The sequence below is a fragment of the Rhizobium phaseoli genome, from assembly GCF_001664385.1.
In the GTDB taxonomy this organism is placed as follows: Bacteria; Pseudomonadota; Alphaproteobacteria; order Rhizobiales; family Rhizobiaceae; genus Rhizobium; species Rhizobium phaseoli.
In genome coordinates this window covers 4,319,751-4,376,823 of record NZ_CP013532.1, presented here as the reverse complement: position 1 = coordinate 4,376,823, position 57,073 = coordinate 4,319,751, and the positions used below count along the sequence as shown (strand labels likewise).

The window sequence follows — 57,073 nt, the reverse complement described above, 5'->3', positions numbered from 1 at the left end:
CGAAGCCTTGTCGAGCGCATGGGTGATCGGGTTGAGGATCTGGAAGCAGCGCAGCGCGTCGTCGCCCCGCTTGAGCTCCGCCAACGCCATCACCACCCAGGTCGCGGCATGGGTATATTGGCCGCCGTTTTCGCGCACACCCGGCGGATAAGCCTTGATATAACCGGGATCCCTGGCGGAATTGATGAAGGGCGGCGTGAACAGCCGGATGATGCGGGCTTCCTCGTCGACCAGTTGATCGAGCACGGCGTCCATGGCCTTGACGGCGCGGGCCGGGTCGCCCTCGCCGGACAGAACGCTCCAGGACTGCGCGATCGAATCGATCCGGCATTCCGGGCTTTCCTTGGAACCGAGCAGCGCGCCATCGTCGAACGTGCCGCGGCGATAGTAGCCGCCATCCCACCCCGCGGTTTCGAGCGCCTTCTTCAAGTCCTTGAGATGTGCAGACCAGCGCTTTGCGCGGGCCTTGTCACCACGCTCTTCGGCATAAGGGATGAAGGAGCGCAATGCTCCCGCCAGGAACCAGCCGAGCCAGACGCTGGTGCCGCGTCCACCGATGCCGACGCGGTTCATGCCGTCGTTCCAGTCGCCGCCGAGGAACAGCGGCAGGCCGTTCGATCCCTTGCGGGCGATGGCGAGATCGAGCGCCAGCGCCGCATGTTCGTAGACGCTCGCCTTGTCCTCGGAAATCTCCGGCTTGTAGAAGGAGTCGTGCTGTCCCTCGAGAAGCGCCGGACCTTCCAGGAAGGCAATTTCCTCGTCGAGCACGCTCTTGTCACCGGTGACGCTGCAATAGTGATGGATCGCATAGCTCAGCCAGACGACGTCGTCCGAGATCATCGTGCGGACACCGGCACCGGTTCCCGGCAGCCACCAATGCTGGACGTCGCCCTCGCGGAATTGGCGCGAGGCGGCGTTCAGGATCTGCCGGCGGGCGATCGAGGGTTCGTGCAGCAGGAAGGCCAGCGTGTCCTGCAGCTGATCGCGGAAGCCGAAGGCGCCGCTTGCCTGGTAGAATGCGGTGCGGGCCATGATCCGGCAGCCGAGGCTCTGATAGGGCAGCCAGGTGTTGACGAGATTGTTCATCCCGCGATCCGGCGTCGAGATCTGCAGCCTGCCGGTGAAATCCCGCCAGAAGCTGCGGTTTGCCTCGACGGCATCGTCGAACGAAACCTTGCGGACATCAGCGATGACAGTGCGCGCCTCTTCTTCCGTCGGCGTATCGCCGAGGAAGAAGGTGAAGTCGCGCTCTTCGCCGGCGCCAAGCTCGATGTCAATTGCCAGAGCCGCGGCCGGATCGCCGTCGAGCTCGGTGGCACCCGAAAGCGCAGCTGCTGACGTAACGGCCTGCGGCGCCTGGATCGTTCCCGCCTTGCCGATGAACTCGCGCCGGCTTGCGCAGACGCTCGAAGGCGTCTCGCTGGCCGCGAAGAAGGCGGTTCGGTTGGAGAAATCGATGCTGTAGGGATTGGTGGCAAACAGCGCTCCCGTCTCCCCGTCATGGCGCGACAGGATGAAGGGGGCCGTGCGTCCCGGATTGTTGCCGAGGACCCATTCGACATAACCATAGAGACGCAGCCTGCGGCCGGTCGAACCGGTGTTGCGCAGGCGCAGGCGCTGCAATTTTACCGGCTTGTCGCGGGCGATCGTCTGCGTCAGCTCCAGGGCGATATCGTGCTGGATGCTCGAGAAGACCGAATAGCCGAGCCCATGGCGGGCCTCGAAACGAACGTCCGGCCGGCGCGACAGCGCCGCGAAGGGCGTCATGACCGCACCGCTGTCGAGATCGGCGAGATAGAAGGCCTCACCCGAACGGTTGACCACTGCGTCGTTCGACCAGGAGGTCAGCTGGTAGTCGCGCGAATTGACGCTCCAGGTGAAGCCTGCGCCTTCGGCTGATACGTGAAAGCCGAACCTGTCATTAGAAATGACGTTGATCCAGGGCTGGGGCGTCGCATGCCCCCCGGGCAGGCGGACGACATATTCGCGGCCGTCGCGGGCAAAGCCGCCGATGCCGTTCCAAAAGTCGAGATCACCTTCCTCCTCGATGACGACGGCCGGCACGACAGGCGGCGGCACCGGCGCGATGCGCTTGACCGGAACCTTGTTGCGCTCGGCGCGCTCCATTTCCTGCAGTTCATCCTTAGAGGGCGCAAACAGGGCGACGGCGCGGTTGATCTGATCGATCACCTTGCCGTTCTTCGCGTGGAGGGTGACGCGGGAGGCTGCGATCACTGCATGATAGGTGCTCTCCTCCATCAGGTCCTTGCGAACCGCGAAGATATGCTGACGCAACCCGTCGGCCTGGCCCATGCGGCGCACGTTCTCGCACATGGCGTCGAGCGCGTGCTGCATGTCCTGCGCGTAGGAAGAGGCGCGTTCGTTCATGATGATGAGATCGGCGGTGACGCCGCGCGAGCGCAGATATTCCTGCGCCAGCAGTGCCTCGCGGGCGATATCGAGATCCATGTCGTCGTTGACGCGCAATGTGAAGATCGGGAAATCGCCGGAGATCGCCAGCGGCCACAGCGCCGATTGCGACTGCAGGCCGGCCTCGACGGTCGCTTCGTCCTTGCGCAATTGCATGTCGGGGTAGACGAGGTAGCGTCCGAGGTGCTGGAAGGCGGCCGCCTGCTGCGAGGTGACGCCGACATGGCGCATCTGCACCTGCGTGCGCGTCCAGGCCTGGACAAGCTCGTGGTTGAAGGCGTCGGGATGGCGGTAGCGATTGACCGCCTTGTCGACCTCGTCGCGGTTTGGAGCGGCGATCGTCCAGAAGAACACGCTGACCTTTTTGCCGGCTGGAACACGCACGGTGCGGCGCAGCGACATGACGGGGTCGAGCATGAAGCCGTCGCTGCCGGAAAGTGTCGCGCCCGGATCGAAGGCGGCCGCATCGGCGAGGCTGCGGCCACGGCCGATGAACTTGCGCCGGTCGGTCTCGAATTCGGTGTGACGGGTGTCGCCGGCATTGTCGACGATCAGATGTGCGATGCTGATGTTCGGCTCGTTCGGATCGCGTTTGTTGCGTTCGGCGCGAATGACGTCGCCACGTTTGCCGATCTCGGTCTTGATGAACATGCGGGCGAAGGCCGGATGCGCATTGTCGGTATCATCCGAGGTGATGACAGGTTCGAGATAGGAGGTGACTTCGATGAAACGGTCTTCCGTGCCCATGTTGAGCAGGGTGACACGGCGGGCCTCGGCATCATGCTCGGTCGCAATGATGCACTCCACCTCGCTCGTCAGATCACCAATCGTCTTGGTGAACTGCGCTTTTTCGTCGGCGAACTCGACCTTGATCTTTTCGCCTTCGACGCCCTTCGGCTCTGCTGTCGCCGACCACCATTCGTTGGTGGCGGTATCGCGCAGGAAGATGAAGCTGCCCCAGCGGTCTTCGGTCGGATCGGCCTTCCAGCGGGAAACGGAAAGGCCGTTCCAGCGGGAATAACCGGCGCCCGTCGCCGTCAGCATCAGTGAGTAATGGCCGTTCGACAGGAACACGAGTTCGCGGTCGCGCGAAGCCGGATCGCTGATCTTCCTGATCTCCGGCCGCAGCAGATCGTCCTGGATGCTGGCCGGCGTGTCGGATTCATGCTTGCCGCTCATGACGGGGATGTCGCGCGGCGCCTTTTCCTGCAGCAGCAGCTCGGCCGCCTCGATTACAGGATCGGAATGGAAGAGCTCGCGCAGATGGCCGTTGAAGGCGACGTTGGCGACGGCGGCGATCGACATGCCGTGATGGTGGGCATAATAATTGTAGACCACCGCGCATTTCTTGCCTTCAGGCACGCGCGTCGGCGTAAAATCGACGGCGTCGTGGAAGCCGAACTTGCCCAATGCGCCGACCTTGCGCAGTCTCTGCAGGTTTTCCAGTGCGCCCGGCGGGTCGTACTGGCTGGCGAGCAGCGATGCATAGGGTGCGATGACGGCATTGTGGCCGAGGCCGCGCTTCAGGCCGAGCGTCGGCACGCCGAAGTTCGTGTATTGGTAGTTGAGGTTATGGTCGCGGGCATTGAAGGCCGCTTCCGAAATGCCCCACGGGATACCGAGCTTGCGGGCATAATTCATCTGCTCGACGACAACCAGATTGTTGGTCTGGTTGAGAATACCGCCGCCGCGTTCCTGCATGACGAGCGGTGGCATCAGATATTCGAACATCGAGCCCGACCAGGAGACCAGCGCGCCGCGCGATCCCACCGGCACGACCTGGCGGCCGAGACGGTACCAGTGCTCCGTCGGCAGATCGCCCTTGGCGATGCCGAACAGGCTGGTCAGGCGGCATTCGGACGCCAGCAGATCGTAGCAGGCCTGATCGAGTTCACCGCTTTCGACGCGGTAGCCGATCGACAGCAGGCGCCGTTCCGGCCGGAACAGGAAGCCGAAATCCATCGAGAAGGCGAGATCGCGGGCCTTGTCGCGCAGCGCCACCAGCCGCGGCCGGAGCGCATCGACCTTGGACAGGTCGAAGGTGCTGTCTGAAATATGCGCCTCGCAGACCTTCACCAGCGATGCCGCCCATTGGGTGACCTCTTCGCTCTGCTTCGACTTGACCTCATGATCGAGATTGGCGGCGAGCTTTTCGATGTCGCGCGCGAGAACGGCAAGATTGATGATACGGATCGAGGCGAATTCATGCTCGCGCTTGACGGCAGCAAGCGCATTCTGGAAGCCGACGATGCGTTCTTCCAGGCGCCGCCGCAGCGGCCGTACGGTCTTGCGGTCGTCGGGCAGATCTGCCAGCACTTCGCCCAAAATGCCGGCCGTGTCGCCGACCCCGTCGAGATTGCCCTGCATGTGAGCCGACGGGGCCTCGGCCCAGTTGCGGCAGGCCGACGAAATGGCGATCAGATGACCGGCGAGATTGCCGCTGTCGACGGCCGAGACATAACGCGGCCCGAGGGTCTGCAGCGTATCGGTGTGATACCAGTTGAACAGATGGCCGCGGAATTTTTCCATCTTGTCGATCGTGGCAATCGTCTGCTCCAGCCGCTCGAGCGTCTCCTCGAAGGAGAACCAGCCGAAATGCCGGCCGGAGACGACGGAGAGCAGATAGACGCCGATATTGGTCGGCGAGGTGCGGGCCGCGACGATGACATGCGGCGTTTCCTGGATATTGTCAGGCGGCAGGTAATTCTGCTCAGGTGTGGTGAAGGTCTCGAAATAACGCCAGGTGCGCCGGGCGATCTTGCGCAACTCGCTCGACACGGAGTCGGCGACCTCAAGCCGGTCCTCGGTCTCCGCCGACTGGCTGACATACCAGGCGACGACGGGCGAGAGAATCCACAGCAGTGCGAAGGGAATGCCGACGAGGAAGGCATTGTCGCCGGGAAGAGCGGCGAAACCGAGCGCCAGCAGCGCCAGCACCGGCGCATGCCACATCTGCTTGTAATAGGAGGCGAGGGTGCCTTGACCGCCGGCCTGAACGCTGGCGGCCGTCCTCCACTGCAGCATCAGCTTGCGGCTGACGAACAGGCGGTAGAGCGACCGGCCGATCGCATCCGCCATCATGCAGGCGGAGTCGGCGATGAAGACGATGCGCAGCGCAACCTGCGCATTGGCGGCGGTGATATCCGACCAGACCGTATAGAGATGGGCGCGGGCGACGATATCGCTGGTGCGCGGGATGATGCCGTTGATCAGCGACAGCGTCGGCGCCACGAAAAGGCAGAAGATCAGCAGGATCTGCCAGACGAGCGCGCCGAGCGGCCCCATGAAATACCAGCCGAGCACGGAAGCGAAGAACCAGGCGATCGGCGTCAGCGAGCGGCGCAGATTGTCGAACATCTTCCAGCGGCCGAGGGCGGTGACGCCGTATTTCGGATTGAACATATAGGGCAGGAGCTGCCAGTCGCCGCGAGCCCAGCGATGCTGGCGCGAGGTCTCGACCTCGTAGCGGATCGGGAAATCCTCGACCAGCTCGAGATCGGTGACGAGGGCGCAGCGCGCCATCGAACCTTCGAGAAGGTCGTGGCTGAGCACGGAATTCTCTTCGATCCGGCCCTTCAGCGAGGCTTCGAAGGCATCGACGTGATAAAGCCCCTTGCCGGTGAAGGTGCCCTCGCCGGCGAGATCCTGATAGACGTCGGAAACGGTGAAGACATAAGGGTCGAGGCCGCGATTGATCGAAAAGACGCGCTGGAAGACCGAAGCGTCCTTGCCCGTCGTCAACGACGGCGTCACACGCGGCTGCAGCACGCCGTAGCCGCTCTCGACACGGCCGGTTTTCGGATTGATCACCGGACGGTTGATCGGATGATAGAGCTTGCCGACGAGCTTGGTGACGGCGTCGCGCATCAGGCGCGTGTCGGCGTCGAGCGTCATGACATATTGGACATTGGCCGGCACGGCATTGGCGCCCGGCAGATAGGTCGTGTCGCGGTCGCCGCGCAGCAGCATGTTCAGCTCGTGCAGCTTGCCGCGTTTGCGCTCCCAACCCATCCAGACGCCTTCCGAGGCGTTGTAGAGGCGGCGGCGATGCAACAGGTAGAAACGTGTCTTGCCGTCATAGGCATAACGGGCGGAAAGATTGGCGATTTCGCGCCTTGCATAGTCGAGAACCTCGAGATCGGCGGCCGTCTCCTCGACGTCGCTGTCGGGCCAGTCGCTGAGCAGGGCGAAATAGATTTCGCCGCGCGGATTGGCGAGATAGTGGACCTCGAGATTGCGCACGTGGTCGTCGACGCTGTCGCGGTTGGAGATCAGGCAGGGCACGACGAGCAGCGTGCGCGCATCTTCCGGAATGCCTTCCTTGAACTCGTAGCCGACGAGACGCGCCGGCGTCACGAAGAAGGAAAGAAGCGTGTTGAAGAGGCCCGTCGCCCCCTCCGATGCCGGCAGCGAGAACATGATCAGCAGCACGGCGATTTCGAGCGCCCCCATGCCGGCACTCGCCATGAACTTGCCGACAACAGCCATGGCAATAACCGTCAGCAGCATGACCGGTACGGCAATTGCCAGCCAGTTGAACTGGCGCACGGCGCGCACGAAATGCTGGGTGATCGTCGGGCGATAATTCGCCCGCGCCTCGAGCTTGGGTCGCTGCGCGCCGGACAGGAAGCCGCCGACATTCGGTTCATGCGGCTGCGGTTCGCCGGAGGCCTTGGCGGCATCCGTCATGTCGAGCGCCAGCTGTGCGATTTCCATTTCGGTCAGCGGCGAACGCTTGGCGAGCTTTTCGATCTGCTTTCGATATTTGTTGCGCGAGCCGGAATCGAGAATGCCGTAATCCGAATGTTCCCAGAGCAGCTTGTCGACATGGCTGACCTGTTCGACCCAGACCGACCATTCGGTATCGTCGATCTCGCGCAGGCTGCGGATGATGTTGCCCATCGTCACGTTGCCGGAGGAGAGACGGCTGTGTTCCGCCGTCGTCGCCTCTTCGGTATTGCGGCCAAGCTCTTCCAGCCGCTCGTCGAGCCAGGTGATCGCCAAGCTCGAGGTCTGCGATCCGTCACGCAGGCGGTAGAGGAACTGCGTCGAGAAGGTATTGTCCTCGGCCAGCGGTTCCAGCGTCTTCAGATAGGCGGCGGCCTTGGCCGGATCGGTCAGGCGCACCAGCTCGTCGGCCGCCTCATTGGCGAGGCGGCGCAGGCGGCGGCTGGCTTCGACACGGCTCGAAATACGGCGAAGGTTTTCGACGAGCACGTAGCGCACCAAAGATGGCAGCGCCCACAGTTCGCCGATCCTCAGCGTCTCGTTGGCCTGGAAGCCGTCGACCAGTGCCGTCAGGCTTTCCTGCGAGATCGTGCTGTGGGTATGGGCGACGTAGAGCCAGGCAAGCACCAGGGTGCGCGGAATCTCGACTCCGCCGACGGACATGGTCGGCAATTCGCGGTAGAAGCGGCGGGGGAAGTCACGCCGCACTTCCTGGATCGCCTCCTCGACGATGTAGTGATTGTCCAGCAGCCACTCCGCCGCCGGCGTGATTGTCTCGCCGGCCTCGACATCCGTCGCCGTGGTACGGTAGACGCGCAGAATTTCCTTCTCGTTTTCCTTGTGGCGCGCGAAGAAATCGAAGGCGGCGAAAGCCGGCAGCTTGCTGACGCCGTTGCGGGCGACTGCATCGCCCATCGCCTTGATGTCCTCGATGGAAAGATAGGTCGAGCGGATCGAATCATTGTGATCGATCTGCTTCATCTCGGGTTCGCGGGAGAGGCTCGGAGAAAGATTGGCAATAGACATGGGTTCGGTTCTGGATCCAAACAAAGTTATGGCTGGTTTTGCTCAGCCTTTTGCACTGCTTATCATGACTGCTACATGAACGGGCCCGGATTCTTCGAAGATCGATGAAGCCGGGCAATGACGTCGGACAGGCGATGCAAACGGACGAGGCTTTGTTGCAGGGTTGCCCCCAAACGGCGATCGTTACCCTCTGCGCAAAACCATGTCGAAAAGTTGGACACCATCGGAATAATTCAAGTCAAGGGGTGCAGGCCACTGGGTCAGCGCACGCCTGCCGATGCAGGGCGGAACAGGTCGACCGAACGACATCAAAAATGCGCCGCATCTGGGTGGATGCGGCGCATCTGCAATTTCACGGAGAATGATCAAGGGCGGAATACCGGGACAGATAAGATGTCCGGGATTCACCAGAACAGGAGGATTCTAAGGCCGGTTCGGCCTTAAATTTGAACCTGTTCTAAATCAAGGAGTTGGAGCATGATGTCGTCCAAAAACCGCTCACACTTTTCGGCAATATGCTCTAAGGGCGGCAACTGCCAAAGCCCCGGCACCTGCCGAGGCTTGCCATCCGCCGACTATCCGACGAGGCCGAAGACCATGGCCACCACAAACAGGAATGCCGCGGTGAAAATTGTTCCATGGAGCACCGCCTGAAGCCTGTGACGCGTGGCGTGCGGCTTCTTGGTCGGTACGGAACCATAGTGGTTCACGTGAGTATGCGAAATACCCAGTTCTGCCATATGTCGCCTCCGTTGTTCTCGTGCGGCCGGTTGTGCGGCTCGCTGTTATATTTCTAATTCTCTATCAGGTAGGTAGAGATAAATTTCCGTCCAGGGGGAGCGGAAGAGAAAATTCAACCGGCTCTTAGCAGAGCGTGCGCCATGCCCAGATCAACGAGCGCTCGACGGCGTTCTCGTTCTGCGGCGGGTTGGAGGTCTCGATTTGGCGCCAGTCCTTTTCCGCACGCATGGAGACAGTCATCTGATCCTTGCATTCAGCTCTGGTGCGAGGATCGAGATAGCCCATGGTCATCCCGCCGAGAAAGAACATGCCCTGACCTCCATCGATCACGAAAGCTAACAATCGTTAACAGGATCATGACAGAAGCGGGGCAGCTGTCAATAGTCTAGTTGAATGGTCGTCTTTTAGGAAAACATTATCCTTAACGCTGTCGCCGGCGTTTCTTTTTCAATGGCTTGAAATGATTGTCTTTCAGACTTTGACAAAACCCTTGCTCGCGATCATCAAATTTTTCGTATAGTCCTGTTGGACCGCACCCTCTGCCAGCGCTTGCGAGCTCAATCGTTCGACCACGGTGCCATTGCGCATCACGGCGAGTCTGGCGCACATATGGGTGATCACTCCGAGATCGTGGCTCACCATAATGAAGGTGAGTTTGCGATCGCGACGGATCTGCTCGAGCAGGTTCAGCACTTCCGCCTGCACCGAGGCGTCGAGCGCCGAGGTCGGCTCGTCGAGCAGCAGAATTGACGGTTCGACGATCAGCGCCCTGGCAATCGCCACGCGCTGCCGCTGGCCGCCGGAAAGCTGATGCGGGTAGCGGAAACGGAAACCATTGCCGAGACCGACTTCGTCGAGCGCGCGGGCAATGCGCCTGTCGCTATCGGCGATGGCGTGGATCGCAAGCGGTTCGAGCAGCAGGCGGTCGATCGTCTGGCGCGGATGCAGCGAGCCATAAGGATCCTGGAAGACCATTTGCACACGTCGGTAGAAGGCCTTGCTGCGCTTTGCGCCTTTCAATGTTTGGTCGTCGACGTGGATCGCGCCGCTGCTGATCGGCGCTAGGCCGGCCACGGCGCGCAGCAAGGTGGATTTTCCCGAGCCGGACTCACCGACGAGGCCGAAGGATTCACCGCCTTCGACATCGATGCTGACGTCCTTCAACGCGTGAAATTCGTCGTACACGACACTGAGAGTGTCGACCTTGAGTGCTGCGCTCATACCGCCCACTCCGGCCTGCGGTCGAGAACCGGCAGCGGATGGCGGTTCGCGCCGATCTCCGGCATGCAGTTCAGCAGCCCTTGCGTATAGGGATGCTGGGCATGCTTGAGATCGGCGGCTGCGAGTTCCTCTACGATCTTTCCGGCATACATGACGATGACGCGATCGCAGAAAGAGGAAACCAGTCTGAGATCATGCGAGACGAAAATCAGCCCCATGCCGCTCTCCGATACCAGCCTGTCCATGATTCTGAGCACATCGAGCTGCACCGTCACGTCGAGCGCCGAGGTCGGCTCGTCGGCAATCAGCAGCTCCGGCCCGGCGATCAGCATCATGGCGATCATCGCACGCTGCCCCATCCCGCCCGAAACTTCATGCGGATGCAGATCGAAGACGCGCTTCGGATCGCGGATCTGTACGGCCTCCAACATGGCGAGCGCGCGCTCGCGTGCCTCCGCCTTGCTAACCTTTTCATGGGTGCGCAGGGTTTCGCAGATCTGCCGGCCGATCGTCATCACAGGATCGAGCGAATATTTCGGGTCTTGCAGGATCATGGCGATGCGTTTGCCGCGCAGCCTGCGCCTTTCCCCGGCTGAGGCCCTAAGGAGATCGATGCCATTGAAATCCAGCTTTTCGGCCGTGACGATGCCGTGTTTCGGCGTCAACCCCATGATCGCCCGGCCGGTCTGCGACTTGCCGGAACCGGATTCGCCGACGATGCCGAGCCTTTCCTTGCCGAGCGTGAAGGAGACGCCGCGCACGGCCTCGATCATGCCGGTGCGGGTGGGATAGCTGACCTTCAGCTTGTCGACCGTCAGAAGCGTCGTCACTGGCCGCTCTCCTTCGGATCGAGTGCGTCGCGCAGGCCGTCGCCGAGCAGATTGAAGCCGAGGCTGACGATGAGGATGGCGATGCCGGGCATCGCTGCCACCCACCATTGATCGAGGATGAAGCGCCGGCCCGCAGCGATCATCGCGCCCCATTCCGGCAGCGGCGGCTGCGCGCCCAAACCCAGGAAGCCGAGGCCGGCGGCCGTCAGGATGATGCCCGCCATATCGAGCGTCACGCGCACGATCAGCGAGGAAATGCAGAGCGGCATGACATGGCGCACGACGATGCGCAGCGGCGAGGCACCCATCAGTCTCACCGCCGAGATATAATCGGACCGCCGCACCGTCAGCGTTTCGGCGCGGGCGATGCGGGCATAGGGCGGCCACGAGGTGATGGCGATGGCGATGATCGCGTTCTGGATACCGGGGCCGAGGGCTGCGACGAAAGCGAGCGCCAGCACCAGCTTCGGAAAGGCGAGGAAAATATCGGTGATGCGCATCAGCGTCGCATCCACCCAGCCGCCGGCATAACCGGAGACGGTGCCGACAATCAGGCCGATCGGCGCCGAGATGACGGCAACGAGCACGACGACCAGCAACGTCAAACGCGATCCGTAGATCAGCCGCGAAAAGATATCTCGGCCTTGATCGTCCGTGCCGAGCAGGAATTCACCCGTTCCCGGCGGTAGCAGCCGGGCATTGCGCAGATCGCCGACGACGGGATTGTGCGTGGCGATGAGATCGGCGAAGGCGGCGATGAAAAGCAGCGCGACGATGATCAGCAGGCCGACGACGGCAAGCCGGTTTGCGGTGAACTGCCGCCAGGTGACATAAGCGCGGCCGAGGCGCGCCTGCATGCGCGATTGCGGCCGGTCGGAAAGCAGCCACTCGCGGCGGCTCATCGTTGGAGAGGGACTGGCGGGAGCCGTCATCGGTTTCGCGTCCTCGGGTCGAGCGTCCGATAGAGAAGGTCGGACAGAAGGTTGATGCCGATGAAAACCGTGCCGATGACGATCGTGCCGCCGAGCACGGCGTTCATGTCGGCATTCTGCAGCGAATTGGTGATGTAGAGCCCGATGCCCGGCCAGGAGAAGACGGTTTCGGTCAGCACCGATCCTTCGAGCAGGCCGGCATAGGAAAGCGCGATGACGGTGACGAGCGGCACGGCGGCATTGCGCAGCGCATGCCCCCAGATCACCCGGGTTTCGGACAGCCCTTTGGCGCGCGCGGCGACGATATATTCCTGCGACAGCTCGTTCAGCATGAAGCTGCGCGTCATGCGGCTGATATAGGCGAGCGAGAAATAACCGAGCAGCGAGGCCGGCAGGATAATGTGGCGGAAGACGTCGTAGAACACGTCCCACTGGCCCTGCCAGGCGCTGTCGAGCAGATAAAAACCGGTGATCGGCGTGAACGTATATTCGAAGACGATGTCGATGCGTCCGGGAAAGGCCACCCAGCGCAATTGCGCATAGAAGATGACGAGCGAAATCAGCGCCAGCCAGAAGATCGGCACCGAATAACCGATCAGGCCGATGACGCGCACCACCTGGTCGGCGATGCTGCCGCGGCGCACGGCAGCGAGAACGCCGAGCGGTACACCGACGCAGGCGCCGATCAGCGTTCCGAGCGTCGCGAGCTCGATCGTCGCCGGCATGACGCGGCGGATATCGACCATGACCGGGTTAGTGGTCAGTACCGAATTGCCGAAATCACCGGACAGGACGCCTTTGACATAGATGAAAAACTGCTGGTAGAGCGGCAGATTGAAGCCCATTTCCTGGCGCACACGCTCGACGACATGGGTGGGCGCGCGGTCGCCGAGGATGGCGAGCACGGGATCGATCGGCACGACCCGGCCGATGAAGAAGGTGACGGCCAGAAGACCGAGATAAGTGGTGACGGCGGCGAACAGGAAGCGTCCCGCCGCCTTGGCGAAAGCGCTGGCACGGCCCTTTCGGGGCCGCGCCGCCACCTGTGTTGCTTCGATGGTGCTCAAGCGATCAATCCTGCCGGATCATTCCTTGGCGATCGGCCCGACGAAATTGGTATCGAAGCTCGGACCCAGCTTGAAGTCCTTCAGGTTCTTGCGATAGCCGGCCACCTCGGTCTGCTGGAAGATGATGACGAAGGGGCTGTTGGCGAGGAACTTCTTCTGGATATCCTCGTACATGGCAGCGCGCTTCTCACCGTCGCGCTCGAGCAGCGCGGCCTTGGTTTGCTTGTCGAGTTCCGGCGCTTCCCAGGTGTTGCGCCAGGCGAGCGTCTTCACCGTGCCAGCATCGGAATTGTCGGGGTTGCTGGTGAAGGTGTCGGCATTGGAATTCGGGTCGAAATAGTCCGAGCCCCAGTTGCCGATATAGATGTCGTGGGTGCGGGCGCGATATTTGGTCAGCGTCTGCTTGCCGTCGCCCGGGATGATTTCCAGCTTTACGCCAGCCTGCGCCAGCGTCTGCTGCATGGATTCAGCGATACCGGTCACCGGCTGCGTGTTGCGCACGTCCATGGTCACGGAAAAGCCGTCCGGCACGCCGGCCTTGGCAAGCAGCTCCTTGGCCTTGGCGACATCAAGCTTGTAGGGGTTTTCATCAAGCGCGCCGAGCTGGCCCTTCGGCAGGAAGGTCTGGTGGATCTCGCCGATACCCTTGATCAGCGTTGCGCCGATCGCATCGTAGTCGACCAGATATTTGAAGGCTTCCTGGACTTCCGGCTTCTTCAGGTTCTCGTTCTTGCTGTTCAGGCTGACGTAGTAAATCGTGCCCTTCGGCGCGCTGGTCGTCGCGAGATCGGCGTTCTTGGAAAGGGCGTCGATGTCGCCCGGCTCGAGATTGCGGGCAATGTCGATATCGCCGGCTTCGAGCGCCAGCCGCTGGGCCGAGCTTTCCTTCATGTAGCGGTAGATGACGCGATTGAGCTTCGGCTTGTCGCCGTAATAATTGTCGTTGCGCTCCAGCACGACGACTTCGTTGGCTCGCCATTCGCGCAGCTTGAAGGCGCCGGAACCGGCATAGCCGGTTTTCAGCCACTCATTGCCGAAATCATTGTCGTATTTGTGCTCGGCATCCGGCGTTACCGCCTTCACATGCTCCTGCACGAGCTTTTTGTCGACCACGGAGGCGACCGTCGCCGTCAAACAGTTGAGCACGAAGCTCGGCGCATAGGCCTTGTCGACCGTGAAGACGAATGTGTTGGCATCGGCCGCCTTGGCCTTTTCGGTGACATTGTCGCCGGTCAGACCGAATTGGGTAAGGATGAAGGCCGGGCTCTTGTCGAGCTTGACGGCGCGCTCGAACGACCATGCAACGTCTTCAGCGGTAACAGGATTTCCCGATGCGAATTTGAGGCCTGGCTTCAGCTTGAACGTATAGGTGAGGCCGTCATCCGAAACGCTCCAGCTCTCGGCAAGATCGCCCTTCACCTTGGATGTGTCGGCGAGATCGAGGCGGACGAGCAGGCTGTAGCTGTTGCTGGTGATCTCTGCGGTCGAAAGCTCGAAAGCCTCGCCGGGATCCATCGTGATGATGTCGTCGATGGCAAAACCCTCGACAAGCGTGTCTTTGGGCGTTTCGGCGAAGGCGGCAGGTGCCGCCATCATCAGGAGCGAAAGAGCGGCTCCCGCGGAAAGCAGGCGGAATTTGCGGCTGAGCTTGGTGATCATCATGGTCTGTTCCCCTGTTCTTGATTGATTACGAAGCGTTTTGTCGGTTCATGTCCCATTAAAACTATTGTTCGCTGTCAGCGCGTCCAGAGGCGGGCTGCACTTTAGGCGTACTCCTCCCGCCAGGCTTGTGCGAGAATGCGAAGCCAATTTTCACGGGCAAGTTTCGTGAGATCCGCCTCACCATAACCAGCCTCCCTGAGAGCGGCAATCAGCTTCTGGTTGCCTGACGCATCGCCGATTTCGTCAGGGATCGTGGCGCCGTCGAAGTCCGATCCGAGCGCCACGCAATCGATGCCGATGCGGTTCACGAGATAGTCGATGTGACGGATCATGTCGGCCATCGGCGTATCGCTGTCCGAGCGGCCGTCTGGGCGCAGCATGGCGGTGGCATAATTGATGCCGACGAGACCGCCGCTTTCGCGGATCGCATCAAGCTGCCTGTCCGTCAGGTTGCGCGCGACCGGCGTCAGCGCATGGGCATTGGAGTGGCTGGCGACCAGCGGCTGATCCGTCGTCTTCGCCACGTCCCAGAAGCCCTTTTCGGTGATATGGGCAAGGTCGATCAGGATGCCGAGGCGATTGCATTCCCGCACCAGCGCAAAACCGGCATCAGTCAGACCCGGCCCAGTGTCCGGTGACATCGGGAAGGCGAAGGGCACACCATGGCCGAAGACATTGTGCCGGCTCCAGACCGGCCCCAGCGATCGCAGCCCCGCCGCGTAGAAGACCTCGAGCGCCGACAGGTCGGCGCCGATCGCCTCACAGCCTTCCATGTGCAGGACAGCGGCGAAAACATCCTCGGCCATGGCGTCGCGGATGTCCTTGACCGTGCGGCAGAGACGCCAGGCGCCGGCCTGGTCGAGCCGCAGCGCGATCGCCGCCTTTTCGGTGGCGATGGCAAGCGACGGAAGTGGATCAAGCGGGGCAGCCATCGGCGTGACATAACGACCGTCGGCATCCGGATCGGCGAAGACGAGATCGCCCGAGGGAATATAGATGGCGCAGAGACCACCGGAAAGACCGCCCGCTTTCGCCCGACGCGCATCGATATGGCCGAGAGTCGTGCCGTCCGCAAATTCCGCGATAGGGTCGCTGCCGTCTTTTGAATGTGTCCAGAGTCGAAGGAGAACGTCGTTGTGACCGTCAAATACGAATTGCATCTGTTTTCCTGCGCGGCCCCGAGGCGGGCGAATGAAGTAGCCAGAATAGAAAAGCTGACGGAATTCGCCATCTCTTTTTTTTGAATATCGGCCATCGGCGCCAAAACGCAAAACGGGGGCCGAAGCCCCCGTAAAATCTTCAATGAAACCGGCCGAGATCAGTGCTTGCGGCGCTTCTTCTGTCTGTAGACGTCGATGACGACAGCCGCGACGATGATGAAGCCTTTGACGATCTCCTGGTAATAGGCGTCGATCCTCAGGAAGGTGAAGCCCGATGTCATGACGCCGAGGATGATGGTGCCGATGACGGTGCCGGTGATGCGGCCGACGCCGCCGGTGAGCGAAGTGCCGCCGATGACGGTCGCGGCAATCGCATCGAGTTCATATCCGACGCCCATGCTTGCCTGCGCGGTTTCCGCGCGTGCCGCCGTGACGATACCGGCAAGGCCGGCAAGCAATCCGGCGATCACATAGACCTTGACGAGATGCGCCTCGATGTTGATGCCGGAGACGCGCGCCGCCTGCGGGTTGGCGCCGATGGCATAGGTGAACTTTCCGTAGCGTGTGTAGCGCAGCGCAATATGGAAGATCAGCGCCACGACCAGGAAGACGACGACGGGCCAGGCCTTGGTTCCGATGAAGTGAAACTGCTCGGTGATCCCGGACACCGGCTGTCCCTTGGTATACCACTTCGCGACGCCGCGGGCTGACACGAACATGCCGAGCGTTGCGATGAAGGGCGGGATCTTCGTGTAGGCGATGAGGGCGCCGTTCGCCAGGCCCGCAGCCGCTCCGATCAGCAGGCCGATCATGATCGGCACGAGCGCCGGCAGGTCGGTCAGAGAGGGGAACACGGCCCGTCCCCAAGTCGATGATTGCGCGAAACTCGTCGCAATCATCGCTGTCATGCCGACGACGGAGCCGGATGAAAGATCGATGCCGCCGGTGATGATGACCTGCGTGACGCCGACGGCGATGATGCCGATGACCGAGACCTGAAGGATCATGATCGTCAGGCGCTGCGAATTCATCAGGAAGCTTTGCCCGATGAACATCCAGCCAAGCGCTTCATAGATCAGCGCGATGCCGACGAGCACGAGGAAAATGCTGAGCTCAGTCGGTAGGCGGCGGCGCCTTTGCCGGGTTGCGAGCGGAGCCGCACCCTCTGCTGCCTTGGTACTCATGTTAAACCTCCCTTGGGCGATTGCAGACCGCGAATCACTGCGCAGCCAGCTCCATCACCTTGATCTGCGTTGCTTCATCGCGATTGAGGAAACCGGTGACGCGGCCCTCGTGCATGACCATGATGCGGTCGCTCATCCCGAGCACCTCGGGCATCTCGGACGAGATCATGATGACTGCTACACCGTTTCGCGCCATGTCGGTGACCAGCCGGTGGATTTCCGCCTTGGCGCCGACATCGATGCCGCGCGTCGGCTCGTCGAGGATCAGGATTTTCGGATGGGTGAGCAGCCAGCGGCCGATCAGCACCTTCTGCTGGTTGCCGCCCGACAGATTCTCTACGCGCTCGTAGAGATTGGGCGTTTTCACCCGCAGCTTCTTTGCCATGTCTTCGCAGGTCGCCTCGATGGCGCCCTGCTGCACGAAGCCGCCCTTGACATATCTGTCCTGCAGCACGGCGATCTGCATGTTCTCGAGAATATCGAGGATCAGCAGACAGCCGGTATCCTTGCGGTCCTCGGTCAGGAACGCCATCTGGTGACGGATGGCCTCGGTCGGCGAAGAAATCGTCACCGGTTTTCCGTAGAGTTCGATCGAGCCGGAGCTTGCCGGCGTCACGCCGAACAATGTTTCGGCGACATTCGACCGACCGGAACCGACCAGGCCGGCCACGCCGAGGATCTCGCCCGCCCTTACCTCGAAGGAGACGTTTTTGAAGACGCCGTTGAGGCAGAGATCCTTGACCGAAAGCATCACCTCGCCGATCGGCACCTCTTCCTTGGGGAACATTTGGGTGATCTCTCGCCCGACCATCATGCGGATGATATCGTCCCGGGTGACGTCGGTCGAAGCGTGCGTGCCGATATAGCGGCCATCGCGGAAGACTGAAAACTCGTCGGCGATCTCGAAAAGCTCGTTCATCTTGTGGGTGATATAGACGATGCCGATGCCCTGGGCCCTGAGGTCGCGGATGATGCGGAAGAGATGCTCGACCTCGCGCTCGGTCAGCGCCGAAGTCGGCTCGTCCATGATCAGCACGTCGGAATTATAGGAAACCGCCTTGGCGATCTCGACCATCTGCCGGTTGGCAACCGACAGGTACCGGACCTCGATATCGGGATCGATGTCGATATTCAGCCGGGCAAACAGCTCTTCGGTCATCCGGTGCATGACGCCGTGATCGACGAAGCCGAAGCGATTCTTCGGTTCGCGGCGGATCCAGATATTTTCGGCAACCGTCATGAACGGCATCAGGTTCAGTTCCTGATGGATCATGGCAATGCCGTTCTCCAGCGCGTCAAGCGGAGATTTCAGCTGGATCTCGATGCCCTTCAGGCGGATATCGCCTCTATCAGGTATGTAGATGCCGGCGAGGATCTTCATCAGCGTCGATTTGCCGGCGCCGTTTTCGCCCATCAGCGCATGCACCGAGGCGCGCTTCAGCCGGAACTGCACGTCGTCGAGCGCGACGACCCCGGGAAATTCCTTGCGAACGCCTTCGGCGCTCAGCAGATATTCCGCATTCGGAACTGCGCCGCTTGCGCGAACGGCTGCCATGGTTGTCGGGCTGACGGCCATATCATCTCCTCCGGATACGGGCAGGCGGAAAGGATGCGGGCTTTGCCCGCATCCTGTTGGCGTTCGCCTCAGTTCTTGGTGACGAAGTCCTTGACGTTTTCAGGCGTGACGAGCTGGAAGGGAATATAAACCTTCTTCTCGGTCTTTTCGCCCTTGGCGATCTTCAGCGCGGTGTCGAGAGCGCCCTTGCCCTGACCGGCGGCATCCTGGAACACGGTGACGTCGAGATCGCCGGCCTGCATGGCGGCAAGCGCGTCCTGCGTGGCGTCGACGCCGCCGATGACGACCTTGCTCATATCCTTGCCGGCTGCCTTCAGCGCCTGGATGGCGCCGATTGCCATTTCGTCATTGTTGGAGATGACGGCGTCGAATTCGATGCCGCTGGAGAGCCAGTTGGTCATCAGGTCGGCGCCCTGGGTGCGGTCCCAGTTGGCTGTCTGCTCTTCGACGATCTCCAGGCCCTTGCATTCATCAGTCTTGATGACGTCATGAACGTCCTGGGTGCGCATGCGCGCAGCCTGGTTGGAAAGCTCGCCCATGATGACGACAGCCTTGCCCTTGCCGCCGAGAATGCGGCAGATTTCCTTGGTTTCCAGCGTGCCGGATTCCTGCTCGTTGGATGCAACGAAGGCCTGCTTTTCCGGTAGCGTGTCGACGTTGACCGGCTGGCGGTTGACGTAGACCAGCGGGATGCCGGCATCGGCGGCAAGCTTCGACATGGCCGTCGTCGCGTCGGTATCGACAGGGTTGACGATGATTGCATCGACCTTGGAGGCGATGAAATTCTGGATCTGGCTCTGCTGCTTGGAAACGTCGTTCTGAGCGTCTTCGACCTGCAGCGTCACACCGCTCAGTGTCTTGGCATAATCGGTCATGCCGTTGCGCAGAACGGTCAGAAAGTTGTCGTCGAACTTCGCCATCGAGACGCCGACGGTTTCCGCGTGAGCGGCCGCCGACATGACGAGCGCCATCGCAGTGCCCAGGATAAACTTTTTCATTGTACTTCCTCCACAAACGGTGCCCGGCTGCACCCTCCTCACGCCGGAGCCCCAGGCATTTGCCCTGAAGCCGCAATTTGCTGCGCCGCCTCTCCCGCGGCGTCCCGTAAAACGGAACAAACAAACCGTAAAATTTGTCCTGCGGAATATTCATTCCATTTTCCTGCAGCGACGTCAAGTCTCTTTCGCCGCAAGAAAGCGTGGGCGTGCTGCGATGGCGGGGCCAGCAAAGCCTTTCGGTGCATTGTCAAAGGCGGCGGGAATATCCATCTATCCGAAGCCGAAGGTACGCGTAGGGTGGCAGGCGCTCTCGGCTCGCTTATTGCTGCCCCGATCATTTTAAGATTTGGAGATAGGACACATGTCCGTTTCGATGTATCGCCTCACCGTCCCCATGTTCCAGCGCGGCCTCGCCAGCCTCAAAACCTACCTCGACAAGGCAGAGGCCTATGCGAAGGAGAAGAAATTCGATCCTGCCGTCCTGGTCGCCGCCCGCCTTGCGCCCGACATGCTGCCGCTCTCCGGCCAGTACCAGCGCGCCAGCGACAGTGCCAAATTCACTCTCGCTCGGCTGACCGGCACCGACGCCCCGAAGTTCGAAGACAATGAGAAGACGTTCGACGAGTTGCGCGAGCGCCTGGCGAAGACCGAAGCCTATCTCGCCACATTTTCGGTGCAGGCGCTGGAAGGCGTGGAAGGCCGGCAGATCACCTTGCCCGGCAACAGCGGTATCGTGCTCCCGGGTGACGAATATGTCGCGACCTTCGCGCTGCCGAACTTCTATTTCCACGTCGCCACCGCTCACGCCATCCTGCGCAACCAGGGCGCGCCGATCGGCAAGCGCGATTATCTCGGCTAATTCAGGCCATCCCCGGCAAAGCTCGATCAGGGCCGGCGCGTCACCGGCCCTTTTTCCGTCAGCTCGGTATAGGCGAGCGTCTGATCCAGATGCCGCGCTCTCAGCGACAGCAGCTTTTCGGCATATTCAAGCCGGACGGCCGCACAGGCCGGATCGGACGCGACATTGTCGAGCTCCATCGGATCGTCGCGCAGATTGAAGAGCAGCGGCGGCAGTGCGGTAAAATGCACATATTTGAACCGTGCATCGCGGATTACCGCGAGATTGCATTGGTTGGACCTCAGCCCGAAATGCCGTTCCGCTTCGCCGGCGGCGATATCGCGGAAATCGAATTCCCAGAATGCCGTATGCCGCCATCCCGGCTCACTTCCGCCGTTGACGAACGGCATGAGCGAGCGGCCGTCGAGGCCGTTTTTTGCCTCGACGCCGAGCTTTTCGCATAATGTCGGAAAAATATCCGCAGCGCTGGTGAATTCGTCGACGATCCCGCCCACGGCACTGCTTGCGGGATCGCGAATGACAAGCGGAACATGATAGCTGCCGTCGAAGAAGCCGCCCTTGCCGAGCGTCCAGTGATCGCCCGCCATCTCGGCGTGATCGGACGTGAAGACGATAAGCGTATTCTCCCAGGCATCCGCATCTTTCAGCGCCTGCCAGATGCGGCCGAGCTGCGCGTCGACCTCAGAGATCATGCCGTAATAGATCGCCCGGATCGCAGCGAAATCCTCGCCATTCCAGCCGCTGAGCGGCCCGGTGGCGCCGTGAATGAAATTGCCCTTGCCGGTGCGCGGCATGGCATAAGCGAGATAGGGATGACTTTCCTCTTCCGCTTGGGCGTTTGCCGCGCGCGCAAAAGCCGGTCCGTCGCCCGGCTCGAACATCCGGTTGAACGGCTCCGGCACTGAAAACGGCGGATGCGGACGCAAAAAAGAGACATGCGCGCACCACGGCCCGTCCTGCTCGCCCATCCAGCGGATGAATTCGCCGGCCAGGAAAGCGGTCTGGGTCTCATCGCGGGAATAGGCCGGCGCCGCGTTGGAAATTTCACCGGCCTTCGCACCGACCGGAATATGGATGTCGCGGTTGACGGCATTCGCATGGCCGCGGGACCTCAGCCAGGAGAGCCATTGTCTTTCATGCTCGGGCAGAAGCTGGCGGACCGTAAAGCCAGGCAATACGCCTTCATAGGTCGTCAAATGCGGATCGCCGGCATCCATGCCGCGTGGATCGGGCGCCGTGTCGGTATAGCCGAACAGCGTCGGATCATATCCCGCCCGCCGCGCCGCCAGCGCCAGATTGTCGAAGCGGGCATCGAGCGGCGAACCGTTGCGGCAGACCCGGTGGTTCATCTGGTAAAGGCCGGTATAGAGTGTCGCCCGCGCCGGCGAGCAGGGTGCGGCCCCGGCATAATGGCGCCGGAACAACATGCCCTCCCGCGCCAACGCATCGATCGCAGGCGTCTTCACGCAAGCATGACCAACGGCCGACAGGCAGTCGCCACGCCACTGGTCCGCCGTGATCAGCAGAATGTTCGGCCGGCGGCCCCTTTCAATTCCGGCTGGCTCAATGCTGGTTGGATCTTGCATGCCAGTTCCAGGCGGAGCGGATGATCGCGGACAGATCATATTGCGGCACCCAGCCGAGCACGTCGCGCGCCTTGTCGTTATTGGCGACCAGGGTGTGCGAATCGCCCTCGCGACGGCCGATATATTCGACCGGGAAGGGCCGGTTCGACACCTCCTCGATCGCGCCGAGCAATTCCTTGACCGTCGTGCCGGTGCCGGTGCCGAGATTGAGCGCGACGGACTCTCCGCCCTTCAACAGATATTCGACGGCACGCACATGCGCATCGGCAAGATCGAGCACATGGATATAGTCGCGCACGCAGGTGCCGTCGCGCGTCTCGTAATCGCTGCCGAACACCTTGAAGCCCTGACGGCGGCCGAGCGCGGCATCGATCGCGAGCGGGATTGCATGCGTCTCCGGCTGGTGCCATTCGCCGATCCGGCCTTCGAAATCGGCGCCGGCGGCGTTGAAATAACGCAGCACCACCGAGCGCAGGCTCTTATACTGATCGTAATCGGCAAGCGCCTGTTCGACGATATGTTTCGTCCGCCCATAGGGGTTGATCGGCAGCTGCCGGTGCGTCTCGTCAAGCGGCACGCTTTGCGGCAGGCCGTAAGTGGCGCAGGTGGAGGAGAAGACGAAGGCGTTGATGCCGGCGGCCTGCGCCGCCGAAAGCAGCGTCAGGGTGCCGATCACATTGTTCTCATAGAAGGAAACCGGATCCTTGACCGATTCGCCGACCTCGATCAGCGCCGCGAAATGCAGGATCGCCGCCGGCCTATGATTGGCGAGCACCTCGTCCAGCCGGGCGCGATCGCGAATATCGCCTTCCTCGGTCGGCCCCCATTTGACGAACTCGCGATGGCCGTTGGAAAAATTATCGAAGACGACAGGCTTGTAGCCCTTGTTCGCCAGGTCCAGGCACGTATGCGAGCCGATATAACCGGCGCCGCCGACCACAAGAACCGTTTCACCTGCCATGCACCACCCTTGTTGTTCTTGAAAGACGGGAGAAACCTAGACGAGAAGCACGGCAATAAAAAGAAGGAACTGCGACAGGCGTCAATGGCAAGGGCAAATGCCGCACCACCCGGCCCCCGGCGATTGTGCCGGATCGGCGATTCGTAAATTATTCGCGTGATTTGCATAACCGCCCGTTTTAAGGGGCTTTCACCACCATGTGTCCGCAGCAATCAGCCAGGGAGCGCGTGAATGAGGAAGGCATTGGTCGTCTGGGGCGGCTGGCAGGGTCACGAGCCGGAGCAATGCGCCCATATCGTCGCCGATCTCCTGCGCGAAGACGGCTTTGCGGTCGAGGTGACCGGCGATCTCGGCATATTCGGATCTCCGACGCTCGCGAAAGCCGATCTGCTGGTGCCGATCATCACCGGCGAAAAGCTTGAGAAGGATCATGCCCTTGGCCTGGTCGAAGCGGTGCGCGGCGGGCTCGGGCTTGCCGGCCATCACGGGGCGCTTGCCACCTCCTTCAAGGAAAGCGCGCCTTTCCGCTATGTCTCCGGCGTCACATGGGTCGCCCATCCCGGCAACATTATCGACTTCCGCGTCGCGGTCATCCGCCAGGACGATCCTGTTATGGAGGGCATTCCCGACTTCGACTACCGGTCGGAGCAATATTACCTGCATTACGATCCCACTGTCGAAATCCTGGCGACCACGACCTTCTCCGGCGCATACGATCCGGCGGCCCGCAATGTCGTGATGCCTGTTGTCTTCAAGCGCCATTTCGGCGCCGGCCGCATCTTCTATTCTGCTCTCGGCCATGTCGCGGCCGAATTCGATCATCCCTACATGCCGCTGATCCTGCGGCGCGGCCTCAGCTGGGCCGCCCGCCAGTAGATTTTGGAGGGGCGATAAAGGACGGCCGCTTGCCGGTCGCCCGCCTGCGCCATAACTTGCCGGCATGCCGGATCGCTTCTCTTTCGTCCTCGCCACTGCCGATCGCCTGACCGATATCGAATTGGTCTTCGACGGTTGCGCAGGCGGGCGGAATTGCCGCTGCGCCTACTGGTATCTTCCAAATGCCGATTACAAGGCGGGATGGGGTGCGGGAAATCGCAGCTGGTTTCGGGATCTTGTCACCCAGCCACGTCCGCCGGGCATTCTCGGCTATCACGACGACGAGCCGGCCGGATGGTGCGGTGTGGCGCCGCGCGCGGTGTTCGACCGGCTGCGCCGGTCAAAACCTTTCGCTCCGGTTGATGACAGGCCGGTCTGGTCGATCAATTGCTTCATCGTCCGCAAACCGTTCCGGCGCCAGGGCCTGTCTCGCCTGCTTTTGAAACATGCCGTCGAATTTGCAAGGGGGAATGGGGCCGAATGCCTCGAGGCCTATCCCGTCGATCAGCGCCGCGCGGCGGGAACGGGCGACCTTTACCCGGGCACGCTTTCGATATTTCTCGATGCCGGTTTTGCCGAAGTGGCAAGACGTCTGCCCACAAGACCGATCGTCCGTCTGGACTGCCGCTGACTATTTTGGCTGTGCGGAATTGGGACTAGCGGGCCGCCTTGATCTGCCGATCGTTGTCGATGCCGGGGGCCGCCTCATCATAGACCCGCATCAGCCGCCCGGCTGCCTTCAGTTTCTCGATGAGATCGTTTCCGTCGGGCGAGGCCTTCGTCAGTTCCAGCTGCTCGAATTCCTTGAGCGCCTGCGCCCAATGGCTTTCCCCACGCCCTTCCGGCCTGCCTTCCAATTCCCACAGCGAATAAGCGCGCTGGCTGACCCAGGCGTCTTTATTGTGACTCATAATCAACCCCAGCGAGAAATTTGGAAAAAATATTCGACCGGCAACAAGGTGCCAAAACCGGCTTTAGGAGTCGTTACGAGGCAGCGTTAGTTTTTAGCTAACGGCCATGATTCGGCGAGACTAAACGCCGATAAAGTCATACGAATTCGCGGTACGATATGGCTGCGTCTCCTCGCTCGGCAGCTTGGACTGATTTGAATCCCGAGTTAGGGTCGGCGCGAAACGACAGCGGTGACCTATGGCAGCAAAGACGACTCTCAACGCGAAAAACCTGGAAGCGCTCGGTGCACAACGCCTCGCCGAACTGCTGATCGAAATCAGCACCGGCAGCGCAGCCCATAAACGACGCCTTCGCATGGAATTAGCCGGCAATCAGGGCAGTACCGAGGTCGCGCGTGAGATCCGCAAGCGCCTCGGCAGCATCGCACGAGCGCAGAGCGTCATTGAATGGCATAAAGTAAAAACCGTCAACGCCGACCTCGAAACGCAGCGATCCGCGATCGTCACCGTCGTGGCCGCCGACGATCCGAAGGAGGCGTTCGATCTCATCTGGCAATTCCTTGCGGTCGCCAATTCGATATTCCACCGATCCAACAGCAGCGACATCGCCTTCATCGAGACGTTCCATCAGGCATGCGCCGATGCCGCCGTCATCGCCAGGTCCGCGGGAATAGGTATCGATGTCCTTGCCGACAAGGTCTTCACTGCGCTGCAGGATAACGACCACGGCCAATATGACCCGCTGATCGCCGAGATGGTTCCGGTACTGGGCAAGGACGGCCTGGAACGGTTGAAGAGTCTCTTGGTGCAATGGTCGAACGAGCCCGAGGAGAAGCCAGCCGACGCCGACCGGGAAATTCTTGGCTGGGGCGGCAGCGGACCGATCTACCAGGACGAGATCTATGCCAGGCATCGGCGACTGACGGCGCGCATCGCTCTGCAGGATATTGCCGATGCCCAAGATGATGTCGATGCCTTTATCGCCCACCAGCCGGAGGAAACCTTAAGGGCGCCGACGGTCGCGGCGGAGATCGCCGGCCGCTTGCTTTCGGCGGGACGCGCCGAGGAGGCGTTGAGGATTTTGGATGGCATCGATCAGCGGGGGTGGTTCGAACTGCCTTTTGAATGGCAGCGCGCCCGCGCAGAAGCGCTCGACGCGCTCGGACGGGGAGAGGAAGCGCAGGCCTATCGATGGCAATGCTTCGAGCAGTCGCTGAACGGGGAGCATCTTCGCGCTTTCCTGCGAAAGCTCGCCGACTTCGACGACGTCGAGGCCGAGGAGAAAGCATTCGCCTTCGCGCACGGCTTTCCCGATGTTCATCGGGCCCTTGCCTTTTTCCTAGCCTGGCCCGCAGCTGCCGAAGCAGCCAAACTCGTCTCCAAGCGGCAGGCGGAACTCGATGGCAACCTCTACGAGCTGATGACGCCGGCCGCCGAAATGCTGCAGGAGAAACACCCGCTCGCGGCAACCATGCTGCTGCGCTCGATGATCGGCTTCGCCCTCGATTACGGCCGGTCCAGCCGTTACAGGCATGCTGCGCCCCATCTGGCGGAGTGCGCATCGCTCGCACCTCACATCGACGATTTCGGCAAGACCCAACCCCACGACGCCTATGTCGCCGAGTTGAAGCGTCAACACGGAAAGAAGCAAGGCTTCTGGAGCTTGATTCGTTAACCAAATAGCCGATTTCACGAAACGGAAAGGAGATCGTTATGACCGAAACTTCGTGGCACGCGGATCCGCTGCGCTGGGGCAATGGCCCGCGCATCTTCGAAGTCTTCCTCGAGCCGACCGATCCTTATTCTGCCAAGGCATTCAACAAGCTGGACGCTCTTCTCGAGCAGGCCGGCGAGGAGAAGATCACGGTGAAAATCCGTCTGCACTCGCAGCCCTGGCATATGTATTCCGGCGTGATCGTCCGCTGCGTCATCGCAGCTTCGACGCTGGAAGGCGGCAAGGAGACGGCAAAGAAGGTCCTGGCCGCCGTCGCCGCGCATCGGGAGGAATTCGAATTCGATCATCACGCCGGCGGCGCGAATATGGACGCCACGCCGAATCAGATCATCGAGCGCCTGGAAGGCTATAGCGGTGTGAAGCTGAAGGACGCCTTCGCAATTGCGGATCTCGACCGGGAGATCAAATGGCACTGCCGCTATGCCCGGCAAAACGGCATTCACGTCTCACCGACCTTCATGATCGACGGGCTGGTGCAGGCGGACGTCAGCAGCGGCGACGAGGTTGCGACTTGGGTGAAAAAGGTGCTGGGTCACTGAAAACCCGTTCGGACTGCGGTCTATCATCCATGTCACGGGGACTGGCTACTGTTATGTTTTTAGTATGATACTGGGGAAACTGGAGCGGGCGAAGGGATTCGAACCCTCGACCCCAACCTTGGCAAGGTTGTGCTCTACCCCTGAGCTACACCCGCTCAATCCGCATCGGTCCGGGGTAGTCGTTGGACCGTGGGCGCCGCCTCGTGGCGACGGGCGCTATATGGCCTAACAGATTTTCAAATGCAACAGGGAAATGACGAAGAGGCGAAGAAAAATTCATGCGGTCGCATGAGGCTGGCGGAAAGGCCGCAAATGTGGGGGTCGGGCGTCGGTGGCGAAGATTGCCAAATGATGTGGACGGACTTAATCAGGACGCCTCGCTTTTCCTCGCCACCAATGGATTGCCCGATGCCCGAAAACACCCCCAAGACGAAAGAAGATCTCTTTGCCTTCCTCGATGGGCTCGGCATCGCCCATAAGACGGTCGATCACGCGCCTGTTTTCACCGTGGCCGAATCGGTTGCGCTGCGCGACGAGATCCCCGGCGGCCACACCAAGAATCTCTTCATCAAGGACAAGAAGGACAGGTATTTTCTGCTGACCGTGGAAGAGAATGCCGAGGTCGACCTCAAGCAGGTTCACACCATCATCGGCGGCTCCGGCCGGGTTTCCTTCGGCCGGGCTGAGAAGCTCATGGAGTATCTTGGTGTCATTCCGGGCGCGGTCACCGCCTTCGGCGCGATCAACGATACGGCAGGAAATGTCACCTTCGTGCTCGATGCCGATCTGATGGCTGAGGAGATCGTCAATTGTCATCCGCTCGCCAACGACGCGACGACGTCTATTGCAAGCGGCGACCTCGTCCGTTTCATGGAAGCGACCGGACATAAGCCGCTTGTCTTGAAAGTGACGTCCTGACATACGATTTTAGCGCTACAATGATGCCGGCAGGATCGGCGCGGCGGGAGATACCTATGAGCGGCAGCAACAACCCCTATAACGGTTCCTTCGGAAACCAGATGTCGGCAACGGCCAGCTTCGGCGCTCAGGGCGCATCGGCGGCTGCGGCCGGCAGCTACATCACCGACACGACGACGGCGAATTTCGGCAAGGACGTCATCGAGGAATCGCGCAAACAGCCGGTGCTGGTCGATTTCTGGGCGCCCTGGTGCGGGCCCTGCAAGCAGCTGACGCCCGTCCTGGAGAAGGTTGTCAACGAGGCCAAGGGCCGCGTCAGGCTGGTCAAGATGAACATCGACGACCATCCCTCGATTGCCGGCCAGCTCGGCATCCAGTCTATCCCCGCTGTCATCGCCTTCGTCAACGGCCGCCCGGCCGACGGTTTCATGGGCGCGGTGCCGGAAAGCCAGATTACACAGTTCATCGACCGGATCGCCGGACCGGCCGGCGCCGATGAGGCGGCCGAAATCGAGGCCGCCCTGACGGAAGCATCGGAACTGCTCGCCGCCGGCAACCTTAACGAGGCCGCGCAGCTTTACGGCGCCGTCATGCAGGCCGATCCCGAGAATGCCAATGCGCTTGCCGGAATGGCCGAATGCATGATCGCCGCAAACCAGCACCAGCGGGCGCGCGAAACACTGACCGATCTGCCGGAGGAGCTCGCTAGAGATGCCGGCATCCAGGCGGTCTTGAAGAAGCTCGACCAGATCGAGGAGGCGCGCAAGCTCGGCGATCCCGTTGCCCTCGAGCGTGAACTGGCCGCCGATCCCGACAATCACGAAGCGCGGCTGAAGCTCGCCAAGATCCTCAATGTCGAAGGCCGGCGTGACGAGGCGGCCGAACATCTGCTTCAGATCATGCGCAAGGACCGAAGCTTCGACGATGACGGCGCGCGCCGCCAGTTGCTGCAGTTCTTCGAGGTCTGGGGTTTCAAGGATCCGGCGACGGTTGCCGCCCGCCGCAAGCTTTCGGCGATGCTGTTCTCTTAAGATTAGAATATCGGCCCTTGCGTTTTTAAGCGGGGGCACCACATTCTCGTCAGAACGGGCATGCCCGTTTACAAGAATGCGGGACGGTTTCATGCAAGTCGGTAATGCCAGATACCTGAAGCCGGGCGATCTGCCCGATGCGATCGCCGTCTTCCCGCTGCCCGGGGCCCTCCTCCTGCCGGCCGGGCAGCTTCCTCTCAACATCTTCGAGCCGCGCTATCTGGCGATGCTGGATGCAGCGCTTGCCGGAAACCGGCTGATCGGCATGGTGCAGCCGGCGCTCGGCGAACATGAGGACAAGGGCGGCGAGCCTAGTCTCGCCACCGTCGGCTGCCTCGGGCGAATCACCTCCTTCGCCGAGACCGGCGACGGGCGCTATATCGTGTCGCTGACCGGCGTCTGCCGCTTTCGGTTGCTGGAGGAGAAGGTGACCAGCGGTCCCTTCCGCACCTTCCGGATCGCGCCTTTCATCGCCGACCTCTCGGCGGAGAATGAGGAGGAGGCGGTCGATCGCACAGCCCTGCTCACCGCCTTCAAAGCCTATCTCGATGCCAACAAGCTGGAAGCCGACTGGGAGAGCGTCGAGCGAGCGAGCAATCTGACGCTGGTCAATTCGCTCGCCATGATGTCGCCGTTCGGACCGGCCGAAAAACAGGCTCTCCTGGAGGCGCCCGATCTCAAGACGCGGGCCGAGACGTTGATCGCCATTACCGAGATCGTGCTGGCGCGGGTCTTCGGTGACTCCGACACGGTTCTGCAGTAAACTTCGGCCATGGACGAAAAACTGAGCCGCGTCGATCCGAAACTGCTGGAACTCCTAGTCTGCCCGCTCTCCAAGGGCCGGCTGTCCTATGATCGCGAACACAACGAGCTTGTTTCGGAAAAGGCGCGCCTTGCCTATCCGATCCGCGACGGCATCCCGATCATGCTGGTGTCCGAGGCGCGGCGCCTCGACGAATAAGGCAATTCCAGGAAAAGTGGGAAGCGGTTTTCCCAGGCAAAGCGCGAAGCGCTTTTGCCGGGAGTTGCGTGAAAACAAAGTCAAATCGCTTCGCCGGCCAGCAGGCGCGGATTGTCCTTCGCCGTCGTTCCGGCCGCCTGGCCGATGAAGAAGGATTTAAGGCGCGGCAGCCGGTCGACAATGCCGAGACCGACATCGCGGGCGACGCGGATCGGCATTGCGTCATTGGAGAAGAGCCGGTTCAGCACGTCGGTCGTCACGCCCATGCGGAAGGTGTCGAAGCGCCGCCAAGTCTGGTAGCGCTCGAGAATGTTGATCGAACCGATATCGAGGCCGAGACGATCGGCTTCGACGATGGTTTCGGCCAGCGCCGCCACATCCTTGAAGCCGAGGTTCAGGCCTTGTCCCGATATCGGATGGATGCCGTGGGCGGCGTCGCCGGCGAGCGCAAAACGCGGTGCGACGAAGGCGCGGGCGAGCGTCAGACCGAGCGGAAGGGCGCGTTTGCCGCCGATCACCTTCAGCGCCCCGAGCTTGTGGCCGAAGCGGCGTTCTAGCTCCTCCTCGAAGACCAGCTCGTCGGCGGCGACCAGCCGCTCGGCATCATGCGTGCGCTCGGTCCAGACCAGCGAAGAACGGTTGTTCTTGAGCGGCAGGATGGCGAAGGGGCCGGCCGGCAGGAAATGCTCCTCGGCGCAGCCCTCATGCGATCGCTCGTGCTCGACCGTAGCAACAATACCGGACTGGCCGTAGTCCCAGGTGACGGTCCTGATGCCGGCGAGATCACGCAGCTTCGAGCGTACGCCGTCGCAGGCCACCACCAGCCGTGATTCCAACATGCTGCCATCCGAAAGCGTGACGCTGGCATGGCTGTCCTCGGTTTTGAGCTCCGTCGCGCCGAGCCCGTGGCGAATGTCGATGCCGAGCCGTTCGCAGGCGCCGCGCAGGGCCGCGACCATGACGACGTTCGGGATCATGTGCGCGAAGGGCCGGCCTTCGGCCACTTCGCCGTCGAAAGTGAGGAAAACCGGGCGCACCGGGTCCGAGGTTCTTGAATCGGTGACGATCATCTTGGTGATCGGCTGAGCTTCCGGCGCGATCTCGGTCCAGATGCCGAAGATTTCGAGCATCTTCACGGCTGCGGCGATGACGGCGGAAGCGCGCGCATCGTTTTTCCACACGTGCTCGGGCGCGGCCTCGACCACCGAGACTTTCAGATGCGGGGCTGCCTGCTTGACCGCAACGGCAGCGGAAAGGCCGACATAGCCCCCGCCCACAACCAGCATATCAAGCATCACGCCGCTCCCGTACCTTGTGCCTCAGATGTGATCTATATAGATCATCGCCACTTCACTTCCTACCGCCGGGAGGCATACAAAATGACGCGCGAGACATCAGGGCCTTCGGCGATGGAGGGGTTGCTTTCGACGCTCGACTTGGAGCCGATCGAGGTCGATATCTTCCGCGGCCGCAGCCCTCAGGCGGGCTGGCAGCGGGTCTTCGGCGGGCAAGTGATCGGCCAGGCGCTGATGGCGGCGCAGCGCACCATCGAGGCCGAGCGTTTCGTCCATTCGCTGCACGCCTATTTCATGCGGCCCGGCGATCCCTCGGTGCCGATCATCTATCAGGTGGAGCGCATCCGCGACGGATCGAGCTTCAATACCAGGCGCGTCGTGGCGATCCAGCACGGCAGGGCGATCTTCGCGCTGTCGGCCTCTTTCCAGCTGGAAGAGCCAGGCTTCGACCACCAGATCGGCATGCCCGAGATGCCGATGCCGGAGGCGCTGCTCGGCGAGCAGCAGATCAAGGAACAGTATCTCGCGCATGCACCGGAGGCGATCCGGGCATACTGGCAGCGCGAGCGGCCGATCGAGATCCGCCCTGTCTCGCTGACTCATTACTTCTCCGACAGGAAGCTCGATCCCCGGCAGGACGTCTGGGTGCGGGCGACCGGGCCGGTTCCCGACGATCGGCGCTACCAGGCGGCAGTCCTTGCCTATCTCTCCGACATGACGCTGCTCGACACGTCGCTTTATGCGCATGGTACGTCCATCTTCGATCAGAGCCTGCAAGTGGCGAGCCTCGATCACTCCATGTGGTTCCATCGGCCCTGCAAGCTCGACGACTGGCTGCTCTATACGCAGGATAGCCCGTCGGCTTCGGGCGCCAGGGGGCTGACACGCGGGAGCCTGTTTACCCGGTCGGGACTGCTTATCGCCTCGGTCGCCCAGGAGGGTTTGATTCGTAAAAAGGCAAATGAATAAATAATAGGCATATTTCGAAATTTGGGCATTATTTGTGCGCTTATTGGTCAATCATCTGCCTGTTTATTGGCGCCATCTATTTTAATCTTTATTATTCAATAACTTATATCGCGCCACGAATCTGGCACGTCCTTTGAATGTATATCGCCGGTCGCTGTTCAGGAACGTCAGCGGCAAGGAGAGTCGGCTCCGCGCCGAGGATAACGAAGGATGGGAAACCAGATGAAAATTGTGATGGCTATTATCAAGCCGTTCAAGCTCGATGAGGTCCGCGAAGCCCTGACGGCGATCGGCATTCAGGGCCTGACCGTAACCGAAGTGAAGGGCTACGGTCGCCAGAAGGGGCATACGGAAATCTATCGCGGCACTGAATACGCCGTCAGCTTCCTGCCGAAGCTCAAGATCGAAATCGCCGTTGCATCGGAACTCGTCGACCGGGCGGTCGAAGCCATCGCGGCGTCTGCCAAGACCGGCCAGATCGGCGACGGCAAGATTTTCGTCTATTCGATCGATCATGCCGTGCGCATCCGTACGGGCGAAACCGATTCAGAAGCGCTGTAAGCGGCAGATCAAGGAGCTTTTTTCAATGTCGACTTCGAAGTTTTCTTCCCCCTTTGCGCTGATCTGCGCAGCTTCGGCCGCGCTTCTGGCGCCGGTTGTCGCTTTCGCGCAGGAGGCTGCGCCGGCCGCCGCCACTACCGCTGCCGCCGCTCCGGCCTTCACCATGGATAAGGGTGACAATGCCTGGATGCTCATCTCCTCGGCACTCGTCCTGCTGATGACCATCCCCGGCCTTGCGCTGTTCTACGGCGGTCTCGTCCGCGCCAAGAACATGCTGTCCGTGCTCATGCAGGTGTTCATGATCACCGCCGTCGTGGCGCTGCTCTGGGTGACCTACGGCTATTCGCTCGCCTTTACCGACGGCGGCTCGCTGAACAGCTTCGTCGGTGGCTTCTCCAAGGCGTTCCTGGCCGGCGTCAACACCTCGTCGCTCGCCGAAACCTTCTCGAAGGGCGTCGCCATTCCGGAATACACCTTCATCGTCTTCCAGATGACCTTCGCCTGCATCACGCCCGGCCTGATCGTCGGCGCATTCGCCGAGCGCGTCAAGTTCTCGGCCGTCATGCTCTTCGTCGTGCTCTGGGTGACCTTCATCTACTTCCCGATGGCGCACATGGTCTGGTTCTGGGGCGGTCCGAGCTCCTACACCTCGCCGGCCGGCCTGATCTTCTCCTACGGCGCGATCGACTTCGCCGGCGGCACGGTCGTTCACATCAATGCCGGTATTGCCGGCCTCGTCGGCGCCATCATGCTCGGCAAGCGTACGGGCTATAAGAAGGAAATCATGGCTCCGCATTCGATGACGCTGACCATGGTCGGCGCATCGCTGCTCTGGGTCGGCTGGTTCGGCTTCAACGCCGGCTCTAACCTCGAAGCCAATGGCTATGCTTCACTTGCCTTTATCAACACCTTCGTCGCGACGGCTGCCGCCGCGGTGTCCTGGTGCATCGTTGAAAGCCTCGCTCGCGGCAAGGCTTCCATGCTCGGCGGTGCTTCGGGCGCCGTCGCCGGTCTCGTCGCCATCACGCCGGCGGCAGGTTTTGCCGGCCCGATGGGTTCGATCGTTCTCGGCCTGATCGTATCGCCGGTCTGCTACTTCTTCGTCGACGTCGTGAAGAACAAGTTCAACTACGACGACAGCCTCGACGTCTTCGGCGTGCATTGCGTCGGCGGCATCCTCGGCGCTCTCGGGACCGGTATCCTCGTCAATCCGGCGCTGGGCGGCGCAGGCATCGTCGATTATTCGACGGCCGATTTCGCTGCCTCCTATGCCGGCACGGCAACCCAGGTGCTCGCCCAGGCCAAGGGCGTGCTGACGACGCTGCTGTGGTCGGGCATCGGCTCGGCGATCCTCTACAAGATCGTCGACGTCGTCATCGGCCTGCGCGTGAGCGTCGAAGCCGAGCGCGAAGGTCTCGACCTTTCGACCCACGGCGAAGCCGCCTACCACGCCTCCTGATCATAAAGCTTGCGGCGCCCGGCAGACGGGCGCCGCTTCACGGCCCGTCGCGGCCTATCTAACCATAAGCCGCATTTGGCCCGGACCTTCCAAGGTTCGGGCTTTTTTCTTTTTCTGGGCTGGATGCCCGTCCCGGCACGCATGGTTAACATCGCTTTAACCCGGCTCTGGTTAGGTAGAGCGGACGCATTTTGGCATGGCGAAGCTTCGGTGATTCGCATGCCCTCAGGCAGTGGACGGGTTAGACACATGGCAAGAAGCACGTCGCCGGCGATGGATGGCCGTCCGGATCGGTTCTCCTTCTCGGCATTCATGCTGCGGCAGATCCAGGCGCTCATCGGCTTTGCGATCTTTCTGCTGCTGGCGTTCTGCGTCGCGGCGCTGGCGACCTGGAACGTCGCGGATCCGAGCTATTCCTACGCCACCGCCAACCTGCCGACGAATATCCTCGGCTACAGCGGCGCTGCCTTTGCCGATATCGTCATGCAGTTCCTCGGGCTTGCCAGCGTCGTTTCGATGCTGCCGATCGTCGCCTGGGCGCTGACGATGATCTCGGGCCGCAACTTCAACTGCATTCCCGCCCGCATCGGCGCCTGGCTTGCCGGTTCGATTTTGTCTTCCGCCGTCATCGGCTGTTTCCCGCCGCCGCTCACCTGGCCGATCCCGAACGGCATCGGCGGCGTCGTCGGCGATATGATCCTCCGTTTTCCGGCACTGTTCGTCGGCGCCTATCCCACCGGCACCTTTGCCATGGTCGTCGGCTGCATCTTTGCCGTGCCGACCGCCTGGATGATGCTGTTTGCCTCGGGCCTCGTCGGCCGCAGCGAAGCGGATGACGAAATCGAAGACGATTACGTCGAGACGACAAGCAAGGCGCGGGTCGTCGGCGACGAGGACGACGAGGACGAGTCGCGCTGGGTCGCCTTCAGCGGCGCGATGACCCATGCCTGGTATATGAGCCAAGGGCGGCTGCGCCGGCTCTTCGGCATGGGACCGCGCAAGCGGCGCCAGGGCGATTTCGAATCGCCGTATGATTTCAACGATGATGAGTTCGGCACGCTGAACGAACCAGTCCGCGCCAAGGCGCCGGCGGTGCGCGGCGAGCGCATGGAACCGTCGATGGAGCCATCAATGGGGGCAAGGGCGGCCTCGCCGCGGCGCGTTGTCGCCGCGCCGTCGCTTTCCGTCGACGACGAGGATGAGGACGACGATCCGCCGTTCGATACCGACATGCCGCCGCGTCCGGCCGATATCCTGCCCGATGACGATGACGATGACTGGATGATCCGCGCACCGGCGAAAACCGCCGGCAAGCCGGAGCCTCGCGTTGTGCCTGCGATCTCGCGGCCAAAACCCGGCGTCCGCGTCGAGCGCGAAGCCCAGGGTTCGTTCATTCGTCCCGAAGGCTTTCAGCTGCCGTCGATGCATCTGCTCGCGGAGCCGAGGAACGTGGTCCGCGATTCGACGCTGTCGGCCGACGCGCTGGAGCAGAATGCCCGCATGCTTGAGGGCGTGCTCGAAGATTTCGGCGTCAAGGGTGAGATCATTCACGTCCGTCCAGGCCCCGTCGTTACACTGTACGAACTGGAGCCGGCGCCCGGCATCAAGTCGTCGCGCGTCATCGGCCTCGCCGACGATATCGCCCGCTCGATGAGCGCCATTGCCGCCCGCGTCGCTGTCGTTCCCGGCCGCAATGCGATCGGCATCGAACTGCCGAACCAGACGCGCGAGACCGTCTTTCTGCGCGAATTGATCGCCTCCCGGGATTTCGACGGCAGCAAGGCCAAGCTCGCGATGGCGCTCGGCAAGACGATCGGCGGCGAAGCCGTCATCGCCGACCTCGCCAAGATGCCGCATCTGCTCGTCGCCGGCACCACCGGCTCGGGCAAATCGGTCGCTATCAATACGATGATCCTGTCGCTGCTCTACCGCATGACGCCGGAACAGTGCCGGCTGATCATGATCGATCCGAAGATGCTCGAACTCTCGGTCTATGACGGGATCCCGCACCTGCTTTCGCCTGTCGTCACCGATCCGAAGAAGGCCGTCGTCGCGCTGAAATGGACCGTCCGCGAGATGGAAGAGCGCTACAAGAAGATGTCTAAAATCGGCGTGCGCAATATCGACGGCTTCAACACCCGTGTCGAACAGGCCTTGTCGAAGGGCGAGGTAATTTCGCGCACGGTGCAGACCGGCTTCGACCGCCATACCGGCGAAGCGATGTACGAGACCGAGGAATTCGACCTCCGGCCGATGCCCTATATCGTCGTCATCATCGACGAAATGGCCGACCTGATGATGGTCGCCGGCAAGGATATCGAAGGCGCCGTCCAGCGCCTGGCGCAGATGGCGCGTGCGGCCGGCATCCATGTGATCATGGCGACGCAGCGCCCCTCGGTCGATGTCATCACCGGCACGATCAAGGCGAACTTCCCGACCCGCATCTCCTTCCAGGTGACCTCGAAGATCGACAGCCGTACCATTCTCGGCGAACAGGGCGCTGAGCAGCTGCTCGGCATGGGCGACATGCTCTACATGGCCGGCGGCGGGCGCATCCAGCGCGTGCACGGCCCGTTCGTCTCGGATGTCGAGGTCGAAGAGATCGTATCCTACCTGAAGACGCAGGGCTCGCCGCAATATCTCGATGCGATCACCGCCGATGACGACGAGGATGGCGATTATGGCGGCGGTGGCGGCCCGGCCGGCACGTCGAACCTTTCGGATTCGGAAGATCCCTATGATCAGGCCGTCGCCGTCGTGCTCCGTGACGGCAAGGCCTCCACCTCCTACGTGCAGCGCCGGCTCGGCATCGGCTACAACAGAGCCGCCTCGCTGATCGAGCGGATGGAGAAGGAGGGCATCATCGGGCCGGCCAACCATGCCGGCAAACGCGAAATCCTCGTTCCGACAGAAGACGACATCCTCGACCGCTGAGATAACAGCCATATATTTCAGATAGGGCCGCTTTTGCGGAAACCTGATCGCAGCAAAGCCGTTTCCTCTCGCTGGCCGATCGCAACGCCTTGAAGACGCCGCCTTTCGGCAGCATGCAGATCGCATAAAGGAGATTTAGATGCGTAACTCCGATTCCTTCCTCTCCGGCCTGACGATGACGCGGCGCGATCTTCTCGGCGCTTTCGCCGTTGCTGCGATGGCAAGCGCCATTCCCTTCGGCGCCCTCGCGCAGGCGGCCGCGCCCGCCTCTGGCACGGCGCAGGCCATTGCCGACCATTTCTCCGGCGTCACGACGATGCAGGGCGAATTCGTGCAGTTCGGGCCGCGCGGCGAGCAGACCGGCGGCAAGTTTTTCATCCAGCGTCCCGGCAAGCTGCGTTTCAACTACGACGACCCGTCGCCGATGCGAGTGATCGCCGACGGCAAGAATGTCGCCATCGGCAATACCAAGCTCAAGACCTGGGATCTCTATCCGCTCTCCAAGACGCCGCTCAGCCTGCTGCTGGCGCAGCATATCGATCTGTCAGCCGGCATGGTGAAGGGCGTCAAGGAAGAGTCGGACCTGACGACCATCGCGCTCGGCAACAATACGGTGTTCGGAAACTCGACCATCACCATGATGTTCGACCCGAAAACCTATGACCTGCGTCAGTGGACGATCACCGACAATCAGGGCAAGGACACTTCGGTGATGATCTTCAATGTCAAGACCGGTATGCAGTTCGATGATCGCGTCTTCCGGGTTCCCTATGAAAGCATTCCCGGCACGCCGCAGTCGCGCGACTAGAACAGGATCATTTTAGGCTGGAGGCCCAAAATCTGAATCCTGCTAAATTAAAGAGCTAGAGCATGATGTCGGCCGAAAACCGCTTACACTTTTCGGCATCATGCTCTGAGGTTTTTCGGTTGATCTCCTGACGCTTTTGCACGCGGCCCGGTTCCCTCCGGTTCGCCTTTGTTCTAAAGCCCTTTCATGAAAGCGTGAAAGGGCTTGCCGCATGAGCTTTTCGGTTACCACCTGGAATATCAATTCGGTACGGCTGCGCATGCCGATCGTCGAGCAGCTCGTTCTCAAGCACAGGCCTGACATTCTCTGCCTGCAGGAAACCAAGGTGCCGAACGAGCTCTTTCCCGCCGCGCCCTTGCGGGCCATGGGCTATGATCACATCATCATCCACGGTCAGAAGGGTTATCACGGGGTGGCGATCGCCTCGCGCATTCCGCTGACCGAAGATCATCGGCAGGATTACTGCGGCGTCGGCGACGCCCGCCACATATCGGCGATCTTCGAACGCGGCAACCGCCGCATTCGGCTGCATAATTTCTACGTCCCGGCTGGCGGCGACGAGCCGGACCGGACGATCAATCCGAAATTCGGCCATAAACTCGATTTCATCGAGGAGATGAAGCTCTTGAAGGCCAATGGCGAGACCAATACCTCGGCCATCCTGGTCGGCGACCTCAACATCGCGCCGTTGGAACACGATGTCTGGTCGCACAAGCAGCTGCTGAAGATCGTCAGCCATACGCCTGTCGAAACCGACGGGCTGCTCGAGGTGATGAGGCGCGGCGCCTGGCTCGATCTCATGCGCCAGCACGTGCCGGCCAGCGAGAAGCTCTATACCTGGTGGAGCTATCGCGCCAAGGACTGGGAAGCGGCCGATCGCGGCCGCCGGCTCGACCACATCTGGTCGTCATCGGATCTCGGGCCGCATCTGAAGCGGATCGAAATCCTGAAGGAAGCCCGCGGCTGGGATCGGCCTTCCGACCATGTGCCGGTGACGGCGCATTTCGATCTCTGACCGCAATCAGCTGAATCGGTGGAACTGGCTTGCGGCCTTGGCCGCGAGCTCGGCGAGATTGTCGCGGATGCGATTTTCGATCAGGCGGGCCGCATCAGGATATTCCTCGAGCAGCCGGTGGAAGAGGGCGCGGGTGATGCGGATGATGCTCGTGTCCTCGCGCGCGATCGCGGTGAACTTGCGCTCGACCAGCGTCACCAGCGCCAGCTCGGAAATCAGCGTGCCGGGTCCGGCAACGGCATCGGCCCGCTGCATACCGTCGCTGCTCGTCGTGCTGAGTACCAGGCTGCCGCTCAGGACGACGTAGGCGCTCTCGGCCGGCGCGCCCTGGCGAAACAGCATCTGGCCGGCGGCGATCATGCGCCGGTCCGCGCCGAAGGCGATCAGTCGCAGCTGGTCCTCGCTCATGTCCTTGAACAGCGGAAGCTGCGAGAGCAGATGAATGTCGTCCGTCAGCGCCATGCGGGCATTTCGCCTTAGAGCATTTCCAGCAAAACTGCGAAGCGGTTTGCGTGCGGAACTGCGTGAAAACAAAGAGATAGGGGATTTCCGTGATTCGGAGAAAACCAAAATACTCTAGAGCATGATGCCGAAAAGTGTGAGCGGTTTTCGGGCGACATGCTCTGACTCTTTCATTGAGAACGGGATTCAGGTTTCAGGCCGAGCCGGCCTAAAATCATCCTGTTCTAGGGGATGATCTTGTAGCCGCCGTTTTCCGTCACCAGGATTTCGGCGTTGGAGGGATCGCGCTCGATCTTCTGGCGCAGCCGGTAGACGTGGGTTTCCAGCGTATGCGTGGTCACGCCGGAATTATAGCCCCAGACCTCTTCGAGAAGCACGTCGCGGGTGACGACCTTCTGTTCGGCGCGGTAGAGATAGCGGATGATTGCCGCTTCCTTTTCCGTCAGGCGGATCTTCTGGCCGTTGTCGGTGGTCAGCAGTTTCTGACTCGGCTTGAAGAGATAGGGACCGACGGTAAAGGTTGCGTCCTCGCTCTGCTCGTGCTGACGCAGCTGCACGCGGATACGCGCGAGCAGCACGGCGAAGCGGAAGGGTTTGGTGACATAATCGTTGGCGCCGGCTTCAAGGCCGAGGATCGTATCGGAATCCGTATCATGGCCGGTCAGCATGATGATCGGCGACTTGAAGCCACCCTTGCGCAGGAGCTTCACCGCTTCGCGGCCATCCATGTCAGGCAGGCCGACATCCATGATCAAAAGATCGACCGGCGTAGAACGGGCGGTCGCAACACCCTTGCCGGCGTTGGCTTCCTGCAGAACCGTGAATTCCTCATAAAGCGACAACTGCTCCGTCAGCGTCTGCCGAAGGTCCTCGTCGTCATCCACCAAAAGAATGGTGCGTGCGGTCATGCCGTTGCGTCCTCATGTTAGGTCCCCTAGTCCTACGCCAAATTGCAGCTTTGGCAAGGATCGGCCGGCGGGGCTGTTGCCGGGCATGTTTGCATATGATTTCAATCAAAGCCTCAGGCAATGCAAGACATGCGAGAAAAATGGAAAAAGCAAGGCGAAAGCCGAGAGTTAGGCCGTCGATGGTCGTGGTGCGCCCGGCACCGGGGAAAAAGAGCCGCGCGATCGTCCGGCTCGGCGCGATCATCGTGCCTGCCGCGATCGGCCGCTCCGGCCGCACCGCCCTGAAACGCGAGGGTGATGGCGCCACGCCGATCACGTCGATGAAGCTGCTGTCAGGCTTCCGGCGCGGCGAGCGGAACGGCCGGCTTGCCACTGCGCTGCCCATCCGCCGCATCGGCGCCGGCATGCTCTGGTGCGACCAGTCCGGCGATGCCAACTACAACCGCCTCGTCAGGGCGCCGTTCGGCGCCGGTCATGAGGAGATGCTGCGCAGCGACGGGCTCTACGATGTCTGCCTGGTGATGGACTGGAACATCTCCTGCCGGGCGCGCAACCGCGGCTCGGCGATTTTCTTCCATCTCATCCGGCCGGGCTATGAGCCGACGGCCGGCTGTGTGGCGGTGAGCCTCGGCGACATGCGCCGCCTGCTACCGCATCTTCGCAAGGGGACGATTGTCAGGGTGGTCTGATTGTCTTCCGGATGCGGCTGCCTATATCTTTCCGGTGACCGAACGCTCAGGCTGAGATGCGTTGCGGGACGCCCCACGTGTGTGCGGGCGCAATTCATGCCTCGTCCAATTCTTCAAACTCCCGGAGATATATTGTGACCGCTCAACCCATCATCACTTTCCATGACGGACATTCCATTCCGCAGGTCGGGCTCGGTGTCTGGCAGACGCCGCAGGAGATTGCCGCTCCGACGGTGCGCACGGCCATCGCCGCCGGCTATCGCCATATCGATACGGCGTCCGGTTACGACAATGAGGAGGGTGTCGGCGAAGGCATCCGCTCCTCCGGCCTCGACCGCAAGGACATCTTCGTCACCACCAAGCTCAGAAACACCGACCAGGGCTATGACAATACGCTGCGTGCCTTCGACGGCAGCCTGAAGAAGCTCGGCTCCGACTATGTCGACCTCTATCTCGTTCACTGGCCGTCGCCGCATCGCGGCCTCTACACTGAAACCTGGAAGGCGTTCGTGCGCATAAGGGAAGAGGGGCGCGCCCGCTCGATCGGCGTGTCGAATTTCTATCCGGAACATCTGGAGCGGATCATCGGCGAAACCGGCGTCGTTCCTGTTATCAACCAGATCGAGCTGCATCCCGATTTCCAGCAGAAGGCGGCGCAAGAGGTTCACAAGAAGCTTGGTATCGCCACCGAATCCTGGAGCCCGCTCGGCCAGGGGCAGTTCATCTCGAACCCTGTCATCGGCGAGATCGCCAGGAAACATCGCAAGACGCCGGCTCAGATCATTATCCGCTGGCACATCGACACCGGCCTCGTCGTCATCCCGAAGTCGGTGACGCCGTCGCGCATCGAGGAGAATTTTCAGGTGTTTGACTTCAAGCTCGATGCCGATGACATGGCGGCGATCGCCAAGCTTGACAGCGCCGGCGCCCGCATGGGCCCGGACCCGATGACGGCGGCCTTCTGACCGCCCTCCGATCATCGGCGGCCGCTCCGGGGGAAAGACACTCGCCGCGGCCGCCGATGACGAGATATCAATAATTGCAGCCCGATCCGTTGGTCGGGGCAAAGCCGTAGTCGCAGCTATTGCTCATGCGCTGCGGCCGTCTTATCGAGCCGGTATAATCGTCAAAGGCGCGCGTGGGATACCAGTAACCGTTCGAACTCCTGATATAACCGGGTCGGGCGCTGTCATAGCCGCGATATCCATTCAGAGACGGTATCTTGCCTTGCCTGACCTGTTGCAGCAGGCCGGACGAGGTTATGACCGGCGGTATCGCCGGATGGACCGGCGCGGCGCCGGCGGTCTCGATCGATGCCAGCGATGTAAACACGATCAGGCTGGTTCGCAGTAAACGCCTTACAATTCTCTGCCTCATGGCCATTCCCCTATTGGCGCGCGGAATTCGCCGAAGCCTGAACGCTATCTGTCGCGCATCGCGCCCTATGCCGATGAGGCCACAGGCATTTTCGGGTGTCGATTGCCCGAAGGGATGAAATCAGGAAATCGAGTCATGCACAAACGGGCTCGCCCGCTGATTCACAATGCCCAAAAACTGAGACGCGGCTGCCATGAAATACGAAGCCGCCGATGCGCAGAGCGCATCGGCGGCTTTCATTCTCTTACGAGCCGTGACGGATCAGTTCCACTCGCGGATATCGACGAAGTGACCGGCAATAGCCGCAGCGGCCGCCATGGCCGGCGAGACGAGGTGCGTGCGGCCCTTGAAGCCCTGGCGGCCTTCGAAGTTGCGGTTCGAGGTCGAGGCGCAGCGTTCGCCCGGCTTCAGGCGGTCGTCGTTCATGGCGAGGCACATGGAGCAGCCCGGCTCGCGCCAGTCGAAGCCGGCAGCCTTGAAGATCTTGTCGAGGCCTTCGGCTTCCGCCTGTTCCTTCACAAGACCGGAGCCCGGAACGATCATGGCGTTGACGGTCGAAGCAACGGTCTTGCCCTCGACCACCTTGGCGACGGCGCGCAGGTCTTCGATGCGGCCGTTGGTGCAGGAGCCGATGAAGACGCGGTCGATGTTGATGTCGGTCATCGGCGTGCCCGGCTTGAGGCCCATGTACTCAAGCGCACGCCACTTGGAGGCACGCTTCGTTTCGTCCTGGATTTCATCGGGATTCGGTACGATGCCCTGGACCGAGACGACGTCCTCGGGCGACGAACCCCAGGAGACGATCGGCGGCAGTTCGGCGGCGTTCAGTTTGACGACGCGGTCGAAATGCGCGCCTTCGTCTGACTGCAGTGTCTTCCAGTAGGCGATCGCCTGTTCCAGCGCTTCGCCCTTCGGCGCGCGCGGCTTGCCCTTGATATATTCGAAGGTGATCTCATCAGGTGCGATCAGGCCGGCGCGGGCGCCGCCTTCGATCGACATGTTGCAGATCGTCATACGGCCTTCCATCGACAGCGCACGGATCGCTTCGCCGGCATATTCGATGACGTAGCCGGTGCCGCCCGCCGTGCCGATCTCGCCGATGATGGCAAGAACGATGTCCTTGGCGGTGACCCCTGCCGGCAGCAGGCCGTCGACCTGCACCAGCATGTTCTTGGCCTTCTTCTGGATCAGCGTCTGGGTGGCGAGCACGTGCTCGACCTCAGACGTGCCGATGCCATGAGCGAGCGAGCCGAAGGCGCCGTGGGTCGAGGTGTGGCTGTCGCCGCAGACGATCGTCATGCCGGGCAGGGTGAAGCCCTGTTCCGGCCCGATGATGTGGACGATGCCCTGGCGCTTGTCGTTCTCGGAATAATATTCGACGTTGAACTCGGCGGCATTCTTGGCGAGTTGCTCGACTTGAATGCGGCTTTCTTCGTTCTTGATGCCGAGATGGCGGTCGGCCGATGTCGGAACGTTGTGGTCGACGACCGCGAGCGTCTTTTCCGGCGCGCGGACCTTGCGGCCGCTCATGCGCAGGCCTTCGAAGGCCTGCGGCGAGGTGACCTCGTGGACCAGGTGGCGGTCGATGTAGAGAAGACAGGTTCCGTCGGCCTGTTCGTCGACTAGGTGGTCGTCCCAGATCTTGTCGTAGAGGGTACGCGGTGCGCTCATAGCGGTAAGTCCGTTTTTGGATGCTTTGGAAAATCGGAAAAAGCGGATCAGGCTCCGCCGGCCGTCATTCGATCAACGAAGTCGGCTGTTGAGCGCACCGGATACGCATGCAAAGAACCGTGCCGGCAGGCGATAATGGTCCTGCAGCACGAAAATATGCGCGCCAGTGCATCTGAACTTGGATTCCATCGCCCGCATATAGCGATTTTTGAACGAAACGGCAATTCGAATCGTGCTGTGGCTCAGCGCGGCTTCTGCTTCATCTTCTTTTCAATGCGCCGCAGCGCCAGCGACAGGCCGATCGTCAGGATCAGGTAGATATAGGTGACGATCGAATAGGTCTCGAAGAATCGAAACGAGCCGGAGGCGTAGACCTTGCCCATCTGGGTAATGTCGGCCACCCCGAGAACCGAGACGAGAGACGAATCCTTCACCATCGAGACGAAGTCGTTGGAGAGCGGCGGGAAGATGACCCTGATCGCCTGCGGGAAGACGACGAGCCGGAAGCGGCGGTAGCGCGACAGGCCGAGCGACTTGGCCGCCTCGATCTGGCCGATATCGACCGACTGGAACCCGGCGCGAAAGATTTCGGCAATAAAGGAGGAATAGCCGATCATCAGCGCGATGATGGCCCGCCACATCAGCGACAGGTCGCGCACGAGGATCGGTTCGGCAATGCCGGCCGGCACCAGCGGCGTGATGATGAAGTTATAGGCCGCGACAAGACCCGGCGCGCCGACGAAAGCGATGTAGAACAGCAGCACCAGGATCGGGATGCCGCGGATGATCTCGATATAGAAGCGGGCTATCTGGCGCAGCACGATGCTGTCGGCCAGGCCGAGCAGCGCGATGCCGAGACCGAGCACTGTCGCCAGCATGAAGGCGACGAGCGTCACGAACACGGTGATGCCGGCGCCGTTCACGACGGTCCGGAAGACCTGGGTGTAAATGTCGTTGGTGATGATAACGACGGCAAGAACGAGACCGATCAGAACAAGGACGGCCAGCCACCAGGGACGGTCGTCCTTCTCATGTCGCAGGGATGGTTGTGGCGCCATCTGCGATCGCTCGGGACTATTCGCCCATCTTGTAGTCGAGGAACCACTTCTTGTTCAGCGCATCAAAAGTACCGTCCGCTTTCAGGGCAGCGATGGCGGCATTGACGGGAGCGACGAGATCGGAGCCCTTCGGGAAGATAAAGCCGAAATCCTCGGTGCCGAGCGCTTCGCCGACCACTTTCAGCCCGCCATTCGAGGAATCGACATAGCCCTTGGCAGCGACGCTGTCGGTCAGTACGAGGTCGACGTCGCCGGTCTTCAGCGCCTGCACGGTTGCGCCGAAGGTTTCGAAGAGCTTGATGCGCGGGTTCTGTTCGTTGCCATCGAGGATTTCATAGACGGCGGTATAAAAAGGCGAGGTGCCGGGCTGGGCGCCAATCAGGCCGTCGTTGAAGGCGGCAAAGCTCTTGGCGTCGGTGAAGCGCTTCTCGTCGCCGCGCACCAGCATGAATTGCTGCGAACGCATATAGGGATCGGAGAAGTCGACCTTCTGTTTGCGGTCGTCCTTGATGGTGATGCCGGTCATGCCGATGTTGTACTGGCCGTCGGAAACCGCCTGGATCATCGCGTCCCAGCTGGTGTTCTGGTATTCGACCTTGAAGTTCAGCCGCTTGGCGATCTCGTTCATCGCATCATATTCCCACCCGATCGCCTTGCCGGATTTCGGATCGACGAACTGCAGCGGCGGATAGGCATTCTCGGTGACGACGACGACGCTCTTGCCGCCGAGATCGGGCAGCTCGGCAGCCGATACGGCCAGTGGCGAAAGCGCAAGAGCGGCGAAGCTCGCAAGAACGGTGCGGCGAAACAGCATGGGGTGGCTCCAAAATTGACAGCGAAAATTGTCACGGAAGATAGGTTCGAGGCAAGGCCGCCGGCTGCGCGGGTGCGCAAAAAAGAGAAAAGGCGATCCGAAGACCGCCTTTCCAGAAATAGAATTTTTCGCAGATCTTATTCTGCTGCCGTTTCCGCGGCTGCTGCTGCTTCAGCGGCGGCCTTGGCTTCGGCAGCTTCTGCCGCTGCCTTCTCGGCGGCGAGCGCCTGAGCGGCGGCAACCTTTTCAGCTTCGATGCGTGCCTTTTCCTCGGCAACGGCGGCGCGTTCGGCGTCGTTGAGCTTGCGGGCGCGGACGCCGGTGTCTTCAACGATACGGGCGGACTTGCCGCGACGGTCGCGGAGGTAATAGAGCTTGGCGCGACGGACCTTACCGCGGCGGACGACGTCGACGCTTTCGATCAGCGGCGAGTAGACCGGGAATACGCGCTCGACGCCTTCGCCGTAGGAGATCTTACGAACGGTGAAGTTTTCCTGCAGGCCGCCGCCGGAGCGGGCGATGCAGACGCCTTCATAGGCCTGAACGCGGGTACGGTTGCCTTCCGTGACCTTCACGTTGACGCGGACGGTGTCGCCCGGGGAGAATTCGGGGAGGGTGCGCTTGGCTTCGATCTTGGCGGCCTGTTCGGCCTCGAGCTGCTGAATGATGTTCATCGTCTTAACCTTTGGTTCTTCTGAAACAGCCAGAGCGCTCGACACGGATCCCTTGGGCCAGCCTCAGGATTTGCCCCTTTGGGGCGGGAGCGGATTCGCCATTCTTTGTTTGCTGGCAGACGGGGCTAACCCCATTTCCGCGTGCGCCAATACACGAAAGGCCGGGGCTTGTCATCCCTCGCACGACATTTTTGTGGAGGGGAGGGTCGAATCAGCCGCTTTTCTCGGATTCAGCCTTTTCGAAGAGATCCGGCCGCCGCTCCCGCGTCAGCTGCACCGCCTCCTCGTGGCGCCACTTTTCGATGGCGCCGTGGTTGCCCGATGTCAGGATGGAGGGGATTTCCCGGCCTTCCCACTCCTGCGGCCTCGTATAATGCGGATGTTCCAGCAGTCCGCCTTCGAAGCTCTCGTGCAGGCCGGAAAGATCGTTGCCCATGACGCCGGGCAGGATGCGGATGATTGCATCGAGCACGATCAGCGCCGCCGGCTCGCCGCCCGACAGCACGTAGTCACCGACCGAGACCTCTTCCAGTCCGCGGGCTTCGATCACCCGCTGGTCGACGCCCTCGAAGCGGCCGCAGACGATAACGACGCCGTCACCTGCAGCAAGTTCGCGCACGCGCTGCTGTGTGAGCGGTCGGCCCCGTGGGCTCATCAGCAGGCGCGGGCGAGTATCGTCTTCGCCAGTGCTGTCGATGGCGCGGGCGAGAACGTCGGGTTTCAGCACCATGCCGGCGCCGCCGCCGGCCGGGGTGTCGTCGACGGTGCGGTGTTTATCGGTGGCGAAATCGCGGATCTGCACCGCGTCCAGCGACCATTGCCCGCGCTGCATCGCCTTGCCGGCGAGGGAAAAGCCCAGATGTCCCGGAAACATCTCCGGATAGAGTGTCAGCACGCTCGCTCGGAAAGCCATCACTTCTTCTTTTTCGGCTTGTCCGGGGTGAATTTCGACAGCTCTTCGGGATCGTCGACTAGCCCCGCCGCCAGAGGATCGATCAGCAGCGTGCCGGCTTCGAGGTCGATTTCCAGCACCGAGGCTTCCGAGAAGGGGATCAGCACCGGGCGCTTGCCCGGACCCTTGAGCTCCAGGAGATCGCCGGCGCCGAAATCGAAGACGCCGGTGACAGTGCCGTAGCTGACGCCCTGGTCGTCCCGCGCCTCGAGCCCTTCGAGGTCGGCATAGTAGAATTCGTCGTCCTCCAATTCCTCGTCGGGCAGATTGTCGCGCTCGATGTAGAGTTCCAGGCCGTTCAGCGCCTCGGCGGCGTTGCGGTCGTTGATGCCGCGGAAACGGACGACAACGACATTCTTCATCTCGCGGATTTCGAGGATTTCGAAGCTGCGTCCGTCCATGCTGTGCAAGTGACCGTAGTCGCCGAGTGCAGTGGGGTCGGCGGTGTAGGCTTTGGCGCGCACTTCGCCGCGCAGCCCCTGTGCGCCGCCGATCGTCGCCATCAGAACGGGGTTTTCAAGCTTTGTCATGGGTTCCTTCATGTGAAGCCGGAAAGACAGGTTTCTCATAGCCGAAGTGCGGGTAATTGGAAACGAAAACGGGCGGCATGTCGCCATGCCGCCCGTTCGATTGGGGACCGTCCCGATTATTCCGCGGCGTCGGCAGCAGCAGCGGCGGCGTCAGCGGCCTTCTGAGCCTTTTCGGCGGCGCGTTCCTGGGCGCGCTTGCCCGGCTTTGCCTTGATCGGGTTGTTCTTGGCTTCGCGCTTGGCAACGCCGGCTTCATTGAGGAAGCGCAGGACGCGGTCGGTCGGCTGGGCGCCGTTGTCGAGCCAGTGCTTGATGCGCTCGGCGTTCAGCTGAACGCGCTTCTCGTCGTCCTTGGCGAGCATCGGGTTCCAGGAACCGAGGTTTTCGAGGAAGCGGCCGTCACGCGGGCTGCGCGCATCGGCGAGAACCACGTGGTAGTACGGGCGCTTCTTGGAGCCACCGCGGGCGAGACGAATTTTCAGTGCCATGTTCTTTACTCCTTAGGCTTTTCTTGACCGCTTCGTGAGGCGGTAGGGTTATCGGGCTGCGGCGCTCTGTTCAGCGTGATCCGCAGCGATCTGCTCATGATGCCGGATGACTTCCTTGATGACGAAGTTCAGGAACTTCTCGGCGAAATCCGGGTCCAGATTGGCGGCTTTCGCCAACTGGCGAAGGCGTTCGATCTGGTATTCCTCGCGCGCCGGATCGGCCGGCGGCAGATTGTATTTGGCCTTCAGCACGCCGACTTCCTTGGTGCAGCGGAAGCGTTCGGCCAGCATGTGCACGAGAGCGGCATCGATATTGTCGATCGACTGGCGATAGCTCGCGAGCTGGGCTTTGACGTCTGGATCAATCATGGGGTAACCGATCCTTTCACTTCTTCTTCGGCAAACCGGGCAATCCCGGGAAACCACCGCCGAGGCCCGGCAGCTTAGCGCCGCCGAGGCCAGGCAAACCACCCGGCAGACCGCCGAGACCGGGCATACCCCCACCCGGCTTTCCAAGACCCGCCGCCTCGGCCTGCTTCTGCAGGGCCTCGAGCTGCCGGGGATCGATATTCGAGAGATCGGGCATGCCGCCACCCATGCCGCCACCAAGCCCCATCTTGCCGGCAAGGCCGCTCATCATCTGCTTCATCATGCCGCCTTTGCCCTTGCCGCCCATCATCTTCATCATGTCGGCCATCTGGCGGTGCATCTTCAGAAGCTTGTTGATGGCGGCGGCATCGGTGCCGGAGCCGGCGGCGATGCGCTTCTTGCGCGAATGCTTGAGCAGGTCGGGATTGGCGCGCTCGGCCTTGGTCATCGACTGGATGATGGCGATCTGGCGGCCGAAAAGCTTGTCGTCGAGGCCGGCGGCGGCCATCTTGTCCTTCATACCAGCCATGCCGGGCATCATGCCCATGATACCGCCCATGCCGCCCATTTTCTGCATCTGGCGCAGTTGATCGGCGAGGTCGTCGAGATCGAACTTGCCCTTGGCCATCTTGGCGGCCATGGCGGCCGCCTTCTCGGCGTCGATATTCTCTGCTGCGCGCTCGACCAGCGAGACGATGTCGCCCATGCCGAGGATACGGTCGGCGATGCGGCGGGGATGGAACTCCTCGAGCTCGCTCATCTTCTCGCCGACGCCGATCAGCTTGATCGGCTTGCCGGTGACGGCGCGCATCGAAAGGGCGGCACCGCCGCGGCCGTCGCCGTCCATACGGGTCAGCACGAGGCCGGTGATGCCGACGCGTTCGTCGAAATTACGGGCGAGGTTGACGGCGTCCTGACCGGTCAGCGAGTCGGCGACCAGCAGGATTTCATGCGGGTTCGAACGCTTCTTGATGTCGGCCATCTCGACCATCAAGGGCTCGTCGATATGGGTGCGGCCGGCGGTGTCGAGGATGACGACGTCATGGCCGCCGAGCTTCGCCGCCTGCACCGCACGGGCGGCGATATCCGTCGGCGACTGGCCTGATATAACAGGCAGCGTGTCGATGCTGGCTTGGGCGCCGAGCTGGCGAAGTTGCTCCTGGGCTGCCGGACGGCGCGTGTCGAGTGACGCCATCAGCACTTTCTTCTTTTCGCGCGTCGACAGGCGATGGGCGATCTTGGCAGTTGTCGTCGTCTTGCCGGAGCCCTGCAGGCCGACCATCATGACGACGACGGGAGCGGGCGCGTGCAGGTCGATGCCAACGCCTTCGCCGCCGAGCATCTCGATCAGTTCGTCATGGACGATCTTGACGACCATCTGGCCGGGCTTGATCGACTTCAGGATCTCGGCGCCGACAGCCTTTTCACGCACGCGGTCGGTGAAGGAGCGTACGACATCGAGGGCGACGTCGGCCTCCAGCAGCGCACGGCGAACCTCGCGCAGCGCTGCGGAAACATCGGCTTCCGAAAGCGCGCCACGGCCTGTCAGTCCATTCAGAATGGATCCAAGACGGTCCTGGAGGTTTTCAAACATCGGCTCTTCCTTGATACGTTTCGGGCGGGTTCGATCTGCCCGGAAACGTCGTGCTTTTCCTTGACGAAAACAAGACGCAAAGCCAAAAAGCACCCGAGGGCGCATCGCGCTGTCGGGTGTTGACCTCCGGGATCTCATGTCCCGGTCGGCGGCTCGGAGTCATGCGGCTCGTCGCGGATTGGGCGCGATAAACAGGAAAGCGGCGCGAAAGTCAAGGCGAATGCGTGGAATAGCCGCCTGACGGAAGGCCGGATGCCCTTTCGCCTATAGGTTAGCCGTCAAAATTCCGGCTGACGGCCCAAAATCACGATATCGGCCAGTTGCAAAATATTCCACTTGTGATTCTACTTTCTACTTAAGTGCATCTTGTAAAATGATTCGTGAATATCCTTGATGCCGGATGATCCGGCGGAGATATCGAATGATAGATCCTGATATTGAGAGCTGGGCACTGGCGCGGGCTCATCATATTGTTCTGAACGAAGGTCTTAGTCTTGCAAAGGCGGCACAGGATCTGGATCGCAAGCGATCACGCTCGCTGGTCTATGAGCTGAGAAAGGTCATCACCGCCGCCATCGTCGAGGCGCATGCGGCGTCTTTCCAATCCAACGGTGCTGAGCGGTAAGAACCGGACTGCCCCGCAGGGGCGGCCGGCGGCAGTGGCTGCCCGGCACTCACCCACTGGTAATTCCTTCGCATTTCCGCCATATACAGCGGAAACACGGACGGAATGATATGATGAGCGCAACGGTCGAATTCGCGAGGATGAACGGGCTTGGCAACAAGATCCTGGTCGTCGACATGCGCGGTCGGCCCGACAAGGTGACGCCCGCGGCAGCCGTAGCGCTCAATGCCGATCCTGAAACCGAGTTCGATCAGATCATGGCGATCCATGATCCGAAGGCCGACGGCACCGATGCCTTCATCGATATCCTGAATTCCGACGGCTCGAAGGCGCAGGCCTGCGGCAACGGCACACGCTGCGTCGTGCAGGCGCTCGCCGCCGAGACCGGCCGGAAGGCCTTCACCTTCCAGACGGTCGCCGGCATTCTCAACGCCGTCGAACACGAGGACGGGACGATCTCCGTCGATATGGGAAAGCCGGTGTTCGATTGGGACAGGATTCCGCTCTCGGAAGAATTCCACGATACCAGCCGCATCGAGCTTCAGATCGGCCCGATCGACAATCCCGTGCTGCATTCGCCGTCGGCCATGTCGATGGGCAATCCGCATGCGATCTTCTGGGTGGACCGGGACGTGATGTCCTATGACCTCGCCCGCTTCGGACCGCTGCTCGAAAACCATCCGATGTTTCCCGAGCGGGCCAATATCACGCTGGCGCAGGTGACCTCGCCGACATCGATGACGACGCGCACCTGGGAGCGCGGCGCGGGCCTGACGCTTGCCTGCGGCTCGGCCGCCTGTTCTGCCGCCGTCAGCGCCGCGCGCACCGGCCGCACTGGCCGCAAGGTGACGATCAATGTGGCAAGCGCCAAGCCGCCGGCGACACTTTCGATCGAATGGCGCGAGCGCGACGATCACGTCATCATGACCGGTCCGACCGAGTGGGAGTGGTCGGGCAGGCTCGATCCTGCGACCGGCCTCTGGTCGCGCGATGCGGACCGGGGAGCCGAGGCGCAGTGAGCGGCATCGAGGTCATTACCTTCGGCTGCCGCCTCAACACATATGAATCCGAAGTGATGAAGGCGCAGGCCGAGAAGGCCGGGCTCAACAATGCCGTGCTGGTCAACACCTGTGCGGTGACCGGCGAGGCCGTTCGTCAGGCCCGCCAAGCGATCCGCCGGGCGCGGCGCGACAATCCGCATGCCCGCATCATCGTTACCGGCTGTGCCGCGCAGACGGAAAAACAGACCTTCGCCGCCATGCCGGAGGTCGATGCCGTGCTTGGCAACGAGGAGAAGCTTTCGAGCGCCTCCTATCGCAGCCTGCCGGATTTCGGCGTTTCGGCCCAGGAGAAGCTGCGCGTCAACGACATCATGAGCGTCAAGGCGACGGCGCCGCAGATGGTCAGGCACATCGACGGCCATGTGCGCGCCTTCATCCAGGTGCAGAACGGCTGCGACCACCGCTGCACCTTCTGCATCATCCCCTATGGCCGCGGTAATTCCCGCTCCGTGCCGATGGGAGCCGTCGTCGATCAGGCCCGCAGGCTCGCCGACAGTGGTTACCGCGAGATCGTGCTGACCGGGGTCGACGCCACCAGCTATGGCGGCGACCTGCCGGGTGCCCCGACCCTCGGGGTTCTGGCGAAGACGCTTCTGAAGCAGATCCCTGACATACGCCGCCTCAGGCTTTCCTCGATCGACAGCATCGAGGCGGATGCCCATCTGATGGATCTGATCGCCGACGAGCCGCGCTTCATGCCGCATCTGCATCTGTCGCTGCAGCATGGCGACGACATGATCCTGAAGCGGATGAAGCGCCGACATTTACGCGCCGATGCGCTGCGCTTCATCGCGGAGGCGCGCCGCCTGCGCCCAGAAATGAGCTTCGGCGCCGATATGATCGCCGGCTTCCCGACAGAGACGGAAGAGATGTTCGGCAATGCCGCGCGGCTCGCCGAAGAGGCCGGCATTGCGCATCTGCATGTCTTTCCCTACAGCCCGCGTCCCGGCACGCCGGCCGCTCGCATGCCGCAGCTCGACCGGTCGCTGGTCAAGGATCGCGCCGCCCGGCTGCGCGCCACTGGACATAGGCTCCATCAGTCCCATCTCGACGGCATGGTCGGAACCCGGCAATGGCTGCTTGTCGAAAACAACGGCCTGGCGCATACGGAGAACTTCACGTTGGTCGCAGCCGCCGGCCTTCGCCCCGGCGAACTTGTGCCGGCCACCATCACCGGCCACAATGGCAAGCATCTCGACATGCAATTGACGGCCGCAGCGGCCTGACTTTCACGGAATCCTCATGGCGCTCAGTTTCATCAAAAAGGTCTTCACCTTCGGCAAGCCGGCTGAAGAGCCGGTGCCTGAGGCCGTGGAAAGGGAGCTCGAGCCGAACTCGCGTGACGAAGATCTGCCGATCGCGGACGATCCCGTTCTTCCCGAGGAAATGGATACGGCCGGCGGACCAGCGGCCGATGTCGGCGAGGGTGAGGCCGAGGAAGCGGACATCGTCGACGAGACCTTGCCTTTGCCTCCCGTGGATCAGATGAGCGATTTCGGCTTGGTGCCGCTTTCACTGCTGGAAGCTGAAGCAGAGACGCGGGCAATTTCAGAGAGCGAGGCGGAAGAAACCCTCTCTGTCCCTTCGGGATATCTTCCCCACCAGGGGGTAGATCGTTCGGAGGCTGACGCGCCGGTTTCGATCGAAGAGACCGCTGAGGTAACAGAAGCGCTCTCGGAAGAAATTCCTGCTGAGATCGATGTAAAAGAAGACATCTCCATTCAGCCGATCTCGCCCCCTGTGGGGGAGATGCCCGGCAGGACAGCGGACGGTATCTCCTCCGAAACTGCGGCGGAACAGCCGAAGCTGGAATCTCCCGTTCTTCCCAAAGGCTTCGCCACCGGCCCGGCAATCGTCGAACCGCAGCCCATTGCCCCGCAGCCGAAACTCAGCTGGTTCCAGCGGCTGCGCAACGGTCTGGCGCGCACCTCCTCGCAGCTGACCGGTCAGATCACCGCGCTCTTTACCAAGCGCAAGCTTGACGACGAGACGCTGCAGGATCTCGAAGACCTGTTGATCCAGGCCGATCTCGGCGTCGAGACGGCGCTGCGCGTCACCGATACCCTGGCTTCCGAGCGCTACGGCAAGGACGTCACCGGCGAGGATGTCAGCAGGATCATGGCGTCCGAAATCGCCAAGGTTTTGAAACCGGTCGCCAAGCCGCTGCAGCTCGATCTCTCGCACAAGCCGCATGTCATCCTCGTCGTCGGCGTCAACGGCACCGGCAAGACGACGACGATCGGCAAGCTGGCGGCGAAGCTTTCGGGCGCCGGGCTGAAGGTCATGGTGGCTGCCGGCGATACCTTCCGCGCGGCGGCGATCGAGCAGCTGAAGATCTGGGCCGAGCGGACCAATTCCGAATTCGTCGGCACCAAGCTTGGCGCCGATGCTGCCGGCCTTGCCTATGATGCCTTCGAACAGGCGAAAGCGAAAAAATGCGACGTGCTGATCGTCGATACGGCCGGCCGCCTGCAGAACAAGGCCGAGCTGATGGCCGAGCTCGAGAAGATCGTGCGCGTTCTCGGCAAGCTCGATCCCGATGCGCCGCACACCGTGCTGCAGACGCTCGACGCGACGACGGGACAGAATGCGCTGAGCCAGGTCGAGATCTTCCGCAATGTCGCCGGCGTCAACGGCCTGATCATGACCAAGCTCGACGGCACGGCGCGCGGCGGCATCCTGGTGGCCATCTCCGCCAAGCACAAGCTGCCGGTCTATTTCATCGGCGTGGGCGAAGGTGTCGACGATCTGGAGCCGTTCGAGGCCGAGGACTTCGCGCACGCCATTGCCGGACTTCCCCAATGATGCCACAGATATGCCGCCGAAAGCCTGCAGGGCATGACGGGAACAGGTTTTCAGGAACAGCAGGTTTGACGAACGCATGACCACCGAAAGCGATATCACCCCGAGCGCGGCCGACCGGCATCATCCGCTGTTGAAGCTGGCGCTGGAGCTCGGGCCGCTGTTGATTTTCTTCTTTGCCAATCTGCGCGGCCAGTGGCTGGTGGAGCGGTTTCCTGCTCTTTCGGAACTTGGCGGTCCGCTGTTCGTCGCAACCGGGCTCTTCATGGCAGCGACGGTTTTTTCGCTGATCGTTTCGAAGATCGTGCTCGGCCATCTGCCGATCATGCCCTTCGTCTCCGGCATCGTCGTCGTGATCTTTGGCTCACTGTCGATCTGGCTGCAGAACGAGACCTTCATCAAGATGAAGCCGACCATCGTCAACACGCTCTTCGGCGTCGCGCTGCTCGGCGGGCTCGCCTTCGGCCGGTCGCTGCTCGGCTACGTCTTCAACGCCGCTTTTCAGCTCGATGCCGAAGGCTGGCGCAAGCTCACCATCCGCTGGGGCATCTTCTTTCTGTTCCTCGCCGTGCTGAACGAAGTCGTCTGGCGCAATTTTTCCGACGATACCTGGGTCGCCTTCAAGGTCTGGGGCACGATGCCGATCACCATCATCTTTACGCTGGCGCAGATGCCGCTGGTGCTGAAACACAGTATCAACTTGGAAACGGACGGCGAGAAGTGAGTGCCGCAGACGCCGAATATCGTGTCAGACACCAGAGTTTCTGGTTCGTCGCCTGCGTTGCGGTGCTGGTCGCGCAGATCGTCACCGAATATCTGATGGGCCGCGTGCCGATCTGCGCCTGCGGTTATGTCAAGCTGTGGGAAGGCGGGGTCAATACCAGCGGCAATTCGCAGCATCTGTCCGACTGGTACACGCCGTCGCATATCATCCACGGCTTCCTGTTTTACGGCCTCGGATATCTCATCCTCCGCCGCAAGCCGCTGGCGGCACGGCTGCTCCTGGCGCTGGTGATCGAATCCGGCTGGGAGCTGCTGGAGAATTCGCCCCTCATCATCGACCGCTACCGCACGGCGACGATCGCGCTCGATTATTACGGCGACAGCATCCTGAATTCGGCGATGGACACCGTTTTCATGTGCGTCGGCTTCTTCTTTGCATCGCGGGCGCCGGTGGCGCTGACGGTGGCGATCGCCATTTTCTTCGAGATTTTCACCGGCTACGTGATCCGCGATAATCTGACGCTCAACGTGCTGATGCTGATCTGGCCGGTGGAGGCGATCAAGGTCTGGCAGGGTGGGGTTTAGGCCCACGTCGTTGCAAAGACCCCTCATCCGGAATGATGCTTACGAAGCCGGCTTCGCCAGCGCCTTTTCCATCGCCGGAAACAGCCCTTCCTTCAGGCTGATATCGTCGAAGGGGCCGACGCGTTTGTAGAGGATGGTGCCGTCGGGGGCGACCAGATAACTTTCCGGGATCCCGTAGACGCCCCAGTCGATCGCCGCCTTGCCGTTCGGGTCGACGCCGATCGCCCGATAGGGATTTCCGAGCTCGCCGAGGAAACGCAGGGCGTTGTCGTTCTTGTCCTTGTAATTGATGGCGACGATGATCAGCCGACTGTCCTTCGCCAGTTCCTTCAAGATCGGGTGTTCGTCCCGGCAGGGGATGCACCAGGAGGCAAAGACGTTGACCAGGGTCAGCTTGCCCGTGATCGCCGCATCGGTCAGCGCCGGCAGATTTGCGCCGTCGAGCGGCGGAAGGTTCAGCGCCGGCGCCTTGGTGCCGATCAGGGCCGACGGGATTTCGGCGATGTTCTTGCCATGGAAATCCTGGTCATAGAGCATCTTTGCGGCCGTCGCGGCAATGGCGCCGAAGACGAACAGCGGCAGAAGCGCCAGGGCGTAGCGGCTAAGTCCGCTCGGCTTGCCGGGCTTGGTTTCAGGTGTTTCGCTCATTCGCCGTCCCTCGCGGACGCCGAGCGGCGGCGAATGCCCGCGGCTTCGAGGGCTGCGAGCTCACGCCGGC

The 57,073-nt window shown here is 61.7% G+C and carries 53 protein-coding genes and 1 tRNA gene (2 of these 54 only partly in view); 23 read left to right on the top strand and 31 right to left on the bottom strand.

Annotated features, from left to right (window positions below; genetic code table 11):
* From AMC88_RS21015 to AMC88_RS20965, 12 genes are all read right to left on the bottom strand, one after another.
* Positions 1-8,184 carry the 5' portion of a glycoside hydrolase family 94 protein gene (locus AMC88_RS21015; protein ID WP_064825746.1) on the bottom strand. Its footprint begins 336 nt before the window's first position, so 8,184 of the gene's 8,520 nt are visible here — the first part of the coding sequence; it begins with the start codon at positions 8,182-8,184; the stop codon falls past the left edge of the window.
* A gap of 575 nt (positions 8,185-8,759) precedes the next feature.
* On the bottom strand, positions 8,760-8,924 hold the full coding sequence (locus AMC88_RS33720) for a hypothetical protein (RefSeq protein WP_012485575.1): 165 nt from the start codon (positions 8,922-8,924) through the stop codon (positions 8,760-8,762).
* Between the two features lie 124 nt (positions 8,925-9,048).
* Positions 9,049-9,234, bottom strand: coding sequence for a hypothetical protein (locus tag AMC88_RS21010; RefSeq protein ID WP_041683804.1), 186 nt, complete (start codon positions 9,232-9,234; stop codon positions 9,049-9,051).
* Positions 9,235-9,396: 162 nt separating this feature from the next.
* On the bottom strand, positions 9,397-10,146 hold the full coding sequence (locus tag AMC88_RS21005) for an ABC transporter ATP-binding protein (protein ID WP_012485573.1): 750 nt from the start codon (positions 10,144-10,146) through the stop codon (positions 9,397-9,399).
* A complete protein-coding gene (locus tag AMC88_RS21000; RefSeq protein WP_010017301.1) occupies positions 10,143-10,976 on the bottom strand; it encodes an ABC transporter ATP-binding protein in 834 nt (277 codons plus the stop codon). Before AMC88_RS21000 ends, AMC88_RS21005 begins: the two co-directional genes overlap by 4 nt.
* On the bottom strand, positions 10,973-11,908 hold the full coding sequence (locus AMC88_RS20995) for an ABC transporter permease (RefSeq protein WP_012485572.1): 936 nt from the start codon (positions 11,906-11,908) through the stop codon (positions 10,973-10,975). The genes AMC88_RS21000 and AMC88_RS20995 overlap by 4 nt, the downstream gene beginning before the upstream one ends.
* Complete coding sequence (locus AMC88_RS20990) at positions 11,905-12,975, bottom strand: ABC transporter permease (RefSeq protein ID WP_041683803.1); 1,071 nt, start codon at positions 12,973-12,975, stop codon at positions 11,905-11,907. Before AMC88_RS20990 ends, AMC88_RS20995 begins: the two co-directional genes overlap by 4 nt.
* 18 nt (positions 12,976-12,993) lie before the next feature.
* Positions 12,994-14,637, bottom strand: a complete 1,644-nt coding sequence (locus tag AMC88_RS20985) for an ABC transporter substrate-binding protein (protein ID WP_012485570.1) — start codon at positions 14,635-14,637, stop codon at positions 12,994-12,996.
* A 101-nt stretch (positions 14,638-14,738) separates the two neighbouring features.
* The gene (locus AMC88_RS20980) at positions 14,739-15,797 is read right to left on the bottom strand and encodes a dipeptidase (RefSeq protein ID WP_064822968.1); all 1,059 of its coding nucleotides are present in this window, start codon (positions 15,795-15,797) and stop codon (positions 14,739-14,741) included.
* A gap of 158 nt (positions 15,798-15,955) precedes the next feature.
* Complete coding sequence (locus tag AMC88_RS20975; protein ID WP_004676764.1) at positions 15,956-16,981, bottom strand: ABC transporter permease; 1,026 nt, start codon at positions 16,979-16,981, stop codon at positions 15,956-15,958.
* 34 nt (positions 16,982-17,015) lie between these two features.
* Positions 17,016-18,557 (bottom strand): sugar ABC transporter ATP-binding protein, encoded by a 1,542-nt coding sequence (locus tag AMC88_RS20970; RefSeq protein WP_064822967.1) that lies wholly within the window; start codon positions 18,555-18,557, stop codon positions 17,016-17,018.
* A gap of 68 nt (positions 18,558-18,625) precedes the next feature.
* Positions 18,626-19,555, bottom strand: a complete 930-nt coding sequence (locus AMC88_RS20965) for a sugar ABC transporter substrate-binding protein (RefSeq protein WP_012485567.1) — start codon at positions 19,553-19,555, stop codon at positions 18,626-18,628.
* A gap of 361 nt (positions 19,556-19,916) precedes the next feature.
* Between AMC88_RS20965 and AMC88_RS20960 the strand changes: the two genes are divergently transcribed.
* On the top strand, positions 19,917-20,414 hold the full coding sequence (locus AMC88_RS20960; RefSeq protein WP_012485566.1) for a DUF1993 domain-containing protein: 498 nt from the start codon (positions 19,917-19,919) through the stop codon (positions 20,412-20,414).
* Between the two features lie 26 nt (positions 20,415-20,440).
* On the opposite strand, the gene AMC88_RS20955 is transcribed toward AMC88_RS20960, so the two are convergent.
* The gene (locus tag AMC88_RS20955; protein WP_064825745.1) at positions 20,441-22,000 is read right to left on the bottom strand and encodes an alkaline phosphatase family protein; all 1,560 of its coding nucleotides are present in this window, start codon (positions 21,998-22,000) and stop codon (positions 20,441-20,443) included.
* On the bottom strand, positions 21,978-22,961 hold the full coding sequence (galE, locus tag AMC88_RS20950) for a UDP-glucose 4-epimerase GalE (protein WP_064822965.1): 984 nt from the start codon (positions 22,959-22,961) through the stop codon (positions 21,978-21,980). The genes AMC88_RS20955 and galE overlap by 23 nt, the downstream gene beginning before the upstream one ends.
* A gap of 231 nt (positions 22,962-23,192) precedes the next feature.
* Here galE and AMC88_RS20945 point away from each other — a divergent pair, with 231 nt between their 5' ends.
* Both AMC88_RS20945 and AMC88_RS20940 read left to right on the top strand, forming a co-directional pair.
* Positions 23,193-23,837, top strand: a complete 645-nt coding sequence (locus AMC88_RS20945) for a ThuA domain-containing protein (protein ID WP_012485563.1) — start codon at positions 23,193-23,195, stop codon at positions 23,835-23,837.
* Positions 23,838-23,901: 64 nt separating this feature from the next.
* Positions 23,902-24,468, top strand: a complete 567-nt coding sequence (locus AMC88_RS20940; RefSeq protein ID WP_012485562.1) for a GNAT family N-acetyltransferase — start codon at positions 23,902-23,904, stop codon at positions 24,466-24,468.
* 25 nt (positions 24,469-24,493) lie between these two features.
* On the opposite strand, the gene AMC88_RS20935 is transcribed toward AMC88_RS20940, so the two are convergent.
* Positions 24,494-24,748 (bottom strand): DUF2934 domain-containing protein, encoded by a 255-nt coding sequence (locus AMC88_RS20935; protein ID WP_010022973.1) that lies wholly within the window; start codon positions 24,746-24,748, stop codon positions 24,494-24,496.
* A gap of 238 nt (positions 24,749-24,986) precedes the next feature.
* Here AMC88_RS20935 and AMC88_RS20930 point away from each other — a divergent pair, with 238 nt between their 5' ends.
* Together AMC88_RS20930 and AMC88_RS20925 are read left to right on the top strand one after the other, a co-directional pair.
* Positions 24,987-26,423, top strand: coding sequence for a DUF6880 family protein (locus tag AMC88_RS20930; RefSeq protein ID WP_064825744.1), 1,437 nt, complete (start codon positions 24,987-24,989; stop codon positions 26,421-26,423).
* 38 nt (positions 26,424-26,461) lie between these two features.
* Entirely contained in the window at positions 26,462-27,022 is a 561-nt protein-coding gene (locus AMC88_RS20925) for a DsbA family protein (protein WP_064825743.1), read from the top strand.
* Between the two features lie 80 nt (positions 27,023-27,102).
* Here the strand turns inward: AMC88_RS20925 and AMC88_RS20920 are convergent.
* Positions 27,103-27,177, bottom strand: a tRNA-Gly gene (locus AMC88_RS20920).
* Between the two features lie 253 nt (positions 27,178-27,430).
* Between AMC88_RS20920 and AMC88_RS20915 the strand changes: the two genes are divergently transcribed.
* The 4 genes from AMC88_RS20915 (at position 27,431) to AMC88_RS20900 (ending at position 29,932) form a co-directional block, all read left to right on the top strand.
* Positions 27,431-27,940 carry a prolyl-tRNA synthetase associated domain-containing protein gene (locus AMC88_RS20915; RefSeq protein ID WP_037116871.1) on the top strand — a complete coding sequence of 170 codons (510 nt, stop codon included), beginning with the start codon at positions 27,431-27,433 and terminating at the stop codon, positions 27,938-27,940.
* Positions 27,941-27,996: 56 nt separating this feature from the next.
* Positions 27,997-28,971 (top strand): thioredoxin, encoded by a 975-nt coding sequence (gene trxA, locus AMC88_RS20910; protein ID WP_064825742.1) that lies wholly within the window; start codon positions 27,997-27,999, stop codon positions 28,969-28,971.
* A 76-nt stretch (positions 28,972-29,047) separates the two neighbouring features.
* A complete protein-coding gene (locus tag AMC88_RS20905) occupies positions 29,048-29,734 on the top strand; it encodes an LON peptidase substrate-binding domain-containing protein (protein WP_012485558.1) in 687 nt (228 codons plus the stop codon).
* A 9-nt stretch (positions 29,735-29,743) separates the two neighbouring features.
* Positions 29,744-29,932 carry a Trm112 family protein gene (locus tag AMC88_RS20900; RefSeq protein ID WP_010034724.1) on the top strand — a complete coding sequence of 63 codons (189 nt, stop codon included), beginning with the start codon at positions 29,744-29,746 and terminating at the stop codon, positions 29,930-29,932.
* 80 nt (positions 29,933-30,012) lie between these two features.
* Here the strand turns inward: AMC88_RS20900 and AMC88_RS20895 are convergent, their stop codons facing one another.
* Positions 30,013-31,227: a ubiquinone biosynthesis hydroxylase gene (locus AMC88_RS20895; protein ID WP_064825741.1), complete on the bottom strand. Its 1,215-nt coding sequence runs from the start codon at positions 31,225-31,227 to the stop codon at positions 30,013-30,015.
* 84 nt (positions 31,228-31,311) lie between these two features.
* On the opposite strand from AMC88_RS20895, the gene tesB reads away from it, so the two are divergent.
* The 6 genes from tesB to AMC88_RS20865 all read left to right on the top strand — a co-directional run bounded on the left by tesB (position 31,312) and on the right by AMC88_RS20865 (position 38,973).
* Positions 31,312-32,196: an acyl-CoA thioesterase II gene (tesB, locus tag AMC88_RS20890; RefSeq protein WP_064825740.1), complete on the top strand. Its 885-nt coding sequence runs from the start codon at positions 31,312-31,314 to the stop codon at positions 32,194-32,196.
* Between the two features lie 210 nt (positions 32,197-32,406).
* Positions 32,407-32,757: a P-II family nitrogen regulator gene (locus AMC88_RS20885; protein ID WP_003543684.1), complete on the top strand. Its 351-nt coding sequence runs from the start codon at positions 32,407-32,409 to the stop codon at positions 32,755-32,757.
* A gap of 25 nt (positions 32,758-32,782) precedes the next feature.
* Positions 32,783-34,216 carry an ammonium transporter gene (locus tag AMC88_RS20880; protein WP_012485555.1) on the top strand — a complete coding sequence of 478 codons (1,434 nt, stop codon included), beginning with the start codon at positions 32,783-32,785 and terminating at the stop codon, positions 34,214-34,216.
* Positions 34,217-34,465: 249 nt separating this feature from the next.
* Positions 34,466-37,150, top strand: coding sequence for an FtsK/SpoIIIE family DNA translocase (locus AMC88_RS20875; protein WP_064825739.1), 2,685 nt, complete (start codon positions 34,466-34,468; stop codon positions 37,148-37,150).
* A gap of 139 nt (positions 37,151-37,289) precedes the next feature.
* Positions 37,290-37,958 carry an outer membrane lipoprotein carrier protein LolA gene (locus tag AMC88_RS20870; RefSeq protein ID WP_004676810.1) on the top strand — a complete coding sequence of 223 codons (669 nt, stop codon included), beginning with the start codon at positions 37,290-37,292 and terminating at the stop codon, positions 37,956-37,958.
* A 211-nt stretch (positions 37,959-38,169) separates the two neighbouring features.
* Positions 38,170-38,973 carry an exodeoxyribonuclease III gene (locus AMC88_RS20865; RefSeq protein WP_064825738.1) on the top strand — a complete coding sequence of 268 codons (804 nt, stop codon included), beginning with the start codon at positions 38,170-38,172 and terminating at the stop codon, positions 38,971-38,973.
* Positions 38,974-38,979: 6 nt separating this feature from the next.
* Here the strand turns inward: AMC88_RS20865 and AMC88_RS20860 are convergent, their stop codons facing one another.
* Positions 38,980-39,435 carry a cyclic nucleotide-binding domain-containing protein gene (locus AMC88_RS20860; protein WP_012485551.1) on the bottom strand — a complete coding sequence of 152 codons (456 nt, stop codon included), beginning with the start codon at positions 39,433-39,435 and terminating at the stop codon, positions 38,980-38,982.
* Positions 39,436-39,659: 224 nt separating this feature from the next.
* Positions 39,660-40,343 carry a response regulator transcription factor gene (locus tag AMC88_RS20855; RefSeq protein WP_004676820.1) on the bottom strand — a complete coding sequence of 228 codons (684 nt, stop codon included), beginning with the start codon at positions 40,341-40,343 and terminating at the stop codon, positions 39,660-39,662.
* Positions 40,344-40,522: 179 nt separating this feature from the next.
* On the opposite strand from AMC88_RS20855, the gene AMC88_RS20850 reads away from it, so the two are divergent.
* The gene (locus AMC88_RS20850) at positions 40,523-41,032 is read left to right on the top strand and encodes a L,D-transpeptidase family protein (protein WP_016736323.1); all 510 of its coding nucleotides are present in this window, start codon (positions 40,523-40,525) and stop codon (positions 41,030-41,032) included.
* Positions 41,033-41,166: 134 nt separating this feature from the next.
* Positions 41,167-41,997 carry an aldo/keto reductase gene (locus AMC88_RS20845; RefSeq protein ID WP_029531875.1) on the top strand — a complete coding sequence of 277 codons (831 nt, stop codon included), beginning with the start codon at positions 41,167-41,169 and terminating at the stop codon, positions 41,995-41,997.
* Positions 41,998-42,064: 67 nt separating this feature from the next.
* Here the strand turns inward: AMC88_RS20845 and AMC88_RS20840 are convergent, their stop codons facing one another.
* The 10 genes from AMC88_RS20840 to ffh form a co-directional block, all read right to left on the bottom strand.
* Complete coding sequence (locus tag AMC88_RS20840; protein ID WP_064825871.1) at positions 42,065-42,409, bottom strand: hypothetical protein; 345 nt, start codon at positions 42,407-42,409, stop codon at positions 42,065-42,067.
* A 261-nt stretch (positions 42,410-42,670) separates the two neighbouring features.
* The gene (leuC, locus tag AMC88_RS20835; protein WP_064825737.1) at positions 42,671-44,080 is read right to left on the bottom strand and encodes a 3-isopropylmalate dehydratase large subunit; all 1,410 of its coding nucleotides are present in this window, start codon (positions 44,078-44,080) and stop codon (positions 42,671-42,673) included.
* A gap of 242 nt (positions 44,081-44,322) precedes the next feature.
* Entirely contained in the window at positions 44,323-45,138 is an 816-nt protein-coding gene (locus tag AMC88_RS20830; RefSeq protein ID WP_064825736.1) for an amino acid ABC transporter permease, read from the bottom strand.
* A gap of 16 nt (positions 45,139-45,154) precedes the next feature.
* Complete coding sequence (locus AMC88_RS20825; protein WP_012485545.1) at positions 45,155-45,952, bottom strand: basic amino acid ABC transporter substrate-binding protein; 798 nt, start codon at positions 45,950-45,952, stop codon at positions 45,155-45,157.
* 137 nt (positions 45,953-46,089) lie between these two features.
* Positions 46,090-46,626 carry a 50S ribosomal protein L19 gene (gene rplS, locus AMC88_RS20820; RefSeq protein ID WP_012485544.1) on the bottom strand — a complete coding sequence of 179 codons (537 nt, stop codon included), beginning with the start codon at positions 46,624-46,626 and terminating at the stop codon, positions 46,090-46,092.
* 211 nt (positions 46,627-46,837) lie between these two features.
* A complete protein-coding gene (gene trmD, locus AMC88_RS20815) occupies positions 46,838-47,539 on the bottom strand; it encodes a tRNA (guanosine(37)-N1)-methyltransferase TrmD (RefSeq protein ID WP_064825735.1) in 702 nt (233 codons plus the stop codon).
* Positions 47,539-48,108 (bottom strand): ribosome maturation factor RimM, encoded by a 570-nt coding sequence (rimM, locus tag AMC88_RS20810; protein WP_029531877.1) that lies wholly within the window; start codon positions 48,106-48,108, stop codon positions 47,539-47,541. The genes trmD and rimM overlap by 1 nt, the downstream gene beginning before the upstream one ends.
* 116 nt (positions 48,109-48,224) lie before the next feature.
* The gene (gene rpsP / locus AMC88_RS20805; RefSeq protein ID WP_012485541.1) at positions 48,225-48,596 is read right to left on the bottom strand and encodes a 30S ribosomal protein S16; all 372 of its coding nucleotides are present in this window, start codon (positions 48,594-48,596) and stop codon (positions 48,225-48,227) included.
* A 48-nt stretch (positions 48,597-48,644) separates the two neighbouring features.
* Positions 48,645-48,965, bottom strand: coding sequence for a chorismate mutase (locus AMC88_RS20800; protein WP_011427149.1), 321 nt, complete (start codon positions 48,963-48,965; stop codon positions 48,645-48,647).
* Between the two features lie 16 nt (positions 48,966-48,981).
* Positions 48,982-50,559 (bottom strand): signal recognition particle protein, encoded by a 1,578-nt coding sequence (gene ffh, locus AMC88_RS20795; RefSeq protein WP_037142134.1) that lies wholly within the window; start codon positions 50,557-50,559, stop codon positions 48,982-48,984.
* Between the two features lie 400 nt (positions 50,560-50,959).
* Here ffh and AMC88_RS20790 point away from each other — a divergent pair, with 400 nt between their 5' ends.
* From AMC88_RS20790 to AMC88_RS20765, 6 genes are all read left to right on the top strand, one after another.
* The gene (locus tag AMC88_RS20790) at positions 50,960-51,184 is read left to right on the top strand and encodes a hypothetical protein (protein ID WP_029531878.1); all 225 of its coding nucleotides are present in this window, start codon (positions 50,960-50,962) and stop codon (positions 51,182-51,184) included.
* Positions 51,185-51,297: 113 nt separating this feature from the next.
* Entirely contained in the window at positions 51,298-52,203 is a 906-nt protein-coding gene (gene dapF / locus AMC88_RS20785) for a diaminopimelate epimerase (RefSeq protein WP_064825870.1), read from the top strand.
* Entirely contained in the window at positions 52,200-53,471 is a 1,272-nt protein-coding gene (gene mtaB / locus AMC88_RS20780) for a tRNA (N(6)-L-threonylcarbamoyladenosine(37)-C(2))-methylthiotransferase MtaB (protein ID WP_064825734.1), read from the top strand. Before dapF ends, mtaB begins: the two co-directional genes overlap by 4 nt.
* A 16-nt stretch (positions 53,472-53,487) precedes the next feature.
* Positions 53,488-55,050, top strand: a complete 1,563-nt coding sequence (gene ftsY, locus AMC88_RS20775) for a signal recognition particle-docking protein FtsY (RefSeq protein WP_064825733.1) — start codon at positions 53,488-53,490, stop codon at positions 55,048-55,050.
* Positions 55,051-55,126: 76 nt separating this feature from the next.
* Entirely contained in the window at positions 55,127-55,771 is a 645-nt protein-coding gene (locus AMC88_RS20770) for a septation protein A (protein WP_012485534.1), read from the top strand.
* On the top strand, positions 55,768-56,355 hold the full coding sequence (locus AMC88_RS20765; RefSeq protein WP_012485533.1) for a DUF2585 domain-containing protein: 588 nt from the start codon (positions 55,768-55,770) through the stop codon (positions 56,353-56,355). Before AMC88_RS20770 ends, AMC88_RS20765 begins: the two co-directional genes overlap by 4 nt.
* Positions 56,356-56,394: 39 nt before the next feature.
* Here AMC88_RS20765 and AMC88_RS20760 read toward each other — a convergent pair whose 3' ends face one another.
* A complete protein-coding gene (locus tag AMC88_RS20760; RefSeq protein ID WP_064825732.1) occupies positions 56,395-57,003 on the bottom strand; it encodes a DsbE family thiol:disulfide interchange protein in 609 nt (202 codons plus the stop codon).
* Positions 57,000-57,073, bottom strand: partial view of a heme exporter protein CcmD gene (gene ccmD / locus AMC88_RS20755; protein WP_010013142.1) — the 3' end only. The gene runs 94 nt beyond the window's last position; only the last 74 of its 168 coding nucleotides appear in the window; the start codon falls outside the window, past its right edge; its stop codon occupies positions 57,000-57,002. Before ccmD ends, AMC88_RS20760 begins: the two co-directional genes overlap by 4 nt.

Coding starts and splice junctions, on each gene's coding strand:
- AMC88_RS33720 (WP_012485575.1), bottom strand. CDS start 8,924: ATGGCAGAACTGGGTATTTCGCATACTCACGTGAACCACTATGGTTCC.
- AMC88_RS20800 (WP_011427149.1), bottom strand. CDS start 48,965: ATGATTGATCCAGACGTCAAAGCCCAGCTCGCGAGCTATCGCCAGTCG.
- AMC88_RS20915 (WP_037116871.1), top strand. CDS start 27,431: ATGCCCGAAAACACCCCCAAGACGAAAGAAGATCTCTTTGCCTTCCTC.
- AMC88_RS20860 (WP_012485551.1), bottom strand. CDS start 39,435: ATGGCGCTGACGGACGACATTCATCTGCTCTCGCAGCTTCCGCTGTTC.
- AMC88_RS20870 (WP_004676810.1), top strand. CDS start 37,290: ATGCGTAACTCCGATTCCTTCCTCTCCGGCCTGACGATGACGCGGCGC.
- AMC88_RS20895 (WP_064825741.1), bottom strand. CDS start 31,227: ATGCTTGATATGCTGGTTGTGGGCGGGGGCTATGTCGGCCTTTCCGCT.
- AMC88_RS20880 (WP_012485555.1), top strand. CDS start 32,783: ATGTCGACTTCGAAGTTTTCTTCCCCCTTTGCGCTGATCTGCGCAGCT.
- tesB (WP_064825740.1), top strand. CDS start 31,312: ATGACGCGCGAGACATCAGGGCCTTCGGCGATGGAGGGGTTGCTTTCG.
- AMC88_RS20885 (WP_003543684.1), top strand. CDS start 32,407: ATGGGAAACCAGATGAAAATTGTGATGGCTATTATCAAGCCGTTCAAG.
- AMC88_RS20970 (WP_064822967.1), bottom strand. CDS start 18,557: ATGGCCGTCAGCCCGACAACCATGGCAGCCGTTCGCGCAAGCGGCGCA.
- AMC88_RS20965 (WP_012485567.1), bottom strand. CDS start 19,555: ATGAAAAAGTTTATCCTGGGCACTGCGATGGCGCTCGTCATGTCGGCG.
- trxA (WP_064825742.1), top strand. CDS start 27,997: ATGAGCGGCAGCAACAACCCCTATAACGGTTCCTTCGGAAACCAGATG.
- rpsP (WP_012485541.1), bottom strand. CDS start 48,596: ATGGCACTGAAAATTCGTCTCGCCCGCGGTGGCTCCAAGAAGCGCCCG.
- trmD (WP_064825735.1), bottom strand. CDS start 47,539: ATGGCTTTCCGAGCGAGCGTGCTGACACTCTATCCGGAGATGTTTCCG.
- AMC88_RS20790 (WP_029531878.1), top strand. CDS start 50,960: ATGATCCGGCGGAGATATCGAATGATAGATCCTGATATTGAGAGCTGG.
- AMC88_RS20945 (WP_012485563.1), top strand. CDS start 23,193: ATGAGGAAGGCATTGGTCGTCTGGGGCGGCTGGCAGGGTCACGAGCCG.
- AMC88_RS20865 (WP_064825738.1), top strand. CDS start 38,170: ATGAGCTTTTCGGTTACCACCTGGAATATCAATTCGGTACGGCTGCGC.
- AMC88_RS20850 (WP_016736323.1), top strand. CDS start 40,523: ATGGTCGTGGTGCGCCCGGCACCGGGGAAAAAGAGCCGCGCGATCGTC.
- AMC88_RS20825 (WP_012485545.1), bottom strand. CDS start 45,952: ATGCTGTTTCGCCGCACCGTTCTTGCGAGCTTCGCCGCTCTTGCGCTT.
- AMC88_RS20955 (WP_064825745.1), bottom strand. CDS start 22,000: ATGCAAGATCCAACCAGCATTGAGCCAGCCGGAATTGAAAGGGGCCGC.
- AMC88_RS20875 (WP_064825739.1), top strand. CDS start 34,466: ATGGCAAGAAGCACGTCGCCGGCGATGGATGGCCGTCCGGATCGGTTC.
- AMC88_RS20940 (WP_012485562.1), top strand. CDS start 23,902: ATGCCGGATCGCTTCTCTTTCGTCCTCGCCACTGCCGATCGCCTGACC.
- AMC88_RS20855 (WP_004676820.1), bottom strand. CDS start 40,343: ATGACCGCACGCACCATTCTTTTGGTGGATGACGACGAGGACCTTCGG.
- galE (WP_064822965.1), bottom strand. CDS start 22,961: ATGGCAGGTGAAACGGTTCTTGTGGTCGGCGGCGCCGGTTATATCGGC.
- leuC (WP_064825737.1), bottom strand. CDS start 44,080: ATGAGCGCACCGCGTACCCTCTACGACAAGATCTGGGACGACCACCTA.
- AMC88_RS21005 (WP_012485573.1), bottom strand. CDS start 10,146: ATGAGCGCAGCACTCAAGGTCGACACTCTCAGTGTCGTGTACGACGAA.
- AMC88_RS20975 (WP_004676764.1), bottom strand. CDS start 16,981: ATGAGTACCAAGGCAGCAGAGGGTGCGGCTCCGCTCGCAACCCGGCAA.
- ffh (WP_037142134.1), bottom strand. CDS start 50,559: ATGTTTGAAAACCTCCAGGACCGTCTTGGATCCATTCTGAATGGACTG.
- AMC88_RS20770 (WP_012485534.1), top strand. CDS start 55,127: ATGACCACCGAAAGCGATATCACCCCGAGCGCGGCCGACCGGCATCAT.
- rplS (WP_012485544.1), bottom strand. CDS start 46,626: ATGAACATCATTCAGCAGCTCGAGGCCGAACAGGCCGCCAAGATCGAA.
- rimM (WP_029531877.1), bottom strand. CDS start 48,108: ATGACAAAGCTTGAAAACCCCGTTCTGATGGCGACGATCGGCGGCGCA.
- AMC88_RS20960 (WP_012485566.1), top strand. CDS start 19,917: ATGTCCGTTTCGATGTATCGCCTCACCGTCCCCATGTTCCAGCGCGGC.
- AMC88_RS20840 (WP_064825871.1), bottom strand. CDS start 42,409: ATGAGGCAGAGAATTGTAAGGCGTTTACTGCGAACCAGCCTGATCGTG.
- AMC88_RS20925 (WP_064825743.1), top strand. CDS start 26,462: ATGACCGAAACTTCGTGGCACGCGGATCCGCTGCGCTGGGGCAATGGC.
- AMC88_RS21010 (WP_041683804.1), bottom strand. CDS start 9,234: ATGTTCTTTCTCGGCGGGATGACCATGGGCTATCTCGATCCTCGCACC.
- AMC88_RS20900 (WP_010034724.1), top strand. CDS start 29,744: ATGGACGAAAAACTGAGCCGCGTCGATCCGAAACTGCTGGAACTCCTA.
- AMC88_RS20935 (WP_010022973.1), bottom strand. CDS start 24,748: ATGAGTCACAATAAAGACGCCTGGGTCAGCCAGCGCGCTTATTCGCTG.
- ftsY (WP_064825733.1), top strand. CDS start 53,488: ATGGCGCTCAGTTTCATCAAAAAGGTCTTCACCTTCGGCAAGCCGGCT.
- AMC88_RS20760 (WP_064825732.1), bottom strand. CDS start 57,003: ATGAGCGAAACACCTGAAACCAAGCCCGGCAAGCCGAGCGGACTTAGC.
- AMC88_RS20905 (WP_012485558.1), top strand. CDS start 29,048: ATGCGGGACGGTTTCATGCAAGTCGGTAATGCCAGATACCTGAAGCCG.
- AMC88_RS20985 (WP_012485570.1), bottom strand. CDS start 14,637: ATGATGATCACCAAGCTCAGCCGCAAATTCCGCCTGCTTTCCGCGGGA.
- AMC88_RS20930 (WP_064825744.1), top strand. CDS start 24,987: ATGGCAGCAAAGACGACTCTCAACGCGAAAAACCTGGAAGCGCTCGGT.
- AMC88_RS20980 (WP_064822968.1), bottom strand. CDS start 15,797: ATGCAATTCGTATTTGACGGTCACAACGACGTTCTCCTTCGACTCTGG.
- dapF (WP_064825870.1), top strand. CDS start 51,298: ATGAGCGCAACGGTCGAATTCGCGAGGATGAACGGGCTTGGCAACAAG.
- AMC88_RS20995 (WP_012485572.1), bottom strand. CDS start 11,908: ATGACGGCTCCCGCCAGTCCCTCTCCAACGATGAGCCGCCGCGAGTGG.
- AMC88_RS20830 (WP_064825736.1), bottom strand. CDS start 45,138: ATGGCGCCACAACCATCCCTGCGACATGAGAAGGACGACCGTCCCTGG.